Raw genomic sequence first — 57,486 nt, forward strand, 5'->3', positions numbered from 1 at the left:
GTGCGGGCAGCGTTCGACTGGAAATCAGCAATGAACCAGTTTGCTATCCTGTTCGGTGAACGATTCACCCAGGCGCGTGGATAACGCGTTGTTCAACCGCCTCGCCCACAAAAATGCGGACAGGTTCCGCCGCGCCGGCGCGCGCACTTGCCGCAGTCGCTTTCGTCCAACGTATCGGCCTCTCGGCGCCGAGCGGCGATGCATGCGCGCGGCACTTGCGATTCGCGCCCCATACATGCCCCAGCATGCACGGGATCATGCCCGCGTTTGCGCGGCACGCATGCCGGCGCTACGATATGCGTTCACGCGGACATCCGCGGCGCCGCGCGCAACCGCCTCTGCACACCTCCGCACGCCAATACCACGCATCACCCGCCCAGCACGCGCTGCCGCCGCGCCTGCGCGCCGCTCGTCAGCACCGTTCACCTTTTCACCCAATCACCGGTTCGCCACCATGACTGCATCCTCAACCGCGCCGCACGTGCGCGCCATCGTCTCCGGACACACGCGCGGCCTCGGCGCATCGCTCGCCGAACAACTGCTGCAGGAAGGCATCGCCGTGCTCGGCGTGTCGCGCAGCCGTCATCCGTCGCTCGCGTCGCAAGCCGGCGACCGCTTCGCCGAAGTCGAACTCGATCTGTCGGACACGTCGGCCGTCGCGACCTGGCTGGCCGGCGACACGTTGCGCAGCTTCGTCGACGGCGCATCGATCGTGCTGCTGTTCAACAACGCCGGCATCGTCGATCCGATCGGCCCGCTCGCCGCGCAGGATCCGGCGATCGTCGCGCGCGCGGTCGGCCTGAACGTCGCGGCGCCGTTGATGCTGTCGGCCGCGCTCGCGCGGGCGGCGTCCGCCACGACCGAATGCCGGATCCTGCACCTGTCGAGCGGCGCGGCGCGCAACGCGTACGCGGGCTGGAGCGTCTACTGCGCGACCAAGGCCGCCCTCGATCACCATGCGCGCGCGGTCGCGCTCGATGCGAACGGCGCGTTGCGAATCTGCAGCGTCGCGCCGGGTGTCGTCGATACGGGCATGCAGGCGACGATCCGCTCGACCAGCGAAGACAACTTCCCGATGCGCGAGAAGTTCGACCAGTTGAAGTCGAGCGGCGCACTCGCGACGCCCGAGGCGGCCGCACGGCAGTTGATCGGCTATGCGCTGAGCGACGCGTTCGGCTCCACGCCGACGGCCGACGTGCGGGATTTGTGATCCGCGTCACCGCGATCCGGCCGGCCACGCATGCTGCACGCGACGTCGCATCCCGGATGCGGGCCAGTGTTGCGGATGGCATGTCCGCACCGGGCGCGAATTGCGCATACCGGGTTGGGCGAGCTCGGTTTGCGCATCGCCAAGTCCATAGCCCGCCTGCGGAAAGGCGATAGAATCGCTCCCGTATTTCATCCACAAGGATCCCCCGATGGTCACAAAGGCCAGCGCACCGTTCCAGCAGATCAAGACGCTCGTTCGCCAGAACGTCGAAGCGGGCGACTGGCGCCCGGGGGACCGCATTCCGTCCGAACTCGATCTCGCCGCGCAGTTCGGCGTCGCGCGCATGACGGTCAACCGCGCGCTGCGCGAGCTGACCGAGGAAGGCGTGCTGAAGCGCATCGCGGGTGTCGGCACCTTCGTCGCCGAGGCGAAGCCGCAGTCGAACCTGTTGATGATTGCGCATATCCGCGACGAAATCCGCGCGCGCGGGCACGACTATCGCTGCCGCGTGCTGAGCCGGTCGAGCGAACCCGCATCGTTCGACGTCGCGGCCGCGTTCGGCCTGCCGGTCAACACGCCGGTCTTTCACGTGGTGTGCGTGCACGAGGAAAACGGCCGCCCGATCCAGCTCGAGGACCGCTACGTGAACCCGGCCGCCGCACCCGGTTTCATCGACCAGGATTTCCAGGTCGAGCCGCCATCCGAGTACCTGTACAACAACGTGTCGCACTACGAACTGGAAATCGAGCACGTCGTCGACGCGTCGCTGCCGACCGGCGAACAGGCCCGGCTGCTCGACATGCGCGCCGACGAGCCGTGCCTCACGCTCACGCGCCGCACCTGGACGGACGGGCTACCGGTCACGTTCGTGCATTTCCTGCATCCGGGCAACCGCTACCGGCTCGGCTCGCGCTTCAAGCCGGGCGCCGGGCGCCACCCGACCTGACCGTTCGCTACTCGCCGACACACCGACACGCCAACACGCCAACACGCCAACACGCCAACACGCCAACACGCACAAAAACACACAGCGGCCGTTTCGTCAGGAAACGGCCGCCGCGCTCGTTACATGCGTCGGTCAGATCGCGCCGACCTGCCCCGCGCCGCGCGACCACACGACCGGAAACAGCGGGTGTTCGAGCGGCGCGCCGTCGGGCAGTTGCTCCGCGAGCCCGGGGAAATCGGGCGACGTTTTCCAGCGGCGCGGCGCGTGACGGATGTCGTCGCCGACGAAGCGGATCGAGAACGCGCGCCGCCGATTCTGCGTGCCGCCCGACGCATGCAGCGTGAGCATCCGGAAGCACACCATGTCGCCGGGCTCGAGCGCCCAGTGGCGGATCGGGAACGCCGTGCGATCGGCTTCGATGTCGGGCAGGTCCGCGAGGCTGCCTTCCGGAAACCACTTCGCCTCCTTGTCCATGAACGTGCGCGGCATCAGCCACGGCCCGCGATGCGAGCCCGCGACGAATTCCAGCGTCGATTCGAGCGGCACCGGATCGACCGGAATCCACATGCTGACGTTGTCGTCGCCTTCGATGTTGTAGTACGGCTGGTCCTGGTGCCACGGCGTGCGCTGCCGCGTGCCGGGCTCCTTCACGAGCAGGTGGTCGTGATGCAGCCGCACGTGCTCCGTGCCCATCAGCGCAGCGGCCACCGACGGCGCCGGCGAGCGCACGATGAAGTCGCGGTACGCGTCGTTGTACTGCCAGTTGCAGAAATCCTCGAAGAACCAGCCCGGATCGTCGGGCCGGCTCGCGACTTTCGCGCGCTCGCTCGGCTGCGCGAGATTCGCGTCGATGCCGGCCCGGAGCGCGGCCACTTCGTCGGGCGAAAAGATGCCCTTGATGCAGACCGCGCCTTCCTCGCGGAACGCGGCGATCAGTTCGGGCGTCACGGCTTGCGCGACGCGGTCCTGGATGCTCGTCATGATGTGCCTGTCGATTGAATGAAGCACGGAATCACGGTGCGGCGGTCAGCTGCTTCGCGCCGTAGATGTCGAAGTCGAAGTATTTCGCGGCGATCTTCTGGTACGTGCCGTTCGCGCGGATCGCGACGATCGCGTCGTTCAGCCGCTTCTTCATGTCGGCGTCGCCCTTGCGCAGCCCCATCGCGACGCCGTAGCCGGTGATCCGCACGTCGGTCACGTCGGGGCCCGCGAACGCGTAGCCCTTGCCGCGCGGCGTCTTCAGGAACGAGTAGCCGGCCTGCGTCTTGTCCTGGAAGGTTGCATCGAGGCGGCCGTTGACGAGATCCTGGTACACCTGGTCCTGGTTCTGGTACGAGACGATCGTCACGCCCTTGGTCGCCCATTCGGCCTTCGCGTACGCCTCCTGCGTCGTGCCCTGGTCGATCCCGATGCGCTTGCCCGCGAGCGACGCCGCGGTCGGCAGCAGCTTCGAGCCGACCGGCGCGACGAGCGCGGCCGGCGATGCATACAGCTTGTTCGAGAAATCGATCTGCTTGAGCCGCTCGTCGGTGGCCGTCATCGCGGACATGATCACGTCGAACTTGCGCGCGCGCAGCGCCGGAATCATCCCGTCGAAGCCCTGCTCCACCCACACGCACTTCGCACGCAGTTCCTCGCAGATCGCATTGCGCAAGTCGATGTCGAAGCCGGCGAGCGAGCCGTCGGGCTGCTTCGCCTCGAACGGCGGGTACGTGGGATCGATGCCCCAGCGGATCGTCGACGTGTCCTGCGCGAACGACACGAGCGGCGCGAACGCCAGCGCGGTAACGAGGGACTTTGCAGTGCGGTTCATGGCGCGTCCTTGAAGGTCTCGACGCGGCGGGCGAGCGCCGGCGTCCGGTGGATGGCACCGCGCCGGGATGCCGGCGTGGTGCGGTGCTTAGAAGACGGGGATTTCGGAGAAACTGCGATGCAGTCTAGACCGCTAGATTTTCGAACGCAAGCAGGGGAAGCGGGGATGGAGCGGATTGATGTCGGGTGGACGCGGGAATCGGAGAGGAAGGTTGGAGTGGGATTGGAAATACTGCTGTTTTTCGCGGAATTTTGAAATTTTCGGGTGTTTACCCTGCGCAACGCACGCCCGCCACAGAGCGTGGTTTTCCGGATATCCACTGGATATCGATGTCTATACAAGCGATCAATGCCCAACCTCGCCCGATCCCGAATCATCGGTATTGGCGATGCGCCCTATACCACCCCGGAAATCGGTCGAAGGCAAAAGCCCGTCCAGCGATGCTGGATATACCTTACATTCATGGGCTGCCGAACCCATGCAGGAAGGTCCGATGCAACTCCATGAAATCGGTCAGGCCGCTGCGAAACGGAGGGCGGAGCTCGATCTCACGCAGGCGCAGCTTGCCAAGCTCGCCGGCCCGTCTCGCCTCACCGTGAACCAGCTTGAAACCGGCATGCTCGAGGATCTCGGCATCAACAAGTTGATCCCGCTGCGTGGCTTGCTCGGCATCGAACTCATGACCCGAACACGGCCCGCTCAAAACGGTCTCTACAAGGCCATTGTCAGCGCGAACGTCAGCTACAAGGGCGAATTGACCGAACGTCTGTTGGTCGACGCGTTGGCTAGCGGGCAAATTCCGGCGGGATATGAATCGCACCTCGCCGTCATCCTCGACGAGGTGCCACTGCCAGCCGTGGTGAAAGCGGCCGAGGAAGCCGCCGAGCGCTCGGGCACACCGCTTCGGGTCATCTGGAAAAACCTTGCCGCGTGGTCGAAGGCGCTTCATCTCTATCGGGAGGTATGGGTTTGACCGCAGCAAAGTCCTGCCCGCGCTGAAACCTACCGCGCCGCCGCGCATGCTGCAGCAGCGCATTGTCGTTCGAATCCGCGATATTGACACCCACACCCGCGTCGCAATCAGCGGCGCCGTGCGGCCCTGCCCGTCGCGCAACGATCTGCGCATCGCGGTCGACCACGCTGCGCCGGCCCTCGAGCGCGCCGCCGTCGGCGGCAACCACGCCCGACGTAAGCGTCGTCAATACAAACGAGCCGATGATCGCGATCCGTCTGAAAAACATCCCGTTTCCTCCTTGCGTGCCCGCGCTCGCCGAAGCGCGGCCGATGCAATGCGCGAGGCGTCTTCGTGGCGCCGCACGACGCCGCGCCGGGTCCGGCGAAACCGCGATTGCCCGCGGCGTCCGGCCATGTTAAAAATCGTCGCACGCATTAGAAATTGAAATGTTCGAATCCGCAAAAGTGCATAAATGAATAGACCCCTGTTCGACCTCGACCTGCTGCGCGCACTCGTGATGGTGGCCGACTGCGGCAGCTTCACGACCGCCTCCGCGCGCCTGCACTCGACGCAGTCGACGGTCAGCCAGAAGGTGCGCCGGCTCGAGGAAATCGCCGGGCACCGCCTGCTCGACCGCGGCACGCGCGACGTGCGGCCGACCGACGCGGGCGTGACGGTGCTCAGCTATGCGCGGCGCATGCTCGCGCTGAACGACGAGATGCAGGAAGCGCTGTCGGGCGCGACGGTTGCACTGACGATCCGGCTCGGCGTGCCCGACGATTTCGCGGCGGGCCGCACGACCCATGCGCTCGCCGCGTTCAATCGCGAGCATCCGCAGGTCAAGCTCGAAGTGACGTGCGGGCTGAGCCGCGACGTCAGCGCCGCGTACGATCGAGGCGAACTCGACCTCGTATTGATCAAGCAGCGGCGCGACAGCCGCGAGGCCGTCGTGCGCTGGCCCGAGAAGCTGCGCTGGATCGACAGCGCGAAGCATCCGTCGATCGATCTCGACCCGGTGCCGATCGTCGTGTTTCCGCCGCGCGGGCTCTATCGCGACGACATGATCAAGGCGATCGAGGAGCGCGGCCGCCGCTGGCGGATCAGCTTCACGACGTCGAGCCTGAGCGGCATCCAGGCCGCCGTCGCCGACGGGCTCGGCATCAGCGTACTGCCGGCGCGCGTGGTGACGGACGAGCACACCGTGCTGACCGCGAAGCAGGGTTTCGCGCCGATCGAGCACATGGACATCGCCATCCTGCATCGGCCGACGGCCGACCCGATGGTCAGCGAACTGACGAAGACGCTCGCGGCGATGCTGGAGCACGAGGAATAGTCGAGCGGCGGGGTTCGTTCAGGAAGGAGAAAGGGGCTGCACACCCCGGCAACTCAGAACATCGTGTTCCCGTTCGCGGCCTGTTCGGGCACCGGCTGGTTGACGTCCCAGTGCTCGACGATCTTGCCGTTCTCCAACCGGAAGATGTCCATGATCGCGCTGCCGCGCGTGCCGGGTTCGCGCACTGCGTGCACGTGCAGGATCACGTAGTCGCCGTCGACGAACGAGCGTTTGATCTCGCTGTGCGACTGCGGATATTTGTCGCGCAGGAACGCGACGAACTTGCGGAAACCGTCGCGGCCGTCGGCCGCGTTCGGGTTGTGCTGCACGTAGCGCTCGCCGACATACGCGAGCGCGGCGTCCGCGTCTTTGTCGTTCAGGCCTTTTTCGTAGAACGCGAGCACCGTCCGCCGATTCGCTTCCTGCTGCGCGTCGTTCGGGCCGGCCGCCACCGCATGCGCGGCGTTCACGGCGAACAGGGCCGCCGCCATCCATCGTGCGGCCCGTGCCGCTGTCGTGCGTTGCATCGTCGTCTCCCGGGAAATCCGGCTGAAAACCGGATCATACCGGCGCGACACGGCGCTCAGACCAGCGCGCCGTTGCGCGCGACGATCTTCCCCGACGACACGACGACCCGCCGCACCGGCCGCGCAACGACCGCCTCGGCAAACGTCAGCGCATCGACCAGCACGACGTCCGCACGGTTGCCCGGCTGCAGCCCGTAGTCGGCGAAACCGCAACCGCGCGCGGCGCTTGAAGTCACGCAGTCGAGCGCGACTTCGAGCGCGTCGTCGCGGCGGAAATCGTTGCGCATGCCGATCAGCATCGCGCGTTCGAGCATGTCGGGCGAACCGTATGGCGTCCACGTGTCGCGCACGCCGTCGTTGCCGCCGATGACGGTCACGCCCGCCGCGCGGCACGCGGCCACCGGCGGCACCGGCACATCCGCCGGCGCGGTCGTGACGATCGCGACGCCGAGTTCGGCCATCCGCGCGAGCAGCGCATCGCGCTCGCGTTCGGCAAGATCGCCGAGACAGAACCCGTGGCTGATCGTGACCTTCCCGTGCATGCCGTGCGCGGCCGTGCGCTGCAGGATCAGGTCGAGCGAGTACGCGCCCATCGACGCGCGCTCGTGCAGGTGGATGTCGAGCCCGCGGCCGTGGCGCTCGGCGATCGCGAACAGCACGTCCACCGCCTCGACCGGATCGCCTTCGATCGCGCACGGGTCGAGCCCGCCGAGCAGGTCGGCGCCGGCGCCGAGCGCGTCGGACAGCAGCGCGTCGGTGCCCGGCCGCTTGAGCACGCCCGATTGCGGAAACGCGACGATCTGGATGTCGACCTGCCCGCGCAGCGTCTCGCGCGTCGCGAGCACGCCGTGCAGGTGCCGCAGCCCGGCTTCGGTATCGACGTCGACGTGCGTGCGGATGCGCGTCGTGCCGGCCGCGAGGAACGCGCGCGCCAGCGTGAGCGATGCGGCGCCCGCGTCATGGCCGCTCGTCGCGCGATAGTGCCGTTCGTTCTCGATGCGGTCGACGAGGCGCGGCCCGACCTGGTTGCGATACCACGGCATCCCCCAGTGCGTCTTGTCGAGGTGCGTGTGGCCTTCGACGAGGCCAGGCAGCGCGAGCGCGCCCGCGCCGTCCTCGATCGCGCAGCCGGCGGGCGCGTCGAGCGACGGGCCGACGCGCGCGATGCGATCGCCTTCGATCAGGATGTCGAGCGCAGCGTCGGCGCTCGTGCGGACATTGCGGATCAGCAGGTTCGTCATGTCGGTTCCGGGGTAGTCGGTCAGTGCGGTCAGTGCGAAGCGGGCACGGCGCTTCACGCGCTGCCCGCGGTCGGGTCGGTCAGCGCGTGAAGCGCAGCGCGGGGGCGAACGGCGCGCCCGTATCGCTTTCGCCGCGGCGGAACACCCAGCGTTCGGCCGGCACGCCCGCGACGGCCGCCGCCGCATTCGGCGCGCGCACCGCGACGAACGTCGCGTCGCAGCCGATCGCGATTCCATAGTTCTCCTTGCCGATCGCGCTCGCGCCGGCGTGCGTCGCCATGTCGAGCGCGATGCCGAGCGCTTCGTCGGTGTAGAAACCCGACCGATAGCCGACCATCATCGCGCGCTGCAGCATGTCGCCATTGCCGTACGGCCACCACGCGTCGCGGATGTTGTCGTTGCCCGCGAACACGTGCACGCCCGCGTCGCGCAACTGCCGCACCGGCGGAAACGCGCAGTCGCCCGGCGCATTCGTCAGGATCGACACGCCGGCTTCGGCGAGTGCCGCCGCCGTGCGCTGGACGTCGTCGTAGCCGACTTCGCCGAGCGCATAGGCATGGCTCACGTTCACGCGCCCACTGAGCCCCGCCGCGCGCGTGCGCGCCGCGATCCGCAGCAGTTGCGCGATGCCCGTCTCGCCCGGCTCGTGCAGGTGGATGTCGATCTTCGCGCCGCGCTTCTCGGCGATGCCGAACACGATGTCGAGCTGGCCTTCCGCGTCGCCGTCGAGCGTCGTCGGGTCGATCCCGCCGACCACGTCCGCGCCTTCGCGCACGGCCGCGTCGAGCATGTCGGCGGTGCCCGGGCACGACATGACGCCGGCCTGCGGAAACGCGACGAGTTCGATGTCGACGATCCCGCGCCATTGCGCGCGCGCGGCCATCACGGCCTGCAGGTTCGACAGGCCCGTCGTCGCATCGACATCGACGTGGCTGCGCATCGCGACGGTACCGAATGCGGCGGCCTGCGCGATCAGTGCGTTCGCGCGCTCGACGATCGGCGGCGCGGCCGCGAGCTGGCGCTTCTCGACCGCAAGCCGCTCGCGCAGCGAGCCGGCCGATTCGTGCGGCACCCAGCGATCGCCGACAAAGCTCTTGTCGAGGTGGATGTGGCCATCGATGAAGCCGGGCAGCACGACGCGGCCGTCGAGGTCGATCGTCTCCGCACCTGGCGCGGCCGTGCAATCGGCACCGATCGCGTTGAAGCGGCCGTCACGGACGACTAGGTTGATGGGCTGGCCGCCGGCGTCGACGGCGTTGATGAAGATACGATCGGTCATGGCTCGGAATCTTAGGGGCGGCCGCCGCGCGACACCGGCGCGGACAAAGGCAGGAACCGCAGCCGGCGCGGGGCGACCGTTGGCAGGGAATCCGGCCACGATATCGGACGCCACCGCCCGAGGCCAATTAAATGTCGCGATGCCGCGCATTCGATTTCGCGATGGGCGGCGCAAACGCCACGCCAGCAAGATGCCGCGGCGGGGTCCGATCTCGTCGGAGACGGCCTGCATGCCAACGGCCCGTCGGGCGGCGTCGCGGAAGCCGAGGTTTCGGGCGCTGCATCGAGGGGCCGACCGCCTCAAAAAACACTCCGCAGGACCGCTGTCGATACGCGTAATCGAAGCTGCCGAACGGGCGCCGCCGCCGTTGCCGGCCGTTGCGCGACCGCCCCGCGCAAGCCGGCGATTTGCGCGGCAACAGACTTTACACGTTGTTACCCGGCCGCACCGGACGCGCATCCGGCCATTACTTATACTCACGCCGAGTTCGCCACCCTTCCGGGTTCCGCCGGCGAACACGTTGCCGATGCAGGAACCATCTTGGCTGCTCCCATCGCTTAAGAACGGGATTCCCACTTCATCGAATGCAACCCGACATCGCCTCAAAGAGACATGGGAATTACGCTTTCTCCATGGGCTGACACCGCCAGCCCGGCGGCCAAAACGTTGCGTGCTGCGTTGATGTCGCGATCGTGGGTCGCCCCGCATCCCGGACAGGACCACGAGCGCACCTTCAACGGCAGCGTGGCTACGGTATGCCCGCAATCGGAACATCGCTTGCTGGATGGGTACCAGCGATCGATGTGGATCAACGTGCGGCCGGACCAGCGGGCCTTGTACGTCAGTTGCCGCACGAATTCCGACCAGCTTGCATCGCCGATCGATTTTGCGAGTCTTCGATTCTTCAGCATGTACCTAACGGCAAGACGCTCGACGACGATCACTTGGTTTTCGTTGATCAACTGTGTCGAAAGCTTGTGCAGGAAATCTTTGCGGCAATCTGATATCCGGGCATGCATGCGTGCGACTTTGAGTCTCACCTTCCTGCGATTGGCGGAACCCGGTTGCTTCCTCGCCAATCGCCGTTGCAGCTTGGCAAGTTTGGCTTCGTTCTTCCGAAATTCGTTCGGCGCGGCGATCTTCTCGCCTGTCGAAAGAACGACAAAATCTGTTAACCCCAAGTCGACGCCGACCGTGCCGGTTTCTTCGGATTTTGCCGAAACCGCGTCGTCGCAAAGCATGGATACGTGGTATCGACCCGCCGTATCTTTCGACACAGTGACAGTCGTCACTTTCGCGCCTTTCGGGATCGTGCGCGACCAACGGGTCGCGAGCGGCGCATCCATCTTCGCCAACTTCAGCGAAGTGCCGTTCCACTTGAAGGCGCTCGCCGTGTACTCGGCCGATTGCGCGCCATCCTTGCGCCGGAAGTTCGGGTACTTCGCGCGCTTGGCGAAGAAGTTCGAGAACGCTGTCTGCAAATGGCGCAACGCCTGCTGGAGCGGAACCGAGCTGACTTCGTTCAGCCACGCATGTTCGGACGTTTTCTTCAACGCTGTGAGCGCTGCGGAGGTCTCGTGATAGCCGACACGCCCGGCGCTGATGCCACGCATCGGTGCGCACGCGCAGCATGTGGTTATACGCAAAACGCGCGCATCCGAACGTCCGGGCCAGCATCACAGCTTGCTCGGGCGTCGGATAGAACCGGAATCGATAGGCGCGCTTAATGTTCATTCCTCACACGAAATCACTCGGCCATGTGAGGCTCAAACCTTGGAGAAATAGCCTTGCAGCTGCGTTCTTTTCACTCCCTGTCGATAAGGATGGGGTTTCTCGGAGCAGATTTGATGATGCGCATTCCTTCCACGAAGACCGTTCTGTTCGCCTCGCTCGTCGCCGTGGCGGCGCTTCCGCTGACCGCCTGCGTCGCGCCCGGGTATTACGGCGCGCAGCCGGGTTATCCGCAGCAGCAATATGCGACGCCCGCTTATTCGCAGCCCGCGTATTCGCAACCCGGCTACGTGCAGCAGCAACCGTACGACCAGTACGGCAACCAGCCGCAATACGGGTCGCAGCCGTATGACCAATACGGCAATCAGCAGCAATACGGCAACCAGTACGGGAGTGGCTACGGCACGCAGTACGGCACGGTCGCGAATATCCAGCCGGTCAGCGGTTCGGTTGGCCCGGCGGGCGTCGCCGGCACCGTCGTCGGTGCGCTGATCGGTGGCGTGCTCGGCAACCAGGTCGGCCGCGGTCACGGCCGCGATGCGGCCACCGTGATCGGCGCGCTCGGCGGCGCGGTTGCGGGCAACCAGATCGGCCAGCAGATGGGCGCGGCGCAACCGCCGAGCAGCTACCGGATCGACGTGCAGGTCAGCGACGGCTCGACGCGTTCGTTCGACGTGCAGTCGCCGGGCAACCTGCGGCCGGGCGACCGCGTGCAGATCAACGGCAATCAGTTGTCGCGGTATTGATGCCATTCCCGTGCGCCTGACCTGAGCGGGCGCATCCCGCGCGTTTGATGTCGTGTGCCGATTCGGCGCGACGGCTCGCTTGCTTCACGTGATCCTCATCGTTCGTGCCGGCGCGGCGCGCATGACGCGCCGCCGGCACTTTCGCAGCCCCTCCACATTCGTGTCCGCCTCCGCGGCGCGTCACACGGCAGTTTCACCGCTCGCCTGCACGGATCAACCGCGTCGCAATCACACGCGCTCCGCACCGACCGCGATGCGCGTCGACCGCGCGACGCGATCTGAGAACCAGGGCGCGGCCGGCATGCACGACGCATCGAACGCCGCCACGCGTCATCCGGATTCCGATTAGCATAGGCACGATGCATCCTGCGGCCGCAGCAGCCCGCGCCGGCATGCACGGCCCTCCACAGGAATCCCCTCGATGACGATCACGACCCGCCTGCTCGACGCGGCCGACGCCGCCCGTTTCCAGACCCTTCGCCTGCGTGCGGTCGACACCGCGCCGACCTCCTTCCTGCCGACGCTCGACGAAGAAACCAGCGTGCCGGTCGGCGAATTCGCCGCGCGCATCACGCCGACGCCCGCACAGGCCGTGTTCGGCGCGTTCGACGGCGACACGCTCGTCGGCATCACGGGCGTGCGCCGCGATGCGCGCGCGAAGGTCGCGCACAAGGCGACGATCTGGGGCGTGTTCGTCGATCCCGCGTATCGCGGGTGCGGCATCGCGCAGGCGCTGCTCGAGAGCGCGACCGCTCATGCGGCGCAAGCGTGGCAGTGCAAGCAACTGATGCTGTGCGTGAACGAAGCCAACGGCACCGCCGAGCGGCTGTATGCGTCGCAGGGGTTCGTCCGGTTCGGCACGGAACCGCGCTCGCTGTTCGTCGACGGCCGCTTCTACGACGAACATCACATGGTCAAGACGCTGGCTTGACGCGTTCAGTCATGCTTGCGTTCGCGTGCATCGACCGCCGCACGCGAACGCCCTTCACCTTCACTTCACCTCAAGTCACCGCTTGTCGGTAATCGTCGTGTCGACGGCCTGCCCGGCGATCGTCACGTTCGTCAGCGTCAGCGCGCTCACGTTGAACGCATAGATCGGCCCCGGCGACGTGACCGTCGGCGTGCCCGACGCGGCCGGCGTGCCGAAGTCGCAGTTGCTGATCGTCACGCCGGCGATCGGCTGCGCGGCCGGCGCGGGCGGCGTGCCGTTGTAGTCGAACGCAACGGGCCCCTGCGCGACGATCGCCTGGAAACACGACGCGGTCACGCCGTTCAGCGTCACGTTGCTCGCCTTCACGTCCGAGATCGTCACGTTCTGCACGACCGGCGCGCGCGTGCGCACCGCATCGTTCGCGGGCTGGTAATCGCAGTCGAACGTGACGATGCCGCCCTGCGCGGCCGACGGGTTGCCGGCCGACGGCGTGACGACGCCGAGCGGCACGCTCGCGTTGATCGGACTGCCCGCGAGCAGTGCGCTGCCGTAGCCGCCGCCCTTCAGCGTCACGCCGTTCGGCAGCGTGACGCCCTTCACGTGGAAGTCCTTCACATAGCCGCCGCGATTCATGTTGGTCTTCACGCGAATCGCGATGTTCAGCGGGTTGGTCTGCCAGTTCGCGTTCAGCATCGACAGGTTGGTCGCATAGATCTGCTCGACGCCGCCGCCCATCTCGCTGCCGAGCGTGATGCCGCCGTGCCCGCTGTTCATCGTGCAGTTGCGGATCAGGTGCCGCTTCGCCGGCCCGTATTCGGTGTCGCGATCCTTGCCGGACTTGATCGCAATGCAGTCGTCGCCGGTGTTGAACGTGCAGTCCTCGCACAGCACGTCGGCGCACGCGTCCGGATCGAAACCGTCGTTGTTCGGGCCGATGCTGTTGGTCGTCACGCCGCGAATCACGACATTGCGGCTCGCAGTCGGGTGGTGCTGCCAGAACGGCGTGTTCTGGGTCTGGTAGTTCGCCATCAGCACGTTCGTGCAGCCGATGAATTCGACCATGCATGGCCGCAGGTAGTGGCCGAGCCCGAAGACGCGCTTCTCGACCGGCACGCCGGCCTCGGACAGCGCCGGCAGGTAGTTCTGGTCCTGCTGCCACGGCGTGACCGGCGACGTGAGCAACGCATAGAGCGCGTCGGGAATCGCGGGCGCGACGATGCGCAGGTCGACGTTGTTCGGATTCGCATAGGCCTGGCTCGGCACCGACGCGCCTGCGCCGTACGCGCCCGACGACCCCTTGTAGGTCCACCAGCAGACGCTGCCGGCCCCACTACCGGAGAACGGCGTCATCGCCTGCCCGTTGAGCACCGACGTCGGGCCCTCGCCCGTCACCGCGATGTTCGTCGCGTTGCGCGCGTAGACGGGCGCGCCGTAGTTCAGGCAATCGTTCGCCTGCCAGCGGCTGTAGTACAGCCGGCCGTTCGCGCCGCAATCGACCGGGCCGTCCTTCGCGTAGTCGGCCGGGTTCGGGCTGAAGTAGATCGTGCAGTTCGCGCTCAGGTGGAACGTGACGTTGCTCTGCAGCACGATCGGCCCCGCGCAGTACCAGTTGCCGGGCGGCACGCATCGATCGCCGCGAGAAACGCCGGACGCGAATCGAACGCGCCGGGTGCGGTCGTCAGTTCGGAACCCGGGCTTACCGGCGATTTGGCGACGTTCGTGTACGGCGACGTCTGCGCGACCGTCGCGCACGGGCGCGCGCCGTAGTGCGTCACGTCGAAGTCGCGCCCGCGCAGCGCGAGCCGCGACACGTGCGCGAGCGATGCGGCGATGCGCGCCGCCGCGCCATGCTCGCCCCAGATGAGGTCGACCGCCGACGCATTGGGCATGTGGCCTCCCGCAATGGCCCGGGTCGCCGCGAGCGGTCCGCCGAGCACGGCGCCGCCGGCGAGCGCACCGCTCCAGCCGATGAAGGCGCGGCGCGACACCGGCTTCGACGACGGCGATCGGGCAGACGAGGACGAACGGCGGCTGTTTGCGGCCATGGGCACTCCTTCAGTGTATGGGGTATCGACGCGCCGGACGGCGTATCGCTATTTATACGTCGTCGTACTCCAACGCGCAGTCTAAATGCGATCGAAGCCGCACACGTATTTGTCGTTTACCCTGTTTTTACTGAATTAATGCCGCTGATGTGTGCGCCCACTCACATCAGAGAACGCATCATTAGAGATATGTTGTCGTATGTTTATGCGCAAAAACCTCAGCTAAAACGCCCCGGTCGACGACGTCCGCCGGGGCAACGGACTACTCGCCAGCCGCCGCTACCGCACCCGGTGCCGGCTCGCGCCCGGCCGAAGCGGCCGGTTCGAACATCAGCACCAGATCGCCGTGGTAACTCCCGTTGGTCGAGGCTGCCCCACTGACGACCGGCACACGGGCGCTGACTTTCAGGTTGCGTATTTCGTCGTAGCCGTCAAACCCGTCGCGCGCGGGTTTCACCAGCGTGAGCGTGCGAGCGGCGCCGGACGCGATTTCCGCGTCGCCTGCCTTGCCCGTCAGCACGACCTTCGCGTTGGCCATCTCGTCGCGACCGTTCGACAGCCGCAGCGGCTGCACCAGCGTGACGTTGATATCGGGGTTCGTCGTGCGCACGCGGATCGGCAGCGTCGTGGCGAAGCTCTGCTGCGCACGGTCCGTCGCGTTCAGTTCGACCACGTCGTACCACGCGGAATTGTCTGGTTTCGACACGAACAGGCTGTCGCCGATATGCGCCGTCAGCGTGATCTTCTTGACGACCGCTTGCGGCGACGCCGGGCCTGCGTGAGCGATGCCGGTCAATGCGCCGCACGCAGCGAGTGCGGCAAGATGTTTTCCGATCTTCATTGTGTTGCTCCGCATTCTGGATGATTGAAATCCAATCGCCGAAAAACCGGCCCGCCTCGAGCTCGCGATCCCGCCATTTCAGGAAAATCCTGTATTCGCTTATCCCGAAATTAACGAGCAAATCCCCGCGCAATTCGATATATCCGGCCGCATGCGCGAGCGATCGAGCCGGCCGGGTACATTCGCAATCGCGTATCGGATTCCCCCGTCAGCCAGCAGCGACCGACTCGGACGGACACCTCGCGCCACCGCGTGCAATAACGATAGGCCACGAAAGTTCGGATAAATATCCATGGAAACCTTCACGATTCTTTTCGGTTTCCATTCACCAGTGCCATCTCCAAATCAAATAAACCTCGCGCGAAAAGCACCTGCTTTCACGTTCGGCAACGTCATCGTCGACCGCAACGGATATTCGCGCGCCCACTCGCCTCGGTAATTGCGCCCCTGTTCAGCCCCCGCCGCCCGCGCTATCGTTTCCCCGTCTTCACAGCCCCGGAGCCCCACTTGCCTTCCCGCCACGGAGTCGACCTCATCCGCGCCCGCGCGCTGTTCGATCGCGAGCGCCGTGCGTTCACCGAAGCCATGCCGGCGTCCCGCGCACTGTCCGCGGAAGCGTCCGAGCACCTGCTGTTCGGCGTGCCGTTGCACTGGATGCAGGACTGGTCGACGCCGTTCTCGCTGTACGTGAAGGAAGCGCGCGGCGCGACCTTCACCGACGTCGACGGTCATCGCTATGTGGATTTCTGTCTCGGCGATACGGGCGCGATGTTCGGCCATGCGCCGGAACCCGTCGCACGCGCGCTCGTCGAGCAGGCCACGCGCGGCTACACGACGATGCTGCCGAGCGAGGACGCCGCGTGGGTCGCGCGCGAGCTCGCGCGCCGCTTCCGGCTGCCGGTCTGGCAGTTCGCGCTGAGCGCGAGCGACGCGAACCGCTTCGTGCTGCGCTGGGCGCGCTCGGCCACCGGCCGCAACACGATCGTCGTGTTCAACGGCTGCTATCACGGCACGGTCGACGACGTGTTCGTCGATCTCGTCGACGGCCGCCCCGTGCAGCGCGACAGCCTGCTCGGGCAGTCGTACGACCTGCTCGCGAACACGCGCGTCGTCGAATTCAACGATCTGGACGCGCTCGAAGCGGCGCTGAAGCATGGCGATGTCGCATGCGTGCTCGCCGAGCCCGCGATGACGAACATCGGCATGGTGCTGCCCGAGCCGGGCTTCTGGGATGCGGCGCGCGAACTGACGCGCCGCTACGGCACGCTGCTCGTGATCGACGAGACGCACACGATCAGCAGCGGCCCGGGCGGCTACGCGGTCGCGCACGATCTCGAACCGGACATGCTGGTGGTCGGCAAGCCGATCGCAGGCGGCGTGCCGTGCGCGGTGTACGGTTTCAGCGCCGAATTCGCGGAACGCGCAAAGCAGGCGAAGCTGAACGCGCCACCCGGCCATTCCGGGATCGGCACGACGCTCACCGCGAACATGCTCGCGATGCATGCGATGCGCGCGACGCTGGCCGAAGTCGCGACCGACGCCGCCTATGCGCACATGTTCGAACTCGCCGCGCGGCTGGCCGCCGGGCTCGAACAGGCGATCGCGAAACACCGGCTGCCGTGGTGCGTGACGCGCATCGGCGCGCGCACCGAATTCCAGTTCGCGCCCGTGCCGCCGCGCAACGGCACGCTTGCCGGCGCGCAACTCGACAGCGAGCTCGAACACATCGTGCACCTGTACCTGCTGAATCGCGGTGTGCTGATCACGCCGTTCCACAACATGATGCTCGTGTGCCCGCAGACGACGCGCGACGACGTCGACACACTCGTCGCGCAGTTCGACGCGTGCCTGGGCGAGCTGGTGTAATGCGATGCGCGTCCGGCTCGCCGGCACGCGCGAGCCGGACGCATGCTCCCGGTGATGACTTCGGCAGATCCGTCGGATCGACCTGCGTGCCGGGCATGCTTTCGGCATGCACCGCAGCAGCGGTCGGCCGAGGCATGACGGCGGGGCTGCGCGCCCGCCGTGCAAAAAACTGGAAGATCGATTTACCGACAGTCAGAGTTTTTTCACAAATGCCGCCTGCCAGTACTTTTTCCTGAAATCATCAATTTTTCGATAACAACAACTCATCCTCCGTCGCTAGCATAGCCGTTGACTCAAGGCTCCTGTCAGAGAGCCTATTTCCCTATTTGACGGAGACGCAGCTCGATGCAATACCCGATCCTTTCCATTCATTCGCACTCCATATTTCCCATTCGCGCCGCGAACCGACGCGCGTGCGCGTTGCATCCGTTTCATCGGTTTCATCGTTAACCGACAGCCCACCCGACCATCGCGCCTGCCCGGCCTCGCACCGAAAGCGACCGGCACGGCTGACCACGGTTGTCTCGATCGCGCGCGAATCCGGCAGAGTCGTTCCGCGCTTGCGAACCCGTCGCGCCCCCTTTCCTTCAATTGCAAAGAGAGTGTCCTGATGCAACAAAACGAATCGGATCTACATCGAGGTCTCGGACAACGACAGATGCGCCTGATGGCGCTCGGCGCCGCTATCGGCGTCGGCTTGTTTCTCGGCTCGGCCAACGCAATCAAAATGGCGGGGCCCGCCATCATTCTTTCGTACATCATCGGCGGCGCGGTCATCTTCGTCATCATGCGCGCGCTAGGTGAAATGGCCGTGCACGAGCCCGTTGCCGGATCGTTCAGCCGCTACGCGCGCAATTATCTCGGCCCGCTCGCCGGCTACCTCACCGGATGGAACTACTGGTTTCTCTGGCTGGTCACGTGCATCGCGGAAATCACCGCGGTCGGCATCTACATGGGTATCTGGTTTCCCGACGTGCCGCGCTGGATCTGGGCGCTCGCCGCGCTGGGCATGATGGGCTCCGTCAATTTATTGACGGTCAAGGCATACGGCGAACTCGAATTCTGGTTCGCGCTGATCAAGGTCGTGACGATCGTCGTGATGATCGCCGTCGGTCTCGGCATGATCGTGTTCGGCTACGGCAATCATGGCGCGCCGACCGGCATCTCGAACCTGTGGGCGCACGGCGGCTTTCTCCCGAACGGCATGCAGGGCGTCATGATGTCGATGCAAATGGTCATGTTTGCGTACCTCGGCGTCGAAATGATCGGCTTGACGGCAGGCGAAGCGGCCAATCCGCAGAAGTCCATTCCGAACGCGATCAACTCCGTGTTCTGGCGCATCGTGATCTTCTACGGCGGCGCGCTGTTCGTCATCCTGTCGATCTACCCGTGGAACGAGATCGGCACGCAAGGCAGCCCGTTCGTGATGACGTTCGAGCGGCTCGGCATCAAGACCGCCGCCGGGATCATCAACTTCGTCGTGCTGACTGCCGCGCTTTCGTCGTGCAATGGAGGCATCTTCAGTACCGGCCGCATGCTGTACAGCCTGGCGCAACAGGGTCATGCACCGCGCGGGTTCGGCGTGACGACCGCCGGCGGCGTGCCGCGCCGGGCGATTCTCGTCTCGGCGGCCGCCTTGCTGGCCGGCGTGCTGCTGAACTACCTCGTTCCCGAGAAGGTCTTCGTCTGGGTCACGTCCATCTCCACGTTCGGCGCGATCTGGACCTGGGGCGTGATCCTCGTTACGCAGATGAAATTCCGCCAGTCCCTCGCACCGAGCGAACGGCGCACGCTCGGCTTTCGCATGCCATTCTGGCCTTACGGTTCGTGGTTCGCGCTGGGGTTCCTCGCATTCGTGATCGGCTTGATGGCGTACTTCCCCGACACGCGCGTCGCACTGCTCGTCGGCCCGGCGTGGCTCGCGCTGCTGGTCGCGTTCTACTATGGGCTGAAGCTCGAATCCGCGACCTCGCCGGATGCGGGCCCGACACGGCGGAGTGAGCGCCAGCGCGCCTGACCGTCAAACGATGCGTATCAGCGGGCCCGCAACGCGCGCCGCGCCACTTCCGCGAAGTAGCGCGCGCCGACCGGCAGAATCTCGTCGTTGAAATCGTACGTCGCGTTATGCAACGGCACGCCGCCTCGATCGGCCGCGTCGCCGTTGCCGATGAACACGAAATTGCCGGGCACGGCCTGCAGGAACGCGCCGAAATCCTCGGAGATCATCATCGGCTGCACGTCGGCGTTCACCGCATCGGCGCCTGCGATATGCTCGGCGGCCTGCACGGCCGTGTCGACCCACTCCGGGGAATTCACCGTCGGCGCGAACTCGTGCGTGTAGTCGAACGTGCAGGCCGCGCCGTGCGTGCGGCAAATCCCTTCGCTGATCTCGCGCATCCGGGTTTCCAGCAGCGCCCGCACGTCGCGCGAATAGCTGCGCGTGTCGCCCTTGATCGTCACGGTCGACGGCAGCACGTTGCGCAGCCCGTCGGTGATGAATTCGGTGCACGAGATCACGGCCTGCTGGCCCGGATCGAGATTGCGCGACACGATCGTCTGCAGCGCGAGCACGACCTGCGCGCCGATCACGAGCGGATCGATGCCCATGTGCGGGCGCGCCGCATGCGTGCCGCGCCCATCGATTCGGATCACGAAATTGTCCTCGCTCGCCATGATGCCGCCCGCGCGCGTCGAGAATGTACCCGCGCGCATGCCCGGCATGTTGTGCGCGCCGAAGATCGCGTCGACCGGAAAGCGCTCGAACAGCCCATCGGCCAGCATCGCCTTCGCGCCGCGGCCATGCTCCTCGGCCGGCTGGAAGATGAAGCGCACCGTGCCGTCGAAGTCCTTCCGCTCGGCCAGCAGCTGCGCCGCGCCTAGCACCATCGACATGTGGCCGTCGTGCCCGCACGCATGCATCTTGCCGGGCGTACGTGACGCGTGTTCGCGGCCCGGCGCGTGCTCGGCGATGTTCAGCGCGTCCATGTCCGCGCGGATGCCGATCGCGCGTTGGCCGGAGCCCACTGTCAGGTTCGCGACGAGCCCCGTGCCGCCGATGCCGCGATGCACGTCGAGCCCGAGCGTCGTCAGGATGCGCGCGACGTAGTCGGACGTGTTCACCTCTTCGAAACCCGTCTCCGGATGCTGGTGCAGATGGCGGCGCCAGGTCTTCAGTCGCCCCTGCAGCGTGCTTTCTTCCATTGCGTCGATTGCGTCCATTGCGCTTGCCTCGTCGGTCGTTTGGTCGTTCAGGCCGCTACCGCGGAGCGGTTCAGCCAGTCGCGCTGCCGCGCGAGCACGGCGTCGGCCGTCTCGCCGACGCAGCGCCGGTACACGGACGGCGCCGTCGCCCCTTCGGTATTGATCGCCAGCACGCGCGAGCTTGCGTCGAGCCGCGCCTGCCGCGCGAGCGCCGGGTTGCGCATCAGCACTTCCAGCCCCGCAATGCCGGCCGCGCCCGATTCGCCGGCGACGAGCGGCACGTCCCGTTCGCTGCCGGCCGCGAGGCCGCGCATCGCCTGCACGGCATCTTCATCGTCGATCAGCATGAAATGGTCGATGCACAGCTCGAGGAAATCCCATGCGAGCGGCGACGCCTCGCCGCACGCGAGCCCGGCCATCACCGAATCGACGCTGCCGGTCGCCTTCGCCGCACGCCCCGCGAGCGCGCTCTGGTACAGGCAGTCGGCCTGGCGCGGCTCGACGACGATGAAATGCGGCCGCTGCGCGCCATCGCGCTCCCACAGGTAACTCGCCACGCCCGCGGCGAGGCCGCCCACGCCGCCCTGCAGCAACACGTGCGTGAACGGCCGCCCGTCGTCTTGCGCCGCCTGCGCGGCGGCCTCGGCGGCGATCACGCCGTAACCCTGCATCACGTCGCGCGGAATCGCTTCGTAGCCGTCGTACGACGTATCCGACACGACGTACCAGCCGTTCGCCTGCGCAAGCTGCGCCGCGCATACGACCGACTCGTCGTAGTTGCCCGCGATGCGCACGATCCGCGCGCCGTACGCCGAGATCGCGCGTTCGCGCTCGGCGTCGACATTCGCGTGCAGCACGATCACGCAGCCGCAGCCGATCGCGCGCGCGGCCGCGGCCAGCGCACGGCCGTGATTGCCGTCGGTCGCGCTGATCACCGTCAGGTCGGCGAGCTGCGCTGCGTAGCGGCCGGTGACCAGCCCTTGCGGATCGAGACCGTGGGTGCGCCGCAGGCGCTTCACGAGCCGCACCAGCGCGATCGGCGCGCCGAGTGCCTTGAAGCTGCCGAGCGGCGAGCGGCACGACTCGTCCTTCACGCTGACGCTCGCGACGCCGAGCCGCGCGGCGAGGTCGGGCAGCGCGCGCAGCGGCGTGCGCGCGTTACCGACGAGCGGCCAGTGCGACAGCCACGCGCCGCTTTCGTCGGCCGACGCGATGTTCATCACGCGGCGCAGCGCGTCGGGATAGGCGGCGCGCGACGCGCGGGGGTTGGCGATCAGCATGGCGAAAGGCTCCGGAGCAGGACCGCGCCGGCGGTCCGTCGGGTGGGTCGGATCGGGCAAGCGCGGGTTGCGTTCGCCGTCGGTCCGAAAAATAATATTGCGCACGCGGGTCAATAAAATCGCCAAATCGACTGCCCGGACGCAAAAATTTCTCATTCTTTCGAGGTTTCGCGCACCATCATGACGACCCCACTCGATGCGTTCGATCGCAAGCTGTTGATGGAAGTGCAGCGCGACGCGCAGACGCCGCAAAGCGAACTCGGCGCACGCGTGAATCTGTCGACGGCGGCGGTGAACCGGCGTTTGAAGCGTCTCGCGGAAGACGGCGTGATCGCACGCTACACCGCCGTCGTCGCGCCGGAGAAGGTCGATCATCCGCTGACGATCGTCGTGAACGTCGAGGTCGAGAGCGAGCAGATCGACCAGCTCGACGCGATGAAGCGAACCTTCGAGCGGTGCCCGCAGATCCAGCAGTGCTACTACGTGACGGGGGAATGGGATTTCGTGCTGATCCTCGCCGTGCGCAACATGGATCAGTACAACGCGCTCACGCGCGAGCTGTTCTTCGCGAACAACAACGTGAAGCGGTTCAAGACGCTGGTGAGCATGAGCCGCGTGAAGGTCGGGCTCGAGGTGCCGGTCGATTCCGGCGAATGAGTGCGGCTGTCGCGTGCGGCGGCGAAACGCCCGGCGCGCGGCTGCACGCGCCGGGCGCATCCCATCCACGGCTACGTCAGCGGCAACTGAAGCTCGCCGTGCCGGTCGAACCCGGCGAGTGAGTGCGGCTGTCGCGTACGGCGGCGAAACACCCGGCGCGCGACTGCACGCGCCGGGCGCATCCCATCGACGGCTACGTCAGCGGCAACTGAAGCTCGCCGCCGAGTTCACGTCGCCGGAGCCGTTGTAGCGCGCCACCTGCGGATACGGGCACAGCGGGCGCGTACGCCCCGCTCCCCACGACGCCGGCACGTCCGCATTCGGCACCGCGTTCGTCGTGTCGCGCGCGGCGGCCACGATCGCGGTGGGCGCCTGCCCCTGCTCGACCCACGCGACGAGCGGCGTCAGCATGTCGAACTGGTCGGCCGCCGGCCCGCCCGCACAGTGGTTCATCCCGGGCACCGGATAGAAGCGCGCGAAGCTCGACGCATCGCCGCCGTTCGCCTGCGCGACCCGCTGGTACCAGTCGCTCGTGTCGTTCGACGAGAACACCGGGTCGCCCGTGCCGTGATAGACGAGCAGCTTCGCGCCGCGCGACTTCAGCGCGGACAGGTTCGTCTCGTCGGGCGGCGTCATGAACGACCACGCGGATTGCGTGTACACGCCGCTCGTCGCGAAGATCGCCGGCGCGTCGTTGTCCATGTCGAAGCCGAGCGCGAAACCGGGCAGGTTCGCGAGCGTCGCGGTGCTTTTCGGCGGCGACATGAACGTGAACGCCATCGCGACCGGATCGAGCGTGATGGAATTCGATTGCTTCCACGCGGCCCAGCCGCCGCCGGCCACGCCCGGATCGTACGGAAAGCTCGCGTAGAGCGCCGTGCCCGCGCTGTTGCGCGCACCCGCGAACACGTTCTCGAGCGCGGTTTTCTGCGCGGTCGTCAGGCACGCGCCGGTGCGCGTGCCGTTCGCGCAGGTCGGGATGTCCGTCTCGACGCTGAAGTGCGCCTGGCACGCGGCGACGTCCTGCACCATCCCGTCGGCCACGCCGTCGAGCGCATCGCACTTGTCGAGGATCTTCGCGCCGACGAACCGGCGCTCCGTGTCGGTGAAGCCGCTGCGGATATCCGGCAGCCCGTTCGTTCCGGTCGCCGACGCGATCTTCGCGAACTGCTGCGCGCCGTACATCTCGCCGATCGCCGCCTTCGGCAAATGGAAACCCGGATCGCCGGCGATGATCCCGTCGTAGTCGGCCGGGTTGCGCACCGCCGTGACCATCGCGTGACGGCCGCCGTTCGAGCAGCCGCCGAAATAGCTGCGGTCGGGCGCCTTCCCGTAGGCGAGACGGATCACCTGCTTCGCCATCGGCGTCAGCGCATCGACGGCGCCATAACCGTAGTCGATCCGCGCCTGCGGATCGAGGCCGAACAGCGGATTCTGCGCGCCGCTGTGCCCGGAATCCGAGCTGATCACCGCGAAACCCTGGTTCAGCGCATCGGTCAGCGGCCCGCCGCCGCCGATCTCGCCGGTCGCGGTCACGACGTTGCCGTCGAGCCCGCCGTTCGCCTGGTAGAAGAAGCGGCCGTTCCACGCCTTCGGCAAGCGCATCTCGAAGCCGATCGCATAGGTGTTGCCGTCCACCGCGCTCACGCGCTCGTTCATCTTCCCTTCGATCACGCAGTGCTCGGCGATCGGCTTGCCGGCCACCGTCAGCGCACCGGCGGCCGCGGTCGCAACCGACGTGAACGACGTGTTCGCATACGCGAGCTTCGCGGCGAGCGCGTCGCAGGTCTGCGCCATCGCGGCCGGCGTCGCGGCGCTCAGGTGCGTGGGCACGGAGCTGACCGAATCGTCGCCGCCGCAACCGGCAAGCATCGCCGCGGAGATCGGCGCAATGCAGAGGAATGCAGATTTTCTGTTCAAGATACCTCCCGTTCGTCAGGTTGCCGGATCAGAACATGTGCTTGACGCCGACCATCGCGCCGAGCTGCCCCATCCCCGCGCCGGGCGTCGTGCCGGGGCCGCCGCCGCTGACCGCGTAGCGCGCATGCGCGCTGTTCCACAGATACGAGCTTTGCGCGTAGACCGACGTGCGCTTCGTCAGCAGGTAGGTCGCGCGCAGCGTCGCCATCGTCGCGCGCGTGTCGTGCGCGCTGTTGACGATCCGATAGCCTTCGCCGTCGACGATGAAGTCCGGCTTGACCGCATACGACGCACCGACGAAGAACAGGTCGGAATGCGCGCCGGGTGCGGCCGGCGAACCGGTCGACACGCGCCGCCCGATCCAGCCCGCGCCGATCCGCGCGCCCGCCGCCTGCGCATACGCGCTCACATGCACGCGCGCGTCCTTGCCCGCGCTGCTCGTGAAGGCGACCGGCGCGACGCCGTCGAAGAAGTTCGCGGCCGCGCCGGTGCCACCGCGCTGCTCCTCGTACGACGCCGCCGCACCGAAATACGCGCTGTCGTACTTGAGCATCGCCGACCAGTTGCGGCACTCGACCGCGTGGCCCGGCACCTGCCCCGCGCACGTGCCCTGCCCCGGCGAGTTGCCGGTGCCCGCGCCGTCGCGGCCGAACGAATAGGCGGCGCCGAGCGTCACGCCGCGATAGGTGCCGAGGTAGGTCACCGCGTTGTCGGCGCGGCCGTTCGGCACGTACGCGTCGAACGAGCCGAGCCCGTAGATGTCGGGGCCGATGATGTCCGCGCCCTGCAGCGCGAGGTAGGTCATCGTGTACTGGCGGCCGAACGCGAGCGTGCCGAAGCCGCCCTTCAGCCCGACGAACGCCTGCCGGCCGAACAGCCGCCCGCCCTGGCCGAGATCGCCGCCGCGCACGTTGAAGCCGCTTTCGAGCACGAACACGGCCTGGTAGCCGCCGCCGAGATCCTCGCTGCCGCGCAGGCCCCAGCGCGACGGCATCTCGCCGGTCACGCCCGGCATCCGCACCACGTGGTCGCCGGCCGCGTTCGCGTGCGACACGTATTCGACGCCGGTGTCGATGATCCCGTACAGCGTCACGCTCGATTGCGCGTGCGCGCCGGTCGCTGCCAGCGCGCATGCGCCGGCTGCCAGCAAGGCTTTGGTGTGCTTCATGGTTAGTGTCTCCAGACCTGCGTCGATATCGCGCTCTGCCGGCGCTCGTGGGTGAAAGTAAACAAACTCAGTCGTGTGCCTGCGGCCTGCGGATCAGCACCAGCGCCGCGACGGCGGCGACCAGCGTGACGGGGATGCTCGCGCCGATCACGACCGACGCGCTGCGGCCCATCGCGAGCAGCTCGGCGGCCGCGAGCGGGCCGACCACGGAGCCGAGCCGGCCCACCGCGACCGCGGAGCCGACGCCGGTGCCGCGCATCGCGGTCGGGTAGTACATCGCGGCCAGCGCATACAGCACCGACTGGCCGCCGACGACGAACATCCCCGCCGCGAACGCCGCGGCGGACAGCCATACGAGACCGGGCGCGATCGCGAGCGCGGCAAGCGACAGCACGATCCCCGCGTACATGCCGCCGACGACCCGCGACGGCCGCATCCGGTCCATCGACATGCCGATGCCGAGCACGCCGAGGCCGCTGCCGATGTTGAAGAAGATCTGCACGATCCCGGCCTGGCTGCGCGCGAGCCCCTTCGCCGCCATCAGCGACGGCAGCCAGTTCAGCAGGAAATACAGCACGATCAGCGTGCAGAAATAGCTGAGCCAGAGCGCGAGCGTGGTGCCCGTGCGTGCGCCGCCGAACAGCGTCTGACCGACACCCGGGCGCGCGGCGCCCGATGCGCTGACGTCGAGGAACGCGCGTGATTCCGGCAGCAGCGCGAGCAACAGCGGGGCAAGCAGCAGCGGCCCGATGCCGCCGACGTAGAAGATGTGCCGCCATTCGGTGTCGCCGGCCAGCAGCACGCCGATCAACGACGCGATCACGCCGCCGAACGGAATGCCGCAGTACATCACCGCGACCGCGCTGCTGCGCGAGCGCGAGTCGACCGCTTCGGAAGACAGCGCGATCAGGTTCGGCATCGCACCGCCGAGGCCGAGGCCGGTCAGCGCGCGCACGACGACCAGCATCGCGAAGCTCGACACCTGCGCGGTCGCGATCGACAGCAGCCCGAACAGGCAGACCGACGCGATCAGCACGTGCTTGCGCCCGACCCGGTCGGCGAGCCAGCCGCCGAGCATCGCGCCCGGCAGCAGGCCGAACGTGCCGGCGCTGAACGCGAGCCCCATCTGCGAAACCGTGAGCCCGAATTCGTGAGCCATGCGCGGCGCGGCGACGCCGACCGACTGCAGGTCGAGCCCCTCGAGCAGCGCGATCGCGAAACACAGGCCGAGCGTCGTCGCGACGGCCGGCCTCTCGGCAACGGAAGTGTCCATGTCGTCTCCAAACCTTGTACTGCGCGTCATGCCGGGACGCATGCGCGGTGTCTTTGTCGTGATCGGACCATGCGTCAGAATTATCAGGTAGCCTGATTCATTGTCCGAAATAAAATCCGCTCGACCAGCCGGTCGTGCGGACCGTCATCCCATCGAAGGACGGGACGATTTAATAACAGGTAACCTGATATTTCAAGTGTATGACGCGCCGGTGTTAACCCGCAACGCGCGCGGAAGCCGGCCAGGCAAGGCCGTGCGGAACGACGAAAGAAACGAAAGCGCGGCTCAGTCGCGCAGGTTGCGCACGAACAGCTCGAGCGTGCGCTGGACCTGCGCGGCGTCGGCGGCGGTCAGGTCGTCGCCGAGCATCCGGCGCTCGAGCGGCCGCAGCACCCGTTCGCATTCGCGCAGGATCGCCGAGCCTTCGTCGGTCAGGCGCAGCAGGATCACGCGGCCATGATTCGGATCGGCCTCGCGCGTGACGAAGCCGCGGGCCGCCATCGCGACCATCACCTCGTTCGCGGATTGCGGCGTGATGAACGAGCGCACCGCGAGTTGCGCATTCGACAGCGCGCCGCGCGCCTCGAGCACCGACAGCGCCGTGTATTGCGCGAGCGTCACGCCGAGGGGTGCGAGCGCATCGCTCATCTGGCGGCGCAGCAGCCGATCGAGATTGCCGATCAGGTAGGTCAGCCGCTGCTGGGCACGCATGGGCGGTTTGGTCTCGGTGGCACGGGCAGCGCGTTTTGCGCCGGCCGGCTTGACGGGTGTCGAACTCATGAAGGTGTCTGGAGGAAGATCGCGGGCCATCTTACCTCACGCGGCCCGCGTGGCGGACACGCTCGCAACGCCTGCATCGCGGCGACCGGCGCACTGTATACAACTCAAACCCGATTCGTCGGTTTCGATCGTGGTTTACCCGCTGATTTGCACGATTCCGCTTGATCGCGCGGCGGCGATGTATACACTTTTATCAAGTAACCTGATAACTCCGCACGCCCGCACCGGCAATGCGGCACTGCCCTCGATATCCGCCATGACCGACCTCGACGCTCCGACTTCCGACACCCGCACCGCTTCCCCGTCGCAAACGGTCCGCGCGCTGCTCGGCCTGCGCGAGCTCATCGTCGGCGGAGAACTCGCTCCCGGCGCACGCATTTCGGAGCTGTGGGTCGTCGAGCGGCTCGGCGTATCGCGCACGCCGGTTCGCGCGGCGCTGATCCGGCTCCAGGAAGAGGGGCTGATCGAGCCGATCTCGACCGGCGGGTTTGCGGTGCGCGCGTTTTCGGCGCGCGAGATCGGCGACGCGATCGAGCTGCGCGGCACGCTCGAAGGGCTCGCCGCGCGGTTCGCGGCCGAACGCGGCGTGCCGCCGTCGATGCTGCGCGACCTGCGCGCATGCGCCGACGAGATCGACGTGCTGCTCGCCGGCCCGCTGACCGACGACACGTTCTCGCGCTACGTCGACGCGAATGCCCGCTTCCACCGGCTGCTCGCGGCCGCGGCCGGCAGCGACGTCGTCGCGCGGCAGATCGACAAGGTCGCGACATTGCCGTTCGCGTCCGCGAGCGCGTTCGTCGTCGTGCAGTCGCTCGATCCGCGTGCGCGGGACACGCTGATCGTCGCGCAAGCCCAGCATCGCGCGGTGCTCGACGCGATCGAATCCCGTCAGGGCGCGCGCGCGGAAGCGCTGATGCGCGAGCACGCGCAGATCGCGCACGGCAACCTGCGGCGCGTGCTCGACAGCCAGCGCGCGATGACGAAGCTCAAGGGCGGCAACCTGATTCGCCGCGACGCCGGCTGACCGGCACGCGGCACCTTCGCGCGGCGCACGACGCGCCGCTCATCCGACGATAGACACGGCGTGCGTACACGCCATCGAGGAGACGCATGTTCCTGAAAAACGCGTGGTATGTGGCCTGCACGCCTGACGAATTCGCCGGCAAGCCGCTGGGGCGGCAGATTTGCGGCGAACGCATGGTGTTCTTTCGCGACTCGGGCGGCGCGGTCGCCGCGCTCGAGGATTTCTGCCCGCACCGCGGCGCGCCGCTGTCGCTCGGCACCGTGCGCGACGGCCGGCTCGTGTGCGGCTATCACGGGCTGACGATGGGCGCGGACGGCAAGTGCACGAGCATGCCGTGCCAGCGCGTCGGCGGCATTCCGGCGATCCGCCGCTATCCGGCCGTCGAGCGGCACGGCTTCGTGTGGGTGTGGCCGGGCGACCCGGCCCAGGCCGATCCGGCGACGATTCACCGGCTGCACTGGGCCGACGATCCGGGCTGGGCGTACGGCGGCGGCCTCTATCACATCGACTGCGATTACCGGCTGATGATCGACAACCTGATGGACCTCACGCACGAGACCTACGTGCATGCATCGAGCATCGGCCAGCCGGAGATCGAGGAAGCGCCGCCCGCGACGAAGGTGGACGGCGACACGGTCACGACCAGCCGCTTCATGGAAGGCATCGTGCCGCCGCCGTTCTGGGCCGCCGCGCTGCGCGGCAACGGGCTCGCCGACGACGTGCGCTGCGATCGCTGGCAGATCTGCCATTTCACGCCGCCGAGCCACGTGATGATCGAGGTGGGCGTCGCGCATGCGGGCAAGGGCGGTTATCACGCGGACCCGCGCGACAAGGTGTCGAGCATCGTCGTCGATTTCATCACGCCGGAAACCGAGACGTCGATCTGGTACTTCTGGGGCATGGCGCGCAGCTTCGCGGTGGACGACCGCGCGTTGACGGAGACGATCCGCAACGGACAGGGCGCGATCTTCGCCGAGGATCTCGACATGCTCGAAGCGCAGCAGCGCAACCTGCTGCGCTGGCCGGACCGGCCGCTGCTGAAGCTGAACATCGACGCGGGCGGCGTGCAGTCGCGACGCGTGCTCGACCGGCTGATCGACCAGGAGCGCGCCGCCGCGCTGTCGTGCTGACCGCGTGCCGCACCGCCGCCGCATGGCGGTGCGGCACGCCTATTTCACCATTCCCCATGAAAGTCACGCTCATCCGCAAGCTTCCCGTCGCGACCGACATCTGCGCGTTCGAACTCGCGCCGGCAGACGGCACGGCGCTGCCGCCCTTTACGGCCGGCGCGCATATCGATGTTCACGTCGGCGGCTTCGTCCGCCAGTATTCGCTGTGCAACAGCCCGTCGGAGGCCGGCGTCTACCGGCTCGGCGTGCTGCGCGAGCCCGCGTCGCGCGGCGGCTCGCTCGCGATGCACGCATGCGAGCCCGGCACGACGCTCGACGTCAGCGCGCCGCGCAACCACTTCCCGCTCGACCCGCGTGCCGCGCACACCGTGCTGCTCGCCGGCGGCATCGGGATCACGCCGCTGCTCAGCATGGCCGAGCACCTGATCGAGACCGGCCAGTCGTTCGAGCTGCATTACTGCGTACGCGAGCCGGCGCGCGCCGCGTTCCTCGACCGGCTCGACACACCCGCGCTCAAGGCCCGCACGCGGCTCTGGTTCGACGACGCGCCGGACGGCCGGCGCATCGATTTCCCGCACGTGCTCGCGAAGCCGGATGCGCGCACGCACCTGTACGTGTGCGGCCCCGGCGGGTTCATCGGCGCCGTGCTCGCGGCGGCCGCGCAAGCCGGCTGGGATCCGGCGAATGTGCATCGGGAGTATTTCGGCGCGGCCGGCTTAGGCGCGACCGGCTTAGGCGCGGCCGGCATAGGCGCGGCCGGCTCAGGTGCGGCCGGCTCAGGCGCGGCCGGCGTGGACGCCGCGGCTGCCCCAGGCGAAGGCGGAGGCGACCACGCGTTCCAGGTATCGCTCGCGCAATCGGGCCGCGTCGTCGACGTGCCGGCCGGCACGACAATCGTCGAAGCGCTGCGCGGCTGCGGAATCGAGGTGCCGGTATCGTGCGAGCAGGGCGTGTGCGGCACCTGCCTCACGCGCGTGCTGTCGGGCACGCCCGATCATCGCGACGTCTACCTGACCGACGACGAACGTGCGGCCAACGATCAGATGCTGCCGTGCTGTTCGCGTGCGGTCACGCCGCTGCTGGTGCTGGATCTGTGAAAGTGCGTGCGGCGCGGTGGACGCGCCGCGCGCCGCCGGTTCAAACCGACAGCAGGCCTTGGGCGCCGGCAGCCGGCAGCCGGCAACGACGCTAGGCACCCGGCCTCGACGAGCGCGAGCCGATGCGCGAACGCCGCGAGCGGATAGTCGAAAAAGTCAGCGCCGATCGCGCACTGGTCCGCGCGGAACGGATCGTCGTACAGCGCGTCGCCGACGATGCGCAGCGCGCGCGCCTTATACGCCGCGAGCCGCACCGGCGACGATCCGCAGCGTGCGCGCCTTATACGCCGCGTGCCGCACCGGCGACGATCCGCGGCGTGCGCGCCTTATACGCCGCGTATCGCACCGGCGACGATCCGCGGCGTGCGCGCTTTATGCGCCGCGCGCCGCGCCGGCGACGATCACACCCGCGTCGGCCGCGTCGCGCGCGTACATCGCTTCGACCACGGCCGCGCGCTGCGTCAGCACCGCGCGCTGGTTGATCGACCCCTTGTCGGTGATTTCGCCGAGATCGAGCGACGGCGGCGTGTCGAGCAGGCACAGCCGCGCGATGAACGTCGCGCTGCCGGTCGCGTCGCGGTTCAGCCGCGCCAACAGGTCCGTGAAGAACGCGCGCACGGCCGGCGCCTGCAACACCGCGCGCAAGTCGGCGTCCGGCCCCGCGCCCGCGAGGCGGCGGCAATCGTCGACGCGCGGGAAGATCATCGCGCCGACGTCGTCGCGATTCATTCCTGTCACGACCGCGTCCTGCACATACGGCGCGCCGTTCGACACGATCCGCGCGCGCATCGGCCCGACGCTCACGAAGGTCCCCGACGACAGCTTGAAATCCTCGGCGATCCGGCCGTCGAACATCAGCCCGATCTCCGGACGCTGCGGATCGACGAAACGCACCGCATCACCGCTGCGGTAGTAGCCTTCGTCGTCGAACACCTCGCGCGCGTCGTCGTGGCCTGCGCGCCAGTAACCGGCCATCACGTTCGGCCCGCGGAAGCGCGCCTCGAGCTTGCCGTCGACCGGCACCAGCTTCGCGTCGCAGCCGGGCGCGGGCAGGCCGATGTAGCCGGCGCCCGACATCGGCCCGGTGGTGAACATGCACGACGGCGCGGCCTCGGTCATCCCGAGGCCCGCCATGATCCGGATGCGCTCGCCGCAGTGCGCGAGCGTCACGCGTTCGAGCCGGTCCCACGCGGCCTGCGACAGCCCCGCGCCCGCGAAGAAATACATCTTCACGCGCGAGAAGAAAGTCGCGCGCAGCGCAGCGTCCGTTTCGAGCGCGGCGGTCAGCTCCTCCCAGCCTTTCGGCACGTTGAAGTACACCGTCGGCGCGATCTCGCGCAGGTTGCGCAGCGTCTCGTCGAACTTGCCGGCGACCGGCTTGCCGTCGTCGATATACAGCGTGCCGCCGTTGTACAGCGCAATCCCGACGTTGTGGCTGCCGCCGAAGGTGTGATTCCACGGCAGCCAGTCGACCAGCACCGGCGGCTCGATGCCGAATTGCGGAAACGTTTCGAGCAGCATCTGCTGGTTGCTGCACAGCATCCGGTGCGTGGTCGGCACCGCCTTCGGCAGCCGCGTCGAACCGGACGTGAAGAGGAATTTCGCGATCGTATCGCCCGCGATCGCATCGTGCGCGGCGTCGACGCTGCCCGGCACGGTGTCGAGCAGCGACGCGAGGCGCGTGACGCCGTGCATCCCGTCCGCCGCCACGACCACGCGCTCGACGTCGGGCGGCACCGTCGCATCGAGCGCGGCGCGGAACGCATCGCCGTCGGCGGCAAACACCAGCCCCGGCGTCAGCAGCGCGAGCGCGTGGCGGAGCTTGCCGTAGTCGCTCGACACGAGCGAATACGCGGGCGACAACGGCGCATACGGAATGCCGGCCCACAGCGCGCCGAACGCGACCTGCAGGTGTTCGAGATCGTTGCCGGACAGGATCGCGACCGGCCGCTCGGCCGACAGCCCGCGATCGAGCAGCGCCTGGCCGATCGCGCGTGCGCGTTCGAGCATCTGCGCATAGCTGATGCCGATCCACGCGCCGTCGGGGCCGCGCCGCGCGACGAGCCAGCGGTCCGGGTGCGCTTGCGCACCGCTGACGAGCCGGTCGGTCAGCCGGCGCGGATACGCGCCGAGCGCGGTCGATGCACTCAGGGTCCAGCAGCCGTCGCGTTGCGCGATGTCGGGCGGTGCCGCACCGATCGCGACGGGGCGGTAGCCGGCGGGGGCCGGCTGCGCGGCGGCGATGCCGCGCAGTTGGGTCGGATCCGCATCCAAGGTCTGTCTCCAGTCGGTTCCGCCGGCGCGCTCGCAGCGCGCGGCGGGAACTTCATTGTGTCGTTGTCGTAGCCGCTGCGCGGCGGCCCGCTCAGATCGGGTAGTGGCGCGGCGCGGTCTGCACGGTGATCCAGCGCAGGTCGGTGAATTCGACGATCGACGCCTTGCTGCCGAACCGGCCGTAGCCGCTCGCCTTCACGCCGCCGAACGGCATCTGCGCCTCGTCGTGCACGGTCGGGCCGTTGATGTGGCAGATGCCCGACTCGATCCGTTTCGCGACCTGCATCGCGCGTGCGATGTCGCGGCTGAACACCGCGGCCGACAGCCCGTATTCGCTGTCGTTCGCGGCCGCAAGCGCCGCTTCGTCGCCGTCGACGCGCTGCACGGTCACGACCGGCCCGAACGATTCGTCCGCGTAGAGCTTCATGTCGCGCGTGACACCATCGACGATCGTCGGCTGCATCACCGCGCCGTCGACTTCGCAGCCGAGCGGCAACGCCGCGCCGTGCGCGCGCGCATCGGCGACCAGCGCCGCGATGCGCTGCGCGGCCGCCGCGCTTTCCAGCGTGCCGAGCACGACACCCGGTGCGGCCGGGTTGCCGGCCTTCAGCGTACGCGCCTTCGCGACGAGCCGCTCGACGAACGCATCGGCGACTTTCCGGTCGACGATCACACGCTCGGTCGACATGCAGATCTGGCCCTGGTTGAAGAACGCGCCGAACGCGACCGCGTCGACCGCCGCGTCGAGATCCGCGTCGTCGAGCACGAGCACCGGCGCCTTGCCGCCGAGTTCGAGCAGCGCCGGCTTCAGGTGCTGCGCGGCGAGCGTCGCGACGATCCGGCCGACACGCGTCGACCCCGTGAAGTTGACGCGCCGCACCGCCGGGTTCGCGATCAGCCGTTCGACGATCGCGGGGGCGTCCTGCGGCGCATGCGTGATCACGTTGACGACGCCGTCGCCGAGCCCCGCGTCATGCAGCACGCTGCCGATCAGCCGGTGCACGCCCGGGCAGCCTTCGGACGCCTTCAGCACGACCGTGTTGCCGCACGCGAGCGGCATCGCGAGCGCGCGGGTCGCGAGGATCACCGGCGCGTTCCATGGCGCGATGCCGAGCACGACGCCGCACGGCTGGCGCACGGCCATCGCGAGGCTGCCCGGTACATCGGACGGGATCACCGCACCGTCGATCTGCGTCGTCATCGCGGCGGCCTCGCGCAGCATGTTCGCCGCGAGCATCACGTTGAAGCCGTACCAGTTCGCCATCGCGCCGGTTTCCGCGCGGCCGGTCTCGATGAATTCGCCGGCGCGCGCGTCCATCCGGTCGGCCGCCGCGAGCAGGCGCCGGCGGCGCTTGGTCGGCGCGAGCGCCGCCCACGCGGGAAACGCGCGCGCGGCCGCCGCGACCGCGGCATCCGCATCGGCGAGCGTCGCCGCGGCGGCGCGCGACGCCACCTGTCCCGTCGCCGGGTCGATCCGGTCGAACGTGCCGCCATCCGACGCGCCGCGCGACACGCCGTCGATCAACAAACTCACTTCGTGCATTTCGCTGTCTCCGCTCTGTCCGGTTGCGTGCCGCGTCGCGCGTCAGCGCTTGTACGCCTGCAGGCCCGGCTTGATGCTCTTGTCGTCGAGGAACTGCTTGAGGCCCTGCTCGCGGCCGCCTTCCGGATCGCGATAGTTCGCCTGGTCGAGCTTCGCGTACAGGTAGTCCTCGTTCTGCTCCCACGTCAGTTCGCGGCAGCGCTTGAAGCCGTGCTTCGCATTGCGGATCACGACCGGATTCTTGTCGAGCAGCTTCGCGGCGAGTGCAAGCACTTCGTCGCGCAGTTGCGCACGCGGCACGCTCTTGTTGACGAGCCCCATCTTCGCGGCCTGCGGCCCGGTGAAGGTGTCGCCGGTCATGATGTAGTACAGCGCCTCGCGATGCCCGACCGTATCCGCCATCGCCTTGCTGACGAGGTTGCCCGGCGGGATGCCCCAGTTGATCTCCGACAGGCCGAACACGGCTTCGTCAGCCGCGATCGCGAGATCGCATGCGACGAGCGGCGAGAAGCCGCCGCCGAAACACCAGCCGTTGACCATCGCGATCGTCGGCTTCGAATACATGCGCAGCAGTTGCCACTGCCAGCGGCTCGCGTCGCGGCGGATCTTTTCCTGCAGGATCTCCGGGCCCGCGTCCACTTCGCGGAAATACTCCTTCAGGTCCATCCCGGCCGTCCATGCGTCCCCCTCGCCGGTCAGCACGAGCACCTGCGCTTCGGCGTCGAGCTCGACCGCTTCCAGCACGTCGATCATCTCCTTATTCAGCGTCGGGCTCATCGCGTTGCGCTTGTCCGGACGATTCAGCGACACCCACGCGATCCCGCCCTCGACAGCGACCTTCACCGTTTTCCAGCGACCTTCGTAACTCATCTTCGTTCTCCAATGACAGTGCCGCCCTGCGCGACTCGACGCCAATTTACTATCAGGTAACCTGATATGTAAAGTAGAATGGAAGCGGCTCGGGACAAACCCCTAAACGGGCACGAACGCGCGGTTTCGCGCCGCGCGGCGCCTGCCCTTCACAACATGAGGAGACACGCTTGGACGTCCGCAACCTGATCGCCATCGACACGCACGTGCATGCCGAAGTGTCGTGCTGCCAGCCGCCCGACCTGTTCGCGAAGGCATTCGACGACGCGGCCGACAAGTACTTCGGCACGGTGCTGAAGCAGGGCCGCCGGCCGACGATTCCGGAGACGATCGCGTATTACCGCGAGCGCCGCATCGGCTTCGTGATGTTCACCGTCGACTGCGAGACGAACATCGGCCGGCGCCGCATTCCGAACGAGGAGATCGCGCAATTCGCGCAGGACAACGCCGACGTCATGATCGCGTTCGCGAGCATCGACCCGCACAAGGGCCGCTTCGGCGCGCGCGAAGCACGCCGCCTGATCGAAGAACACGGCGTGAAGGGCTTCAAGTTCCACCCGACGATGCAGGGATGCTTTCCGAACGACCGGCTCGCGTATCCGATCTACGAGGTGATCGCCGAACACGGGCTGCCGGCCGTGTTCCACAGCGGCCATTCGGGGATGGGATCGGGCATGCGCGGCGGCGGCGGGCTGCGTCTGAAGTACTCCGAACCGATCCATCTCGATGACGTCGCGGCCGACTTTCCGGACATGAAGATCGTGATCGCGCACCCGTCGTGGCCGTGGCAGGAGCAGGCGCTGTCGATCGCGCTGCACAAGCCGAACGTCTACATCGACCTGTCGGGATGGTCGCCGAAGTATTTCTCGCCGGAGCTGGTCAAGTATGCGAACACGCTGCTCAGGCACAAGGTGCTGTTCGCGTCGGATTTTCCGCTGATACGGCCGGATCGATGGCTGGAGGATTTCAACGGCGCCGGGTTCCGGCCCGACGTGCACCCGCTGATCCTGAAGGACAACGCGGTGGCGTTGCTGGGGCTGGGGCTCGACGCGCCGCGCGAGTGACGCGCCGAGTGGTGAATGCGCCGATCGAGGCGCGGCGGTCGGCGCGGTCGTGCGCCGATGGCGCGTCCGCCGGCCGCGCCGTGGCGCTCAGGTTGCGCGCTTCGGCATGAACCGCGCGGTCGGCAGCCCCGCATGCCGCGTCTGCGCGACGAACACGCCGCCCGCATGCGCGTCGCTTGCCAGCGCGTCGTCGCTCAACCCGACGCGCGCGCTCGTCACGTACAGGCGGCCTTCGCCGTCGAGCGCCGCGCAGCTCGGCTGCGCGGTCGGTACGTCGACACGCTCCGTCTCGACGCCGTCCGGCCCGTAGCGCACCACCCGCCGTCCGCCCCACTGCGCGTTCCACAGGCCGCCGTCACGATCGATCGTCGAGCCGTCCGGGTCGCCGGCCGCATCGGTCAGGCGCGCGAACGGCCGCACGTTCGCGACGTCGCCGCCCGCGCGGTAATCGCAGACGAAAATCTCGCGCACCAGCGAATCGCAGAAATACATCTTCGAACCGTCCGGCGAGAACGCGATGCTGTTCGCGATCGCCGCCGGCGGCAACGCGAGCCGTTCGAGCGTGAGGTCCGGATTGAGCCGGTAGAAACCGCCGACCGCGCGCGGCGGCTCGCCGCCTTCGTCCTTCATCCCGAACACGAACGCGCCGAACGGATCGCAGCGGCCGTCGTTCAGCCGGGTCGGCAGGTCGGATTCGACTTCGACGATCCGCGTGAACGCACCGCTGCGCAGGTCGAAGAACGCGAGATGCGTCGCGAGCCCGACGAGCAGCACGTCCGGATCGTCGGTCAGCGCGAAACACGCGAGCCGCTCGGGCATCGGCCAGTGCGCGAGGTCGGAACCGTCCGCGCGGCATCGCCACAACCGCGCGCCTTCGATGTCCGTCCAGTACAGCGCCTGTGTCGCATCGCACCACGTCGCGCCTTCGCCGAGCGCGTTGCGGCTGTCGGCCAGCAGCGTCGCCGACGCGGCCGGATGAGTCTGTTGCATGCCGTCTCCCGATATCTGTCGCATATATCCATCGCTTTCGCGGGCGGCGCGCTGCCGGTCAGATCTTCATCGCGCGCCGCTGGTTGCGACGATACTGGTCGAACAGCACCGCGAGCAACAGAATTCCGCCGCGTATCAGATATTGGTAAAAGGTCGGTACGTTCAGCAGGCTCATCGCATCCTGCACGGAGCCCATGATCAGCACGCCGACCAGCACGCCGGAAATCGTCGCGACGCCGCCCGTCAGCGACACGCCGCCGAGCACGCACGCGGAGATCACGCCGAGTTCGAGGCCGACCGACGTCTTCGGATCGCCGAGGCTCATCCGCGACGCGAGCATCACGCCGGCAAAGCCCGTCACGAGCCCCTGCAGCACGAACACGGTGATCTTGATGCGCATCACCGGCAGCCCCGCGAGCAGCGCGGCCTCGCCGTTGCCGCCGACGGCGAGCACGTTCTTGCCGAACACCGTCTTGCGCAGCAGGAAGCCGAACACGACGAAGCCGATGATGTTGCTCCAGATCGGATACGAGATGCCGAGGAACGAACCCGACCCGAGTTCGAAGAAGCGTTCCTCGGAGATCATCACCGCGTCGCCGTTCGACGTGATGAACGCGAGCCCGCGCACGACTTCCATCATCGCGAGCGTGACGATCAGCGAATTGATCCGGTAGCGCGCGATCAGCACGCCGTTGACGAGCCCGACCGCGCCGCCCGCGAGCACGCCGGCCGCGGTGCCGAACAGCACGCTGTGCGTCGCGGTGATCAGCGTCGACGCGACGACGCCCGAGAACGCGACGATCGACGCGACCGACAGGTCGACCTCGCCGAGCGCGAGCACGAACATCATCGTCACCGCGATCGAGCCGATCAGCGTGACCGACAGCAGCAGGCCCTGGATGTTGCGCGGCGTGAGGAAGTCCGGCACCGTCAGCGACAGCGTCGCGAACAGCACGAGAAACACCATCACGATGCCGGAGCGGTTGATCAGTTGCCACACGCCGCCGCGCGCCCTCATGGGAGCGGCATCGGGGGACGGGGAAGTACGTTGGGGTTGCATTGCCTGGCTCATATCTTTTGCATTCCGGTTGAACAGCAAGCCGCTAGCGCGGCAGCGCGAGCTTGATCAGCGCATCGGGCGTCGCCTGCGCCTTCTCCACTTCGCCCGCGATCCGTCCTTCCTTCATCACGATGATCCGGTCCGACACGCCGATCACTTCGGCCAGATCGCTCGACACGAGGATCACCGTGCGGCCCGCTTCCGCGAGTTCGTAGAACAGGTTGTAGATTTCCGCGCGCGCGCCGACGTCGATGCCGCGCGTCGGCTCGTCCATCAGGAACACGTCGATGCGTTCGGCCAGCCAGCGCGCCAGCACGACCTTCTGCTGGTTGCCGCCGGACAGCGCGCCGATCGGCGTGTCGCCGTCGCGGGTCTTGATCGCGAGCCGCTCGATGTAGCTTTGCGCGAGCTCGCGCTCGCGCCGCGTGTCGAGCAGCATGCGCGCCGGGCTGAAATGCCGGCGCGCGCTGATGTTCAGGTTGTCGGCCACCGACGCGATCGCGACGATGCCTTCCTGCTTGCGGTCTTCCGGGCACAGCGCGATGCCGGCGCGCACCGCGTCGCGCGGGCTGGCAAACGCGACGCGCCGCCCGCCCAGCTCGACGTGCCCGGCGCTCGGGCGCACCGCGCCGTACAGCAGCTTCATCAGCTCCGAACGGCCCGCGCCGACGAGCCCGAAGAAGCCGACGATTTCGCCGCGCCGCGCGGTGAACGACACGGGCTCGGACAGCCCGGGCCCCGCCAGCCCCTTCGCCTCGATCAGCACGTCGCCGGCCGCGCGCGGCCGGTAGCCGTACACGTCCTCGATCGAGCGGCCGACCATGCAGCCGATCAGCCGGTCTCGGTCGAGATCGGCGACCGAATCGAACGTGTCGATCCGGCGGCCGTCGCGAAACACGGTCACGCGGTCGCACAGTTCGTAGACTTCCTCCATCCGGTGCGTGACGTAGATGATCGCGCGGCCTTCCGCACGCAGCGCGCGGATGATCCGGAACAGCTGCGTGGTCTCGCGCGCGGACAGCGAGCTCGTCGGTTCGTCGAACGCGATCACGCGCGCGTCGCGCATCAGCGCCTTGCCGATCTCGATCATCTGGCGCTGGCCGATCGACAGGTACTTCACCGGGATGCCCGGATCGATATGCTCGCCGAGCCGCTCCAGCGCATCGAGCGCACGCGCGGCGAGCGTGCGCTCGTCGACCACGCCGAGCCGGCTCGGCAACTGCCCGAGCATCAGGTTCTCGGCGACCGTCAGCTCGGGCACCAGATGCAGCTCCTGGTAGATGATCGCGATGCCGGCCTCGAGCGCGGCGCGCGTCGACGCGAAGCGCTGCACCGTGCCGTTCAGCGTCAGCGTGCCGGACTGCGGCTGGTTCACGCCGGACAGCACTTTCAGCAGCGTCGATTTCCCCGCGCCGTTCTCGCCCATCAGCCCGTGCACTTCGCCCGCGCGCACCGACAGCGACACGGCGTCGAGCGCGCGCACGCCCGGGAACGTCACCGTGATGCCGTCGAGCGCGAGCAGCGGGCCGGCGGCCGCGCCGGTTTCAGCGTCGTCGTGGCGGGACACGGCCGTCATCGTCTGCGTCGTCATTGCGTTTTCGCCCCGCGTGCTCAGATGCCGAGTTCGGCGCGCACGGCCTGCCAGTTCGCGCGCGTCATCAGCTTGCCGCTCGTCTGCGTGTCGGCCGCCGGCGTCTTGCCGTTGCGGATCCAGTCGACGAGATTCTGCGTGCTGTCCTTGCCGTGGTTCGTCGAGCTGACCGCGATCGTCCCGTAGAAGCCGGTCGGCTCCTTCTTCTGGAACTCGGCGAACGCTTCGCCCGCGCCGTTGATGCCGACGCCGATCACGTCGGCCGCCGGGATGTGCAGCTGTTCGGTCGCACGCACCGCGCCGAGCACGGTTTCCTCGTTCAGCGCGTAGACCACCCATTTCTTCACGTTCGGATGCCGCGCGAGCACCGGCGCGGCCGCGCTGAAGCCGCCTTCGTCGTCGGTCGTCTTCTGCGGCGCGTCGAAGATGTTCTCCTTGCGAAAGCCGTTAGCGAGCAGCGCCTGCGTCGCGCCGTCGGTGCGCAGCTTCGCGGTCGGCAGCTCATAGTTGGTGATCCGCAGCGCGCCGACTTCCTCGGGCTTCCAGCCGCGACGCTTCATCTCGTCGGAAATCGCCTGGCCGACCTGGTTGCCGATCTTGATCGCCGACATCCCGAGGTGCGGCACGTTCGCGAGCGGCTTGCCGCTCGAATCGACGAGCTGGTCGTCGACCGTCACGAACTTCATGTTGTAGCGCTTCGCGCGCGAGGTAATCGCCGGGCCGAGGCGCACGTCGGGTGCGCAGATCACGAAGCCCTGCGCGCCCTGCGAACCGAGGTTGTCGATCGCGGCCAGCACCTTCTCGCCGTCGGGCGTGCCGATCTTCACGACCGAGAAATTCTCTTTCTGGCCGAGCGCGGACGCCGCGTTCTGCTCGTTGATGAACCATGCCTGCTCGGGCATCTTCACCAGGAAGCCGATCTTCAGCGGCGCGTCGGCGCGCGCGGCGCCCTGCATGCCGAGCGGCGCGATGCAAAGCGCGGCCAGCAGCGCGCGCAGGGTGTGTCGGCGAATCGTGTGAGTCGTGCGGGTCATGTGGTGTCTCCTGGTATCGACTTGGGTCTTCATCATTTGTCGTGCGCGGTCGCTGCGAAGCGCGCCGGCACGTTCAGCGGCCGAACGCGTCGGTCTGGACGCGCCGGCCGAACAGAAACGCGTCGGCGACGAGCCGCAGCGGCCGCACGTCGACGTCGCTTTCGCCGCGCGCGATCAGCGCGCGGAACTGTGCGTAGAGCGCAGGATACTCGCGCTCGGGGCCGATCTCGACCGGCTCGCCGTTAATCGACAATTGCGCGCCGCCTCGGCTGATCGCGAGCACGCCGTCGGCCGTATCGACCGCGATCTCCCATTGCTCGACCGGGCCGTGCCGCCAGTCGAATTCCGCGCGCACGGGCACGCCGTCGGTATCCGCGCAATCGAGTTCGGCCGCGATCGGCGTCTGCACGTCGCTCGGCACGAACAGCGTCGCCTCGCGCAGCACGAGCTCGCGCGGCAGGATCCGCGTGACGATCGACAGCGCGTTGATGCCCGGATCGAACACGCCGAGGCCGCCGGGCTCCCAGATCCACTGCTGCCCCGGATGCCAGCGCCGCACGTCCTCCTTCCAGCGCACCTGCACCGCGCGGATCGTGCGCGTCGCGAGCCACGCACGTGCGGGCTCCACCGCGCTCGCGCAGCGCGAATGCCAGGTCGCGAACAGCGTGAGGCCGCGCTCGCGCGCGAGCGCCTCCAGCACGGCCACTTCGCCGAGCGTCGCGCCCGGCGGCTTCTCGAGCATCACGTGCTTGCCGGCTTCGAGCGCCGCGCGCGCCTGAGCGTAGCGAACTTGCGGCGGTGCGCACAGCGACACCGCGTCGAGCTCGCGCTCGGCGGCCAGCAGCGCGCGGAGATCCTGATAGTTGCGTACACCGGCGACTTCCGCGTGGCGGCTCGCGCACGCAGTCAGCGCGAAGCCCGGTTCGGCGGCGATCGCCGGAAGATGCTGGTCGCGCGCGATCTTGCCGATCCCGACGACGCCCAGCGAAACCTGCTTGCTCATGGTCCATTCCTCCTTCGCGAATCGCTCAGTGTGCCCAGCGCAGCACGAGCGGATCGAGCCGGCGCGCGATCGCGAGCAGTTCCGCGCGCGTGTCCGGATGCAGTTCCGGCATCGGATGCCGTGGCCGCTCGCACGCGATCACGCCGCCTTCGCGCATCAGCGCCTTCGCGGTGAGGATCCCGGACTGGCGGTTCTCGTGATTGATCAGCGGCAGCCATGCCTGGTAGCGCGCGTACGCGTCGTCGTGGCGCCCTTCGCGCCATGCCTCGAGGATCGGCCGGATGCCGTCCGGAAACCCGCCGCCCGTCATCGCGCCGGTCGCGCCCGCATGGAGGTCGGCGAGCAGCGTGATCGCCTCCTCGCCGTCCCACGGCCCCTCGATCGCATCGCCGCCGAGCCGGATCAGCTCGCGCAGCTTGTTCGCCGCGCCGGGCGTCTCGATCTTGAAGTACGCGACCTGCTCGATCTCCCGCGCCATCCGCGCGAGGAACGGCGCCGACAGCGCGGTGCCGCTCGCGGGCGCGTCCTGGATCATGATCGGGATTTCGATCGCGTCGGACACGCGCGCATAGAAATCGAAGATCTGCGCTTCGGGCACGCGAAACGTCGCGCCGTGATACGGCGGCATCGCCATCACCATCGCCGCGCCGAGCTGCTGCGCGCGCAGGCTGCGCGCCGCGCACACCTGCGTGCTGTAGTGCGACGTCGTGACGATCACCGGCACGCGGCCCGCCACGTGTTCGAGGATCGTGCGCGTGAGCACGTCGCGCTCGTCGTCGGTGATCGCGAACTGCTCGGAGAAGTTCGCGAGGATGCACAGCCCGTCCGAGCCCGCGTCGATCATGAAATCGACCGCGCGCTTCTGGCTCGCGAGGTCGAGCTCGCCGGTGTCGGAAAACGTCGTCGGGACGACGGGGAAGATGCCGCGATAGCGCGGCGTGCTGCTCGATGTCATGTTCTGGTCCTGCGTCGGTCGAAGCGGCATTCAGCCGGAAAACAATGCGTTCAGGATTCGCGGGCGAGCGCGCCCGCGGCCGGCTGCGGCGCGCGCAGCGTCGCGCGGACCACGAACGTGATCAGCACCGCGAACAGCAGCGTCGCCGCGAGGAAATACAGGCCGGCCGCGAGGCTGCCGGTCGACTGCTTGATCAGGCCGATGCCGTACGGCCCGACATAACCGCCGAGATTCGCGAGCGAATTGATCGCGGCGATGCCGACCGCCGCGCTCGTCCCGGTCAGGAATTCGCCGGGCAGCGCCCATACGACGGCCTGGATCGAGTAAAGCGAGAAAGCCGTGAGGCAGATGAACAGGAACTGCAGTGCAGGCTGCCGCGCCCATGCGCTGGCGGCCATCGTCAGCGCCGCGGCGGCCGACACGACGACGATGTGCCAATAGCGTTCGCGCGTGCGATCCGAATGACGCGGCACGACCAGCAGCCCGACCACCGCGAACAGGTACGGCACGGCGGATAGCAGGCCGGTGGCCGTGTCGCCCACGCCGAACGCGTGAATGATCGTCGGCAGCCACAGCGACAACCCGTAGATGCACAGCGGGAACGGCAGGAACAGCGCCGCGAGCAGCAGCACGCGCCGGTCGGCCAGCGTGGCGAGCGGATTGCGGTGCGCGTCGGGGCGGTACGTGTCGCGATCGGCGGCGAGCTGGCGCGCGATCCAGTGCCGCTCGTCGTCGTTCAGCCAGCGCGCGCGGTCCGGCGATTCGGGCAGCAGCCGCAACGTCGGCCACACGAGCAGCACGGCCGGCAGGCCGCTGACGACGAACAGCGTCTGCCAGTTCGACAGCCCGAACAGCCCGTGCGTCGACAGCAGCCAACCCGCGAGCGGCCCCGTCACGATGCCGGCGATCGGCTGCGCGAGCACGAGCAGCCCGATCACGCGTGCGCGGCCGCGCATCGGAAACCACTGCGTGAGGAAATACAGGATGCCCGGATACAGGCCGGCTTCGGCCGCGCCGAGCAGGAAGCGCAACGCATAGAAACTGGCCGGCCCCTGCACGAGCGCCATCGCCATCGTGATCACGCCCCACGTCGCGAGAATGCGCGCGAACCACACGCGTGCGCCGAAGCGGCCGAGCGCGAGATTGCTCGGCACCTCGCACAGGAAATAGCCGATGAAGAACAGGCCCGCGCCGAGCCCGTACGCCGCGTCGCTCAGGCCGACGGCCGCGTTCATGTGCAGCTTCGCGAAGCCGACGACCGTGCGGTCGACATAGGCCACCACGTAGATCAACGCGAGAAACGGCACCAGCCTGCGCGTGAGCGTGCGCATCAACTGCCGTTCGTCGACGGCGGCCGACGGGCCGGATTGAGCCGCGGCCGGTGTCGCGGACGGGTGCTGCGTCGTCGTCATCGTGTCTCCATGGGGGGCTGCGCCAGCGTCGTCGCCGGTCTGTCCTGCTTCACCTGTGCCGCGTTTCGCGCATGCCGCTCAATGCGAATGGCTCGGCACGTCCGCGCCGCGCGTGCCGACCAGGAAGTCGAGGTCGCACCCCTCGTCGGCCTGCAGCACGTGATCGATATACAGCCGCGCGTAGCCGCCCTTGCCGTGCTGGCCGGCCACGCCCGGCGCCGCGGTCGGATCGACATCCGACAGGCGGCGCTGCAGTTCGTCATCCGTGATGTCGAGATGCAGCGTGCCGGCCTCGCAGTCGAGTTCGATCCAGTCGCCGTTGCGCACCGCCGCGAGCGGCCCGCCTGCAGCTGCCTCCGGCGCGACGTGCAGCACGACCGTGCCGTACGCGGTGCCGCTCATCCGCGCGTCGGAAATCCGCACCATGTCCTTCACGCCCTGGCGCAGCAGCTTCGGCGGCAGCCCCATGTTGCCGACCTCGGCCATCCCCGGATAACCGCGCGGCCCGCAGTTCTTCAGCACGAGCACGGAGCTCGCGTCGACGTCGAGCGCTTCGTCGTTGATCGTGGCCTTGTAGTGTTCGAGGTTCTCGAACACGACCGCGCGGCCGCGATGCTTGAGCAGCTCGGGGCTCGCCGCCGACGGCTTCAGCACCGCGCCGCGCGGCGCGAGATTGCCGCGCAGGATGCGGATGCTGCCGTCCGCGATCAGCGGCCGGTCGAGCGGACGGATCACTTCATCGTCGTAGTTCGGCGCTTCGCGCACGTTGTCCCACAGCGACTTGCCGTTCACCGTCAATGCGTCGGGGTTCGGCAGCAGCCCGCCTTCGCCGAGCCGGCGCAGCACGGCCGGCAGCCCGCCCGCGTAATAGAACTCCTCCATCAGGAAGCGCCCCGACGGCATCAGGTCGACGATCGTCGGCGTGTCGCGGCCGATGCGCATCCAGTCCTCGAGTTCGAGCGGCACGCCGATGCGGCCCGCGATCGCCTTCAGGTGAATCACCGCATTGGTCGAGCCGCCGATCGCCGCGTTCGCGCGGATCGCGTTCTCGAACGCGGCGCGCGTCAGCACCTTCGACAGCACGAGCCCTTCGAGCGCCATCTCGACGATGCGGATGCCCGACATGTGCGCGAGCACGTAGCGGCGCGAATCGACGGCCGGAATCGCCGCGTTGTGCGGCAGCGTGACGCCGAGCGCCTCGGCCATGCACGCCATCGTCGACGCGGTGCCCATCGTGTTGCAGGTGCCGGCCGAGCGCGACATGCCGGCTTCGGCCGACAGGAAGTGATGCACGTCGATCTCGCCGGCCTTCAGCGCCTCGTGCAGCTGCCATACGGCCGTGCCCGAACCGATGTTCTTGCCTTCGAGCTTGCCGTTCAGCATCGGCCCGCCCGACACGACGATCGCCGGCACGTCGCAGCTCGCCGCGCCCATCAGCAGCGCGGGCGTCGTCTTGTCGCAGCCGGCGAGCAGCACGACCGCGTCGATCGGGTTGCCGCGAATCGCCTCCTCGACGTCCATCGACGCGAGGTTGCGCGTGAGCATCGCCGACGGCCGCAGGTTCGATTCGCCGTTCGAGAACACCGGGAACTCGACCGGGAAACCGCCCGCTTCGGAGATCCCGCGCTTCACGTGCTCGGCGAGCTTGCGGAAGTGCGCGTTGCACGGCGTCAGTTCGGACCACGTGTTGCAGATGCCGATGACCGGCCGGCCGTCGAACTCGTGATCGGGGATGCCCTGGTTCTTCATCCAGCTTCGGTACATGAAGCCGTTCTTGTCGTTCGTGCCGAACCATTGGGTGGAGCGCAGCCTGGGTTTTGTTGCCGACATCGTCAGTCCTGTGGTGACGGGATACCGGCGCAGTCTAGGCAGAATTTTGATAACTCGCTAATGACGTTTTGAGCGATTACGATATCGATTCCGATATCGATATAAACCCGTACGATGACTGACGCCAGCCCGTGGGGCAACCGCAACCGCCTGAAGACCCGCCAGCTCCTGCTGGTCGTCGCGCTCGCCGACGAAGGCAGCATTCATCGCGCGGCGGCCGCGCTGAACATGACGCAGCCGGCCGCGTCGAAGCTGCTGCGCGAACTCGAGGAATCGATCGGCGCGGTGCTGTTCGAGCGCCTGCCGCGCGGGATGCGGCCGACGCTGTACGGCGACGCGCTGATCCGCCACGCGCGCGCGGCGCTCGGCAGCCTCGACCAGGCGCGCGAGGAACTGGCCGCGCTGAAGGCCGGCCATCTCGGGCATGTGGCGGTGGGCGCGATCACGTCGCCCGGCCTGCGGCTCGTGCCGCCGGCCGTCGCCGCCGTGAAGGGCACGCATGCGGGCCTGCACGTATCGGTCGAAATCGACACCAGCAACGTGCTGCTCGAACATCTCGCGCAGGACAAGATCGACATCGTGCTCGGCCGGCTCTCGGCCGAACACGACAAGCTGCGGCTGCGCTACGAGCCGCTGACGGGCGAGACGGTGGCCGCGGTCGTGCGGCCCGGCCATCCGCTGCTCGCGCTCGCGCCGGTGTCGCTCGCGGACGTGCAGCGCGCCGCGTGGGTCGTGCCGCCGGCCGGCAGCGTGCTGCGCCATCGCTTCGAGCTCGTGTTCCAGCGTGCGAGCCTCGCGCCGCCGGCGAATCTCGTCGAGACGTCCGCGCTGCTGTTCATCACGCAGCTGCTCGAACAGAGCGACATGATCGCGGTGCTGGCCGAGGACGTCGCGCGCTACTACGCGCGACACGGGATCGTCACGGTGCTGCCGCTGGAGATGGATTGCCGGATGGACGATTTCGGGATCATCACGCGCACCGACCGGCTGCATTCGCCGGCCGTCACGGTGATGGCCGATGCGATCCGCGCGGCTGCGCGGGAGGTTTACGGCGTCGCGCTGTGACGACGCGGCGGAGGGCGCTGCCCGCTCGTGTCGATTTCTTCTTCGTGCACGAAGCGGGGCGCCATGCCTGCATTGCCGGCGTAGTAGAAAAGCTTCATCGCCGTTTCCCTTGCCGACGCGTCACGACGCAGCAAACTCGATCACCGGTTCGCAGCGGATCGGGAAGTTGACCGAGTTCGCGACATAGCACTTCGCGTGCGCATCATGATGCAGGCGTTCCGCCCGCTCGCGATCGTCGCCGGCCTGGATGGTCACGTGCGGGCGCAGCACGATTTCGGTAAAGCGTCCTTCGTCGGGACTGTCGAGCATCGTTCCTTCCGCGTTGTCGACATAGGCGAGCACGCGGATGCCCGCTTCGGAACACAGATGCAGATACCAGAGCTTGTGGCACGCCGATGCCGAGGCCAGCAGCAGGTCTTCCGGGTTCCAGCGCGATGCGTCGCCGCGGAAGGCCGCATCCGACGAACCGGGAATGTCCGGCTTCGAACCGGCACGGATCACATGATCGCGGCCATACTCGCGATACCCCGACGTGCCGGTGCCGCGGTTGCCCGTCCACTGCACCGCGACGCGATACTTGTGTTCGCCAGATGCCATCTCGCTCTCCATTTCCATTGATATCGGTTGCCTCGACCGGACCGGATTTCATTTCAAGGAGCCCGCCAGTGCTCGCCATTGTGGCACCGGATTTCCGTTTGGTATACCATTATTCCAAATTGAAGTGAGGAACACCCAGGCATGGAAGCCAAACTCGACTCCACGGCGGACGCGGTGGCCGCATCGCTGCGGGAGATGATCGTCAACGGCGAACTGGAAGCCGGCGAGCGGCTCGTCGAGCGCGACCTGGCCGACCGCTTCGGCATCAGCCGGATTCCGATGCGCGAAGCGATCCAGCGCCTGGAACGCGAAGGATTGCTGGACATCTTCAGGAATCGCGGCGCCGTCGTGCGCATGCTGAGCGCGTCGGACGTGCAGGAAATCTACGATCTGCGCGCGCTGCTCGAAGGCGATGCGATCTACCGGAGCGTGAAGCGGCTCGACGACGAGACGCTCGCGCGCGCCGGACTCGTCCATCGCCTGCTCGGCGACGCGGCCGTGCCGCGCCGGCAGGGAGAACTGAACCGCGAATTCCACGCGTTGCTGTATTCGTGCTGCGGCAACGCGCGGCAGTTGAAGACGATCGGCGAACTGCGCAGCCAGGTTGAACGCTACGAGCGCCTGCAGGCCACGCTGCTCGCGGATACGCCGTCGTTCCAGGTCGAGCACGAGGAGATCCTGCAGGCGTGCCGCGAGCGCAATGCGCGCGCCGCCCGTTCGATGACGGTCGCGCATCTCGAATCGGCCAGAAGCATCGTGATGCGACTCGTCGAAGGCGGTTGAGGCCGGCACTGCGTTTGCCGTTTTTCACACCGCACGCGGCTGCGCGCCGGGCCGCGCCGATTGCGTCGGCAAACTCGAAGCACTCGGCGCAACCACGCGCGCTATTTACCGCGTCGCGCTCCCACGCGGCACGCGGCCTGTCGTACCGCGCACCACCAGCCGCGGCAGCGACGCAGTCCGCACGCGCGACGCATCGTCGCTGCGGCCGCCCGCCTCGCGCAGCGCGTTGAGCAATTCGACCGCGAGGCCGGCAGCCTCGGCCGTCGGGATCGCGACGGTCGTCAGCGTGGGCCGCGTGTCGCTTGCCAGATGGATGTCGGTAATGCCGACGATCGACAGGTCGTCGGGCACGCGCCTGCCGCGATCGGCTGCCGCGTGCATCGCGCCGATCGCCGGCAGGTCGTTGGTGGCGACCAGCGCGGTCAGCCGCGGGTGAGCGTCGAGCAGCCGGCCCGCCGCGCGCACGCCGCCTTCGATCGAATCGTGCTCGGCCGCGACGATCGACGCGTCGAGCCCCGCTTCGCGCATCACGTCGACGAAACCGTCGTAGCGCGCCGCCTGCACGCCGCTCGCCGCTCCGCCGACGATCACGCCGATGCGCTCGTGCCCGAGTTCGAGCAGATGCCGCGTCGCGATCCGCCCCGCTTCGCGCAAATCGATGGCCACGCACGGCAATCCGTCGGGCGGCGCGTCGGGCCGCTCCCACAGGCACAGCACGACCGGCACGCCACGCCTCGCCACGTCGAGCAGATCCGGCAGGTGCAGGTTCGCGTTGGTCACGAGAATGCCTTCGGAGATCGTGCCGGCGATCTGGTCGAGGTACGCGCGCCCCTGCAACGGATCTTCGTTCGTATTGCAGACGATCAGGAACTGCCCGTTGCGGCGCACCGCGCGCTCGACCGCCAGCGCGAACTCCGGATAAAACGGGTTCGCGATGCTCGACACCATCAGCGCGACCGTCGGCGCGCGCCCTTCCGCCAGCGCCCGCGCGGCGAGATGCGGCCGATACCCGAGCGCCCGCACGGCTTCCAGCACCCGCGCGCGCGTGGCCTCGCCCACCCGGCCGCGGTCGCGCAGCACGTTCGATACCGTCGCGGCCGTCACGCCGGCGCGGCGCGCAACTTCATCCAGTGTCGCCATGGTTTGCTCACTATATGAGACGTCGATCCAGTATTTGCTTCGCTCACCGAAGCGGCGCACTATCGCCGCACACCTTGCCGCCCGACCATCGGGCGCGACTCGGCCGCGATCGCATCGCTTCTTTTTTTGATCGCGATGATTAAGCGCTTAAGCAAGCATGACGGCGCATTAAAACATGGAGCGGAGACAATGGCGAGCATCTCGATGCGACGCGTGCAGAAAGCCTATGGCGATCACGCGCCGGTCATTCGCGACGTCGATCTGGAGATCGGCGCGCACGAGTTCTGCGTGTTCCTCGGGCCGTCCGGATGCGGCAAGTCGACGCTGCTGCGCATGATTGCCGGGCTAGAGGACCTGAGCGCGGGCGAGCTGTCGATCGACGGCCGCCGCGTCGACGACGTGCCGGCCGCCGAGCGCGGCGTCGCGATGGTGTTCCAGAGCTACGCGCTGTTTCCGCACATGACGGTCTACGAGAACATGGCGTTCGGGCTGAAGCTCGCGCGCGTGCCGAAAGCCGAGATCGACCGGAAGGTGCGCGATGCGGCGCGCATCCTGCAGCTCGACACGCTGCTCGAGCGCAAGCCGAAGGCGCTGTCGGGCGGCCAGCGGCAGCGCGTCGCGATCGGCCGCGCGATCGTGCGCGAGCCCGGCGTGTTCCTGTTCGACGAACCGCTGTCGAATCTCGACGCGGCGCTGCGCGGCCAGACCCGCATCGAGATCGCGCGGCTGCACCGGCAGTTCGAACGCGCGAGCGTCGTCTACGTGACGCACGACCAGACCGAAGCAATGACGCTCGCCGACAAGATCGTGCTGCTGCACGCCGGCGCGGATACCGCGCAGCACGGCAGCATCGCGCAGGTCGGCGCGCCGCTCGACCTCTATCACCATCCGGCCAGCCGCTTCGTCGCCGGCTTCATCGGCTCGCCGCGTATGAACTTCCTGCCGGCCGTCGTCACCGCATCGGATGCCCGCCGCACGACCGTCACCGTCGCGCTTTCCGGCGAAACCTTCACGCTGCCGCGCGACGGCTCCGCGCTCCACGCCGGCGCAACCGTGACGCTCGGCATTCGCCCCGAGCACCTGACGCTCGGCGCCGCGCACGACGCGACGACGCTGGTGCGCGACGTCGCGCTCGTCGAACGCCTGGGCGAACAGACCTACGTGCACCTCGACCAGCCCGGCGGCGCGCCGCTGATCGCGAAGTTGCCCGGCGACGCACAGGTGCACGGCGGCGAACGCGTGCACGTGCATGCGCCGGCCGCGGCCTGCCATCTCTTCACCGAAGACGGCCGCGCGGTGCCCGCGTGCGCCGACCTCCACGTCCATCACTACGCTTAAGGATCGCGTATGCGCCTCGGAGTCTGCTATTACCCGGAACACTGGCCGGAATCGATGTGGGCGAACGACGCCCGCAGGATGAAAGCGCTCGGCATCGAGCAGGTGCGGATCGCCGAATTCGCATGGAGCCGCATCGAGCCGTCGCCGGGCGAATACGACTGGGGCTGGCTCGACCGCGCGGTCGACGTGCTCGGCGAGGCCGGCCTCGAGATCGTGATGTGCACGCCGACCGCGACGCCGCCGAAATGGCTGGTCGACCGCCATCCCGACATCCTCGCGATCGGCGCAGACGGTCGGCCGCGTGCGTTCGGTTCGCGCCGCCACTACGACTTCTCGTCGCCGACCTATCTCGAAGCGTCGCGCCGGATCTGCACGGCGGTCGCCGAACGCTACGGCCGCCATCCGGCCGTGCGCTACTGGCAGACCGACAACGAGCTGGGTTGCCACCAGACGGTCGTCAGCTACTCGCCGGCCGCGCTCGCGCGCTTTCGCGAATGGCTGAAGGCGCGCTACGGCACGATCGACACGCTGAACCGCGCGTGGGGCACCGTGTTCTGGAGCATGGAGTATCGCCACTTCGACGAAGTCGACGCGCCCGTCGGCACCGTGACCGAGGCCCATCCGTCGCACCGGCTCGACTACCGGCGCTTCGCGTCGGACGAGGTCGCGCGCTATCACCGGATGCAGGTCGACGTGATCCGCGCGCATTCGCCGGGCCGGCCGGTCGCGCACAACTTCATGCAGCTGTTCACCGAGTTCGATCACTACGAAGTGGCGCGCGACCTCGACGTCGCGACGTGGGACAGCTATCCGCTCGGCGCGCTCGAGGAGCAATGGTTCGGCTCGGACGTGAAGGCGCGCTGGCTGCGCACCGGCCATCCCGATTTCGCGTCGTTCAATCACGACGTGTATCGCGGCATGTCGAAGCTGCCGTTCTGGGTGATGGAGCAGCAGCCGGGGCCCGTGAACTGGGCGCATTGGAACCCCGCGCCGCTGCCGGGCATGGTGCGCCTGTGGAGCTGGGAAGCGTTCGCGCATGGCGCCGGCTGCGTGTCGTACTTCCGCTGGCGGCAGGCGCCGTTCGCGCAGGAGCAGATGCATGCGGGCCTGCACACGCCGGACGACCAGCTCGACGAAGGCGGCCGCGAGGCGCAACGCGTCGCGCGCGAGATCGCGGCCGTGCACGACGCCGGCGCCGATGCGGACGATCCGGTGCGCGCGCCCGTCGCGCTGATCTACGACTACGAGGCGAAGTGGCTGTTCGAAGTGCAGCCGCAGGGCGCCGATTTCCACTACCCGCGCTTCGCGTTCGAGTACTACTCGGCGCTGCGCTCGCTCGGCTTCGACGTCGACGTGGTCTCCGTGCATGCGCCGCTCGACGGCTATCGGCTCGTGGTCGTGCCGCCGCTGCCGATCGTGCCGGACGATTTCGCGGCACGGCTCGTCGCATCGGGCGCGCATGCCGTGTTCGGACCGCGTACCGGCTCGAAGACCGTCGACCTGCAGATTCCGCCGGCGCTGCCGCCCGGCCCGCTCGCGTCGATCCTGCCGATCCGCGTGTGGCGGGTCGAATCGCTGCGGCCGAACGTGACCGAACGGATCGACGGCACGCTGCGCGACGGCTCGCCGCTCGCGGGCGATGCGCGCCACTGGCGCGACTTCGTCGAGCTGCACGACGACACGCGCAGCGTCGTGCGTGCGCGCTTCGCCGACGGTCATCCGGCCTGCGTGTCGCATGGCACGGTTCACTATTGGGCCGCGCTGTTCGACGACGCGACCACCGCGCGACTGTTCGCCGATGTCGCGGCCGAAGCGGGCCTCGCGCCGACGCCGCTCGGCGACGGCGTGCGCGTGAGCCGGCGCGGCGGCCTGACCTACGTATTCAACTATGGCGACACGCCGCACACGATCGACGCGGTGCCGCCGTCGGCGTTCGTGCTCGGCGCCGCGCAGGTCGAGCCGCAAGGCGTCGCCGTGTATCGAAGCCGTTCGTAGCACCCCGCCACCGGCGCCGCGACGCACCGGTCACGCACAACGACACACAGGAATGGAGACAACCATGACACATCGCCCCCTTCGTGCCGCCGCCCGGCTCGCCGCGGCCGCCGCCATCGCGTTCGCTTCGTTCGGCGCCGCCGCGCCGGCAAGCGCCGGCACGCTGACCATCAACATCGCGTTCAAGGGCGCCAGCCAGCGCGCGGTCTGGCAATCGACGCTCGACGCGTTCCACAAGGCGCATCCCGACATCGACGTGAAGGCGACCTTCGTCGACGAGGAAGCGTACAAGGTGCAGCTCCCCGCGTGGCTCACGACCGTCGCGCCCGACGTCGTGAACTGGCACGCGGGCGAGCGGATGGCGTACTACGCGAAGCGCGGGCTGTTCGAGGACCTGAGCGGCGACTGGACGAAGAACGGCTGGGGCGCGATGTATGCGTCGACGCGCGACGCATCGTCGTATAACGGCAAGCAGTACGCGGCGCCGACCGTCTATTACTCGTGGGGGCTGTTCTACCGCAAGGACCTGTTCCGCAAGGTCGGCATCGCCGACGAGCCGAAAACGTGGGACCAGTTTCTCGATGCGTGCAAGAAGCTGAAGGCGGCCGGCATCACGCCGGTCGCGATCGGCGGCCGCGACGCGTGGACGCTCGCCGGCTGGTTCGACTATCTCGACCTGCGCCTGAACGGCAACGCGTTCCACCAGCAGCTGATGGCCGGCGAAGTGCCGTACACCGACCCGCGCGTGAAGAAGGTCTACACGACGTGGAAATCGCTGATCGATGCCGGCTACTTCATCGACAACGCGCTGTCCTACGATCTCGACGGCGCGCAGCCGTTCCTGTTCCAGGGCAAGGCCGCGATGATGCTGATGGGCACCTTCATCGCGGCGGGTTTCCCGCCGAACGTGAAACAGGAAATGGGCTACTACCGCTTCCCGATCATCGACCCGAAGGTGCCGACCGCCGAGGACGGCCCGGTCGAATCGCTGCACATCCCGACGAAGGCGAAGAACAAGGCCGACGCGCACACGTTCCTCGCCTTCGTCGAAACACCCGAGATGGGCGCGAAGCTCGCGGAGGGCCTCGGCTCGCTGTCGGCCAACAGCAAGTCGCCCGAGCCGGCCGATCCGATCTCGCGCATCGGCTTCCGGATTCTTGCCGACACGAAGGGCGGCGTCGCGCAGTTCTACGACCGCGACATGACGAAGGAAATGGCCGACGAAGGAATGAAGGGCATGCAGCAGTTCCTGGCCGATCCCGCGCAGCTCGATACGGTGCTCGCGCAGCTCGAACAGACCCGCAAGCGGATCTACAAGAAGTGACCGCGTGACCCAGCCGGCGGCCCTGTGCCGCCGCGTCAGTACAGGAGGCTTGCCGTGTCCAGTCCGATCACGTCCACCCCGCCCGCCGGCGCCGCGCCGCCGCCGCGCGGAGCATCCGCCGCCGCGCTGCCCGCGCGCCGCCCGTCGCCCGCCGTGCGGCGGCAACGGCGCGCCGCGTGGCTCTTTCTCGCGCCGGCCTGCGCGATGGTTGCCGTCTATGTGATCTGGCCGATCCTGTCGACGCTGTGGCTGAGCCTGTACAACTGGGACGGGATGACCGAGCGCAGCTTCGTCGGCCTCGCGAACTACGTCGAACTGCTGCACGCGCCGACGTTCTACACCGCGCTGCGCAACAACGTGATCTGGCTCGTGCTGTTCATGCTCGCGCCGCCGCTCGGCCTCGCACTCGCGCTGTATCTGAACCAGGCAGTCGGCGGCATCCGGCTCGTGAAATCGCTGTTCTTCGCGCCGTTCGTGCTGTCCGGCGTGGTCGTCGGCCTGATCTTCTCGTGGTTCTACGATCCGACGTTCGGGCTGCTCGCGTTGATCGCCGGGCACGGCATCCCGGTGCTCGGCGATGCGCGCTACGCGACGCTCGGCATCGTATTCGCCGCGCTGTGGCCGCAAACGGCTTACTGCATGATCCTGTACCTGACCGGCCTCACGTCGGTCAACCCGGAACAGATCGAGGCGGCGCGGATGGAAGGCGCGCGCGGCTTCGCGCTGCTGTGGCACGTCGTGCTGCCGCAACTGCGGCCGACCACCTTCATGGCGATCGTCGTCACGGTGATCGGCGCGCTGCGCAGCTTCGACCTGATCTCGGTGATGACGAGCGGCGGCCCGTTCGAGAGCTCGACCGTGCTTGCGTATTACATGTACGACCAGGCGATCAAGTACTACCGGCTCGGTTATTCCGCGTCGATCGCGGTCGTGCTGTTCGCGATCATGCTCGTCTACATCGTGTTCCAGTTGCGCCGCATGCTGCGCAACGAGCAATAACCCGACCGGTGGCCATCATGTTTCCGACTCCCGTTGCCCAATGGAAGCCCGTCTCGCGCCGGCTGTACAAGCTGTCGCTGCCCGTCGCGCTGCTGATCTGGCTGCTGCCGATGATCGCGGTGTTCGTCACGTCGGTGCGCTCGACCGAGGAACTGGTCGAAGGGCATTACTGGGGCTGGCCGCGACACTTCGCGATGGTCGAGAACTATCGCGACGCGCTGACGACGTCGCCGATGCTGCATTACTTCTGGAACAGCGTGCAGATCACCGTGCCGTCCGTGCTCGGCTCGATCGCGCTCGCGTCGATGGCCGGCTTCGCGCTCGCGACCTACCGGTTTCGCGGCAATGCCGCGCTGTTCGGCACGTTCGTCGCCGGCAACTTCGTGCCGGTGCAGGTGCTGATGATCCCGGTGCGCGACCTGTCGCTCCGGCTCGGCGTGTTCAATACCGTCGAAGCGCTGATCCTGTTCCACGTCGCGTTCCAGACCGGCTTCTGCACGCTGTTCCTGCGCAATTTCATCAAGCAGTTGCCGTTCGAGCTGATCGAGGCCGCGCGCATCGAGGGCGCGGGCGAATGGACGGTATTCTGGCGGATCGTGCTGCCGCTGATCCGGCCGGCGTTGGCTGCGCTCGCGATCCTCGTGTTCACGTTCGTGTGGAACGACTACTTCTGGGCGCTGTGTCTCACGCAAGGCGATGAAGCCGCGCCGATCACCGCGGGCGTCGCGGCGCTGAAGGGGCAGTGGACGACGTCGTGGAACCTGGTGTCGGCCGGCTCGATCCTCGCCGCGCTGCCGTCGGTCGCGATGTTCTTCGCGATGCAGAAGCATTTCGTCGCGGGGCTCACGTTCGGCGCGACGAAAGGCTGAGCGCGCGCCGATCGCGTTTTCGTATCTCCCCCTCCGCATCGTGAGGTTGCCCGCTTCGGCGGGCTTTTTTTGTTGCGGATTGGGGTGAATGTCGCTTGGCGAACCTAGCCCGCCATCCAGGCTTCAACGCCGTCAACGACCGCCGACAAGCAACTTCCGCCACCGGCCACATCGCTTTCGCACGCCGACTTCGCCGAGCAGAATTTTGATGCGCGCACAAAGCCTGAGCGACAACGTGCGCCGAAGTTTGACGTCATGCGGAGCAGCGCTCCGCAAACGCCAGCCTTCGGTATCGAGCGACATCGATTCGGCTACGCGTACTTGTCGCCGACCGTACTGCGAATCGGATGGGTGTCGTAGACGATGATCATCCGTTCGATGAGCCCCTCGATATCGAACTCGAACACGTCGACGCACTCGAAGTGCGCCACCGAACCGTCTTTCAGGGCCCAGTCGTAGATGAAGTAGCCTGTCGCACGTCGAGCCCCACTCGTGCTGACGCAGATATCGATCGGTGTAATCCTGCTTTCTCCCGACGCGGCAGCGACCTTCGAAAAGAAGGGCTCAGGGTGCATCCAGCCGAGAAACGGCGAGAAAATCTGCGCGTCCGGCGTAAACAGCGCGCAGATGGCACCGACATCGCCTCGCTCCAGTTCCCGAAGGTAGGCGCGAACCTGTTCCGTATATAGTGATTCCGACGTTGAGCCCAAAATTATCCTCCGATCATTCGTTGACCACCCCGTTCATGCGTAAGAA

At 67.7% G+C, this 57,486-nt stretch carries 49 protein-coding genes and 2 pseudogenes; 22 read left to right on the plus strand and 29 right to left on the minus strand.

Translation table 11 applies throughout. From position 1 onward, the window contains the following. Positions 1–454 precede the first annotated feature (454 nt). The gene (locus GD429_RS03915; RefSeq protein WP_152855765.1) at positions 455–1,210 is read left to right on the plus strand and encodes an SDR family oxidoreductase; all 756 of its coding nucleotides are present in this window, start codon (positions 455–457) and stop codon (positions 1,208–1,210) included. A gap of 208 nt (positions 1,211–1,418) precedes the next feature. Next, on the plus strand, positions 1,419–2,156 hold the full coding sequence (gene hutC, locus GD429_RS03920; RefSeq protein ID WP_152855766.1) for a histidine utilization repressor: 738 nt from the start codon (positions 1,419–1,421) through the stop codon (positions 2,154–2,156). A gap of 132 nt (positions 2,157–2,288) precedes the next feature. Here hutC and GD429_RS03925 read toward each other — a convergent pair whose 3' ends face one another. Both GD429_RS03925 and GD429_RS03930 read right to left on the minus strand, forming a co-directional pair. Beyond that, a complete protein-coding gene (locus tag GD429_RS03925) occupies positions 2,289–3,137 on the minus strand; it encodes a phytanoyl-CoA dioxygenase family protein (protein ID WP_152855767.1) in 849 nt (282 codons plus the stop codon). Positions 3,138–3,168: 31 nt separating this feature from the next. Then, positions 3,169–3,969: an ABC transporter substrate-binding protein gene (locus GD429_RS03930; protein ID WP_152855768.1), complete on the minus strand. Its 801-nt coding sequence runs from the start codon at positions 3,967–3,969 to the stop codon at positions 3,169–3,171. 493 nt (positions 3,970–4,462) lie between these two features. On the opposite strand from GD429_RS03930, the gene GD429_RS03935 reads away from it, so the two are divergent. The 3 genes from GD429_RS03935 to GD429_RS03945 are packed head-to-tail and all read left to right on the plus strand — an operon-like array spanning position 4,463 to position 6,257. Then, positions 4,463–4,942: a transcriptional regulator gene (locus tag GD429_RS03935; RefSeq protein WP_152855769.1), complete on the plus strand. Its 480-nt coding sequence runs from the start codon at positions 4,463–4,465 to the stop codon at positions 4,940–4,942. A gap of 46 nt (positions 4,943–4,988) precedes the next feature. Continuing rightward, entirely contained in the window at positions 4,989–5,369 is a 381-nt protein-coding gene (locus GD429_RS03940; protein ID WP_152855770.1) for a hypothetical protein, read from the plus strand. 27 nt (positions 5,370–5,396) lie between these two features. Further along, positions 5,397–6,257: a LysR family transcriptional regulator gene (locus GD429_RS03945; protein ID WP_034181572.1), complete on the plus strand. Its 861-nt coding sequence runs from the start codon at positions 5,397–5,399 to the stop codon at positions 6,255–6,257. 53 nt (positions 6,258–6,310) lie between these two features. Here the strand turns inward: GD429_RS03945 and GD429_RS03950 are convergent, their stop codons facing one another. From GD429_RS03950 to GD429_RS41790, 5 genes and pseudogenes are all read right to left on the minus strand, one after another. Further along, positions 6,311–6,784, minus strand: coding sequence for a nuclear transport factor 2 family protein (locus GD429_RS03950; RefSeq protein WP_152855771.1), 474 nt, complete (start codon positions 6,782–6,784; stop codon positions 6,311–6,313). 56 nt (positions 6,785–6,840) lie between these two features. Then, entirely contained in the window at positions 6,841–8,025 is a 1,185-nt protein-coding gene (locus GD429_RS03955) for an amidohydrolase family protein (RefSeq protein WP_152855772.1), read from the minus strand. Between the two features lie 79 nt (positions 8,026–8,104). Next, entirely contained in the window at positions 8,105–9,304 is a 1,200-nt protein-coding gene (locus tag GD429_RS03960; protein WP_152855773.1) for an amidohydrolase family protein, read from the minus strand. Positions 9,305–9,906: 602 nt separating this feature from the next. After that, on the minus strand, positions 9,907–10,917 hold the full coding sequence (locus GD429_RS03970; RefSeq protein WP_227791534.1) for an RNA-guided endonuclease InsQ/TnpB family protein: 1,011 nt from the start codon (positions 10,915–10,917) through the stop codon (positions 9,907–9,909). A gap of 40 nt (positions 10,918–10,957) precedes the next feature. After that, a pseudogene (locus GD429_RS41790) lies at positions 10,958–11,038 on the minus strand (helix-turn-helix domain-containing protein); the annotation flags it as partial. A 113-nt stretch (positions 11,039–11,151) separates the two neighbouring features. On the opposite strand from GD429_RS41790, the gene GD429_RS03975 reads away from it, so the two are divergent. After that, positions 11,152–11,781, plus strand: coding sequence for a glycine zipper 2TM domain-containing protein (locus GD429_RS03975; protein ID WP_152855775.1), 630 nt, complete (start codon positions 11,152–11,154; stop codon positions 11,779–11,781). Between the two features lie 421 nt (positions 11,782–12,202). Next, entirely contained in the window at positions 12,203–12,712 is a 510-nt protein-coding gene (locus tag GD429_RS03980) for a GNAT family N-acetyltransferase (protein WP_152855776.1), read from the plus strand. Positions 12,713–12,787: 75 nt separating this feature from the next. Here the strand turns inward: GD429_RS03980 and GD429_RS03985 are convergent. Both GD429_RS03985 and GD429_RS03990 read right to left on the minus strand, forming a co-directional pair. After that, a pseudogene (locus GD429_RS03985) lies at positions 12,788–14,757 on the minus strand (glycoside hydrolase family 28 protein). A gap of 262 nt (positions 14,758–15,019) precedes the next feature. Further along, on the minus strand, positions 15,020–15,598 hold the full coding sequence (locus tag GD429_RS03990) for a CS1 type fimbrial major subunit (RefSeq protein ID WP_152855777.1): 579 nt from the start codon (positions 15,596–15,598) through the stop codon (positions 15,020–15,022). Between the two features lie 507 nt (positions 15,599–16,105). Here GD429_RS03990 and GD429_RS03995 point away from each other — a divergent pair. Next, complete coding sequence (locus tag GD429_RS03995) at positions 16,106–17,464, plus strand: aspartate aminotransferase family protein (RefSeq protein WP_152855778.1); 1,359 nt, start codon at positions 16,106–16,108, stop codon at positions 17,462–17,464. A gap of 610 nt (positions 17,465–18,074) precedes the next feature. Continuing rightward, the gene (locus tag GD429_RS04000; protein WP_152855779.1) at positions 18,075–19,481 is read left to right on the plus strand and encodes an amino acid permease; all 1,407 of its coding nucleotides are present in this window, start codon (positions 18,075–18,077) and stop codon (positions 19,479–19,481) included. A 17-nt stretch (positions 19,482–19,498) separates the two neighbouring features. Here GD429_RS04000 and GD429_RS04005 read toward each other — a convergent pair whose 3' ends face one another. After that, positions 19,499–20,683: a M20 aminoacylase family protein gene (locus GD429_RS04005; protein WP_152855780.1), complete on the minus strand. Its 1,185-nt coding sequence runs from the start codon at positions 20,681–20,683 to the stop codon at positions 19,499–19,501. A gap of 29 nt (positions 20,684–20,712) precedes the next feature. Further along, a complete protein-coding gene (locus GD429_RS04010) occupies positions 20,713–21,945 on the minus strand; it encodes a diaminopropionate ammonia-lyase (RefSeq protein WP_152855781.1) in 1,233 nt (410 codons plus the stop codon). Positions 21,946–22,125: 180 nt separating this feature from the next. On the opposite strand from GD429_RS04010, the gene GD429_RS04015 reads away from it, so the two are divergent. Continuing rightward, positions 22,126–22,602, plus strand: a complete 477-nt coding sequence (locus GD429_RS04015) for an Lrp/AsnC family transcriptional regulator (RefSeq protein WP_152855782.1) — start codon at positions 22,126–22,128, stop codon at positions 22,600–22,602. Further along, on the plus strand, positions 22,599–22,724 hold the full coding sequence (locus GD429_RS41565) for a hypothetical protein (protein WP_265334666.1): 126 nt from the start codon (positions 22,599–22,601) through the stop codon (positions 22,722–22,724). Before GD429_RS04015 ends, GD429_RS41565 begins: the two co-directional genes overlap by 4 nt. Positions 22,725–22,800: 76 nt before the next feature. On the opposite strand, the gene GD429_RS04020 is transcribed toward GD429_RS41565, so the two are convergent. The 4 genes from GD429_RS04020 to GD429_RS04035 all read right to left on the minus strand — a co-directional run bounded on the left by GD429_RS04020 (position 22,801) and on the right by GD429_RS04035 (position 27,743). After that, positions 22,801–24,522 (minus strand): tannase/feruloyl esterase family alpha/beta hydrolase, encoded by a 1,722-nt coding sequence (locus GD429_RS04020; protein WP_152855783.1) that lies wholly within the window; start codon positions 24,520–24,522, stop codon positions 22,801–22,803. A gap of 28 nt (positions 24,523–24,550) precedes the next feature. Continuing rightward, complete coding sequence (locus tag GD429_RS04025) at positions 24,551–25,690, minus strand: porin (protein WP_152855784.1); 1,140 nt, start codon at positions 25,688–25,690, stop codon at positions 24,551–24,553. Positions 25,691–25,757: 67 nt separating this feature from the next. After that, positions 25,758–26,963 carry a 3-(3-hydroxy-phenyl)propionate transporter MhpT gene (gene mhpT, locus GD429_RS04030; RefSeq protein ID WP_152855785.1) on the minus strand — a complete coding sequence of 402 codons (1,206 nt, stop codon included), beginning with the start codon at positions 26,961–26,963 and terminating at the stop codon, positions 25,758–25,760. 285 nt (positions 26,964–27,248) lie between these two features. After that, the gene (locus GD429_RS04035; RefSeq protein WP_174419567.1) at positions 27,249–27,743 is read right to left on the minus strand and encodes a MarR family winged helix-turn-helix transcriptional regulator; all 495 of its coding nucleotides are present in this window, start codon (positions 27,741–27,743) and stop codon (positions 27,249–27,251) included. Between the two features lie 256 nt (positions 27,744–27,999). Between GD429_RS04035 and GD429_RS04040 the strand changes: the two genes are divergently transcribed. The 3 genes from GD429_RS04040 (at position 28,000) to GD429_RS04050 (ending at position 30,994) form a co-directional block, all read left to right on the plus strand. After that, the gene (locus tag GD429_RS04040) at positions 28,000–28,767 is read left to right on the plus strand and encodes a GntR family transcriptional regulator (RefSeq protein ID WP_152855992.1); all 768 of its coding nucleotides are present in this window, start codon (positions 28,000–28,002) and stop codon (positions 28,765–28,767) included. 86 nt (positions 28,768–28,853) lie between these two features. Further along, on the plus strand, positions 28,854–29,897 hold the full coding sequence (locus tag GD429_RS04045; RefSeq protein ID WP_152855787.1) for an aromatic ring-hydroxylating oxygenase subunit alpha: 1,044 nt from the start codon (positions 28,854–28,856) through the stop codon (positions 29,895–29,897). A 56-nt stretch (positions 29,898–29,953) separates the two neighbouring features. Beyond that, positions 29,954–30,994 carry a PDR/VanB family oxidoreductase gene (locus tag GD429_RS04050; protein WP_152855788.1) on the plus strand — a complete coding sequence of 347 codons (1,041 nt, stop codon included), beginning with the start codon at positions 29,954–29,956 and terminating at the stop codon, positions 30,992–30,994. Positions 30,995–31,366: 372 nt separating this feature from the next. Here GD429_RS04050 and GD429_RS04060 read toward each other — a convergent pair whose 3' ends face one another. From GD429_RS04060 to GD429_RS04070, 3 genes are all read right to left on the minus strand, one after another. After that, on the minus strand, positions 31,367–33,268 hold the full coding sequence (locus GD429_RS04060; protein WP_152855790.1) for a feruloyl-CoA synthase: 1,902 nt from the start codon (positions 33,266–33,268) through the stop codon (positions 31,367–31,369). A gap of 91 nt (positions 33,269–33,359) precedes the next feature. Continuing rightward, positions 33,360–34,811, minus strand: coding sequence for an aldehyde dehydrogenase (locus GD429_RS04065; protein ID WP_152855791.1), 1,452 nt, complete (start codon positions 34,809–34,811; stop codon positions 33,360–33,362). Positions 34,812–34,853: 42 nt separating this feature from the next. Next, positions 34,854–35,681: a p-hydroxycinnamoyl CoA hydratase/lyase gene (locus tag GD429_RS04070; protein WP_152855792.1), complete on the minus strand. Its 828-nt coding sequence runs from the start codon at positions 35,679–35,681 to the stop codon at positions 34,854–34,856. A gap of 170 nt (positions 35,682–35,851) precedes the next feature. On the opposite strand from GD429_RS04070, the gene GD429_RS04075 reads away from it, so the two are divergent. After that, positions 35,852–36,745 carry an amidohydrolase family protein gene (locus GD429_RS04075; protein ID WP_152855793.1) on the plus strand — a complete coding sequence of 298 codons (894 nt, stop codon included), beginning with the start codon at positions 35,852–35,854 and terminating at the stop codon, positions 36,743–36,745. Between the two features lie 87 nt (positions 36,746–36,832). Here the strand turns inward: GD429_RS04075 and GD429_RS04080 are convergent, their stop codons facing one another. From GD429_RS04080 to GD429_RS04115, 8 genes are all read right to left on the minus strand, one after another. Continuing rightward, entirely contained in the window at positions 36,833–37,735 is a 903-nt protein-coding gene (locus GD429_RS04080) for an SMP-30/gluconolactonase/LRE family protein (RefSeq protein WP_152855794.1), read from the minus strand. 58 nt (positions 37,736–37,793) lie between these two features. Further along, on the minus strand, positions 37,794–38,807 hold the full coding sequence (gene araH, locus GD429_RS04085) for an L-arabinose ABC transporter permease AraH (protein WP_152855795.1): 1,014 nt from the start codon (positions 38,805–38,807) through the stop codon (positions 37,794–37,796). Positions 38,808–38,838: 31 nt separating this feature from the next. Next, positions 38,839–40,386, minus strand: a complete 1,548-nt coding sequence (gene araG, locus GD429_RS04090; protein ID WP_152855796.1) for an L-arabinose ABC transporter ATP-binding protein AraG — start codon at positions 40,384–40,386, stop codon at positions 38,839–38,841. Positions 40,387–40,406: 20 nt separating this feature from the next. After that, positions 40,407–41,420, minus strand: coding sequence for an arabinose ABC transporter substrate-binding protein (locus GD429_RS04095; protein WP_152855797.1), 1,014 nt, complete (start codon positions 41,418–41,420; stop codon positions 40,407–40,409). A gap of 73 nt (positions 41,421–41,493) precedes the next feature. After that, positions 41,494–42,423, minus strand: coding sequence for a Gfo/Idh/MocA family protein (locus tag GD429_RS04100; protein ID WP_105390617.1), 930 nt, complete (start codon positions 42,421–42,423; stop codon positions 41,494–41,496). 25 nt (positions 42,424–42,448) lie between these two features. Next, positions 42,449–43,378: a dihydrodipicolinate synthase family protein gene (locus tag GD429_RS04105; protein WP_152855798.1), complete on the minus strand. Its 930-nt coding sequence runs from the start codon at positions 43,376–43,378 to the stop codon at positions 42,449–42,451. A gap of 50 nt (positions 43,379–43,428) precedes the next feature. Then, positions 43,429–44,790, minus strand: a complete 1,362-nt coding sequence (locus GD429_RS04110) for an MFS transporter (RefSeq protein ID WP_152855799.1) — start codon at positions 44,788–44,790, stop codon at positions 43,429–43,431. A gap of 78 nt (positions 44,791–44,868) precedes the next feature. Then, on the minus strand, positions 44,869–46,620 hold the full coding sequence (locus GD429_RS04115) for an IlvD/Edd family dehydratase (protein WP_152855800.1): 1,752 nt from the start codon (positions 46,618–46,620) through the stop codon (positions 44,869–44,871). A gap of 114 nt (positions 46,621–46,734) precedes the next feature. Between GD429_RS04115 and GD429_RS04120 the strand changes: the two genes are divergently transcribed. After that, positions 46,735–47,685: a LysR family transcriptional regulator gene (locus GD429_RS04120; RefSeq protein WP_152855801.1), complete on the plus strand. Its 951-nt coding sequence runs from the start codon at positions 46,735–46,737 to the stop codon at positions 47,683–47,685. Positions 47,686–47,805: 120 nt separating this feature from the next. Here GD429_RS04120 and GD429_RS04125 read toward each other — a convergent pair whose 3' ends face one another. Continuing rightward, positions 47,806–48,282, minus strand: coding sequence for an OsmC family protein (locus tag GD429_RS04125; protein ID WP_152855802.1), 477 nt, complete (start codon positions 48,280–48,282; stop codon positions 47,806–47,808). A gap of 141 nt (positions 48,283–48,423) precedes the next feature. Between GD429_RS04125 and GD429_RS04130 the strand changes: the two genes are divergently transcribed. Next, on the plus strand, positions 48,424–49,065 hold the full coding sequence (locus GD429_RS04130) for a GntR family transcriptional regulator (protein WP_152855803.1): 642 nt from the start codon (positions 48,424–48,426) through the stop codon (positions 49,063–49,065). Between the two features lie 105 nt (positions 49,066–49,170). Here the strand turns inward: GD429_RS04130 and GD429_RS04135 are convergent, their stop codons facing one another. Next, a complete protein-coding gene (locus GD429_RS04135; protein WP_152855804.1) occupies positions 49,171–50,205 on the minus strand; it encodes a LacI family DNA-binding transcriptional regulator in 1,035 nt (344 codons plus the stop codon). A gap of 189 nt (positions 50,206–50,394) precedes the next feature. Here GD429_RS04135 and GD429_RS04140 point away from each other — a divergent pair, with 189 nt between their 5' ends. The 5 genes from GD429_RS04140 to GD429_RS04160 all read left to right on the plus strand — a co-directional run bounded on the left by GD429_RS04140 (position 50,395) and on the right by GD429_RS04160 (position 56,730). Beyond that, on the plus strand, positions 50,395–51,543 hold the full coding sequence (locus GD429_RS04140; RefSeq protein ID WP_152855805.1) for an ABC transporter ATP-binding protein: 1,149 nt from the start codon (positions 50,395–50,397) through the stop codon (positions 51,541–51,543). 9 nt (positions 51,544–51,552) lie between these two features. Next, the gene (locus GD429_RS04145; RefSeq protein ID WP_152855806.1) at positions 51,553–53,538 is read left to right on the plus strand and encodes a beta-galactosidase; all 1,986 of its coding nucleotides are present in this window, start codon (positions 51,553–51,555) and stop codon (positions 53,536–53,538) included. Positions 53,539–53,602: 64 nt separating this feature from the next. Beyond that, a complete protein-coding gene (locus GD429_RS04150; RefSeq protein WP_152855807.1) occupies positions 53,603–54,862 on the plus strand; it encodes an ABC transporter substrate-binding protein in 1,260 nt (419 codons plus the stop codon). 54 nt (positions 54,863–54,916) lie between these two features. Beyond that, positions 54,917–55,861: a sugar ABC transporter permease gene (locus GD429_RS04155; protein ID WP_321574397.1), complete on the plus strand. Its 945-nt coding sequence runs from the start codon at positions 54,917–54,919 to the stop codon at positions 55,859–55,861. Between the two features lie 17 nt (positions 55,862–55,878). Next, the gene (locus tag GD429_RS04160; protein ID WP_034181814.1) at positions 55,879–56,730 is read left to right on the plus strand and encodes a carbohydrate ABC transporter permease; all 852 of its coding nucleotides are present in this window, start codon (positions 55,879–55,881) and stop codon (positions 56,728–56,730) included. A gap of 311 nt (positions 56,731–57,041) precedes the next feature. On the opposite strand, the gene GD429_RS04165 is transcribed toward GD429_RS04160, so the two are convergent. Continuing rightward, complete coding sequence (locus tag GD429_RS04165; RefSeq protein ID WP_152855808.1) at positions 57,042–57,440, minus strand: nuclear transport factor 2 family protein; 399 nt, start codon at positions 57,438–57,440, stop codon at positions 57,042–57,044. Positions 57,441–57,486 lie beyond the last annotated feature (46 nt).

The organism is Burkholderia sp. BE17 (genome assembly GCF_009362305.1).
In the GTDB taxonomy this organism is placed as follows: Bacteria; Pseudomonadota; Gammaproteobacteria; order Burkholderiales; family Burkholderiaceae; genus Burkholderia; species Burkholderia pyrrocinia_C.

Coding starts and splice junctions, on each gene's coding strand:
- GD429_RS03980 (WP_152855776.1), top strand. CDS start 12,203: ATGACGATCACGACCCGCCTGCTCGACGCGGCCGACGCCGCCCGTTTC.
- GD429_RS03990 (WP_152855777.1), bottom strand. CDS start 15,598: ATGAAGATCGGAAAACATCTTGCCGCACTCGCTGCGTGCGGCGCATTG.
- GD429_RS04000 (WP_152855779.1), top strand. CDS start 18,075: ATGCAACAAAACGAATCGGATCTACATCGAGGTCTCGGACAACGACAG.
- GD429_RS04135 (WP_152855804.1), bottom strand. CDS start 50,205: ATGGCGACACTGGATGAAGTTGCGCGCCGCGCCGGCGTGACGGCCGCG.
- GD429_RS03940 (WP_152855770.1), top strand. CDS start 4,989: ATGCTGCAGCAGCGCATTGTCGTTCGAATCCGCGATATTGACACCCAC.
- GD429_RS03960 (WP_152855773.1), bottom strand. CDS start 9,304: ATGACCGATCGTATCTTCATCAACGCCGTCGACGCCGGCGGCCAGCCC.
- GD429_RS04145 (WP_152855806.1), top strand. CDS start 51,553: ATGCGCCTCGGAGTCTGCTATTACCCGGAACACTGGCCGGAATCGATG.
- GD429_RS04120 (WP_152855801.1), top strand. CDS start 46,735: ATGACTGACGCCAGCCCGTGGGGCAACCGCAACCGCCTGAAGACCCGC.
- araH (WP_152855795.1), bottom strand. CDS start 38,807: ATGAGCCAGGCAATGCAACCCCAACGTACTTCCCCGTCCCCCGATGCC.
- GD429_RS04070 (WP_152855792.1), bottom strand. CDS start 35,681: ATGAGTTACGAAGGTCGCTGGAAAACGGTGAAGGTCGCTGTCGAGGGC.
- GD429_RS04130 (WP_152855803.1), top strand. CDS start 48,424: ATGGAAGCCAAACTCGACTCCACGGCGGACGCGGTGGCCGCATCGCTG.
- GD429_RS04160 (WP_034181814.1), top strand. CDS start 55,879: ATGTTTCCGACTCCCGTTGCCCAATGGAAGCCCGTCTCGCGCCGGCTG.
- GD429_RS04050 (WP_152855788.1), top strand. CDS start 29,954: ATGAAAGTCACGCTCATCCGCAAGCTTCCCGTCGCGACCGACATCTGC.
- GD429_RS03955 (WP_152855772.1), bottom strand. CDS start 8,025: ATGACGAACCTGCTGATCCGCAATGTCCGCACGAGCGCCGACGCTGCG.
- GD429_RS04035 (WP_174419567.1), bottom strand. CDS start 27,743: ATGAGTTCGACACCCGTCAAGCCGGCCGGCGCAAAACGCGCTGCCCGT.
- GD429_RS04040 (WP_152855992.1), top strand. CDS start 28,000: ATGACCGACCTCGACGCTCCGACTTCCGACACCCGCACCGCTTCCCCG.
- mhpT (WP_152855785.1), bottom strand. CDS start 26,963: ATGGACACTTCCGTTGCCGAGAGGCCGGCCGTCGCGACGACGCTCGGC.
- GD429_RS03950 (WP_152855771.1), bottom strand. CDS start 6,784: ATGCAACGCACGACAGCGGCACGGGCCGCACGATGGATGGCGGCGGCC.
- GD429_RS04125 (WP_152855802.1), bottom strand. CDS start 48,282: ATGGCATCTGGCGAACACAAGTATCGCGTCGCGGTGCAGTGGACGGGC.
- GD429_RS04110 (WP_152855799.1), bottom strand. CDS start 44,790: ATGACGACGACGCAGCACCCGTCCGCGACACCGGCCGCGGCTCAATCC.
- GD429_RS03970 (WP_227791534.1), bottom strand. CDS start 10,917: ATGCGTGGCATCAGCGCCGGGCGTGTCGGCTATCACGAGACCTCCGCA.
- GD429_RS04065 (WP_152855791.1), bottom strand. CDS start 34,811: ATGCACGAAGTGAGTTTGTTGATCGACGGCGTGTCGCGCGGCGCGTCG.
- GD429_RS03915 (WP_152855765.1), top strand. CDS start 455: ATGACTGCATCCTCAACCGCGCCGCACGTGCGCGCCATCGTCTCCGGA.
- GD429_RS03925 (WP_152855767.1), bottom strand. CDS start 3,137: ATGACGAGCATCCAGGACCGCGTCGCGCAAGCCGTGACGCCCGAACTG.
- GD429_RS04095 (WP_152855797.1), bottom strand. CDS start 41,420: ATGACCCGCACGACTCACACGATTCGCCGACACACCCTGCGCGCGCTG.
- GD429_RS04025 (WP_152855784.1), bottom strand. CDS start 25,690: ATGAAGCACACCAAAGCCTTGCTGGCAGCCGGCGCATGCGCGCTGGCA.
- GD429_RS04140 (WP_152855805.1), top strand. CDS start 50,395: ATGGCGAGCATCTCGATGCGACGCGTGCAGAAAGCCTATGGCGATCAC.
- hutC (WP_152855766.1), top strand. CDS start 1,419: ATGGTCACAAAGGCCAGCGCACCGTTCCAGCAGATCAAGACGCTCGTT.
- GD429_RS03930 (WP_152855768.1), bottom strand. CDS start 3,969: ATGAACCGCACTGCAAAGTCCCTCGTTACCGCGCTGGCGTTCGCGCCG.
- GD429_RS04080 (WP_152855794.1), bottom strand. CDS start 37,735: ATGCAACAGACTCATCCGGCCGCGTCGGCGACGCTGCTGGCCGACAGC.
- GD429_RS04045 (WP_152855787.1), top strand. CDS start 28,854: ATGTTCCTGAAAAACGCGTGGTATGTGGCCTGCACGCCTGACGAATTC.
- GD429_RS04105 (WP_152855798.1), bottom strand. CDS start 43,378: ATGACATCGAGCAGCACGCCGCGCTATCGCGGCATCTTCCCCGTCGTC.
- GD429_RS03975 (WP_152855775.1), top strand. CDS start 11,152: ATGATGCGCATTCCTTCCACGAAGACCGTTCTGTTCGCCTCGCTCGTC.
- GD429_RS04115 (WP_152855800.1), bottom strand. CDS start 46,620: ATGTCGGCAACAAAACCCAGGCTGCGCTCCACCCAATGGTTCGGCACG.
- GD429_RS04100 (WP_105390617.1), bottom strand. CDS start 42,423: ATGAGCAAGCAGGTTTCGCTGGGCGTCGTCGGGATCGGCAAGATCGCG.
- GD429_RS41565 (WP_265334666.1), top strand. CDS start 22,599: ATGAGTGCGGCTGTCGCGTGCGGCGGCGAAACGCCCGGCGCGCGGCTG.
- GD429_RS04150 (WP_152855807.1), top strand. CDS start 53,603: ATGACACATCGCCCCCTTCGTGCCGCCGCCCGGCTCGCCGCGGCCGCC.
- GD429_RS04015 (WP_152855782.1), top strand. CDS start 22,126: ATGACGACCCCACTCGATGCGTTCGATCGCAAGCTGTTGATGGAAGTG.
- GD429_RS04010 (WP_152855781.1), bottom strand. CDS start 21,945: ATGCTGATCGCCAACCCCCGCGCGTCGCGCGCCGCCTATCCCGACGCG.
- GD429_RS03935 (WP_152855769.1), top strand. CDS start 4,463: ATGCAACTCCATGAAATCGGTCAGGCCGCTGCGAAACGGAGGGCGGAG.
- GD429_RS03945 (WP_034181572.1), top strand. CDS start 5,397: ATGAATAGACCCCTGTTCGACCTCGACCTGCTGCGCGCACTCGTGATG.
- GD429_RS04005 (WP_152855780.1), bottom strand. CDS start 20,683: ATGGACGCAATCGACGCAATGGAAGAAAGCACGCTGCAGGGGCGACTG.
- araG (WP_152855796.1), bottom strand. CDS start 40,386: ATGACGACGCAGACGATGACGGCCGTGTCCCGCCACGACGACGCTGAA.